This window comes from Bartonella sp. TT29SHDZB, from assembly GCF_042193395.1.
GTDB lineage: Bacteria > Pseudomonadota > Alphaproteobacteria > Rhizobiales > Rhizobiaceae > Bartonella.
This window is the reverse complement of sequence record NZ_JBHILQ010000007.1, coordinates 57,672-101,369: the sequence shown is the minus strand read 5'-3', so window position 1 is coordinate 101,369 and position 43,698 is coordinate 57,672. Positions and strand designations below refer to the sequence as shown.

The window sequence follows — 43,698 nt, the reverse complement described above, 5'->3', positions numbered from 1 at the left end:
CAAGAGTTTGTTGATAACTACAAAAGCGCACTTGCCGAGTTACAAGGGCTTATACTTCCTAAATCAAAAACTGGTAAGCTAGTCGAAGGTTCATTCGCATGGCTCCTTAAACAGTATTTTAATAGCTCCAATTGGCATAACCTCGCTAAAGCCACAAAGAAACAAAGAGAATACACTCTTATGAAAGTGTGCGATACTATAGGTCACATTTCATACCAAGCAATCGAAAAGAAACATATCATAGCCGGTGTTGAACGGCGCAAAGAAACACCAGCAATGGCTAGAGACTTTCTACAATCCCTAAATGGGCTTTTTAAATGGGCAATTGAACAAGGACTTTTGGAAAATAATCCAACTTTAGGCGTCAAAAAACCTCCTCTTAAAAATAAAGAGGGCTTTCCCGTTTGGACAGAAGAAGATGTTGAAAAATATTACCAACGCTGGTCACATGGTACCCATGAACGCGTTTGGATTGATGTTCTTTTATATACGGGTCTGCGTCGTGGTGATGCGGTCCGCATTGGCTGGAAAGACGTCAAAGATAATATCATTCACATCAAAACAGAAAAGAGCCAATTTAAAACAGATGTCTTTCTCCCAATTTTGCCAGAATTAGCCAAAACGCTTGAAGTTGGTCCTATTGGAGAAGAAACATTCATTTGTGGTAAACGCGGGAAAAAAATACCCAAAAAAAGCTTCGGAATTACATTTTATAATGCTTGTACCCAAGCAGGTATCAAAAAATCAGCGCATGGCTTAAGAAAATTAGCAGCAACACGCGCAGCAAATTCTGGAGCAACAGTATCACAATTGAAAGCACTCTTTGGCTGGACAAATGACAGTATGGCATCTCTTTATACCAAGAGCGCAGATCGCAAAAAACTCTCCCTTGAATCGATACAAAAGCTCCAAAAAAGTTAGGGATAGAGATAAAAAAACATAATAGAATCAATAAGCACCTAATCCCTTACTACAAATATAACTTTTTGATTTAATTATTATTTGTTACCGTTGCTAGAAATAACAATGAAATCAAGGGGGATAATTTGTTAATAGGCTTGGCGTTATGTCAAAATATCAGTGGTGATATTGCTTTTTGGTTGTTTTAGAAATGAAATAATGAACTCAAATATTGATGAATAAAACAGGAGGTTTAAATTGAAAATATTAATTCCAGATGACTATCAAAAAGCTACCCTAACATTACAGTCTATTACAAAATTAATGAAATCGCATGAAGTGCTGGTTATAAATAATTTAGCTCAAGAATGTGATTTAGAAGATAGGCTCAAAGAGATAGATATTCTGATCTTAATCAGAGAGCGGACTATAGTTGATAGAAATCTTCTCCTGAAACTGCCAAATTTAAAATTAATCTGCCAAACAGGCCCTATAGGTTCACATATTGATATAGAAGCTTGTAGAGACTTAGGAATTGAAATATTAGACGGTGGTGGAGATCCAACTTCTGCTGCTGAATTTGCATGGCTCTTAATTATGTCTGCGCGTAGAAAACTCTGTAAATCTGTATCTGATATGAAAAAAGGACGATGGCAAACAACATTTGGCAACCAAATGAAAGGGGCTACTCTTGGAATATTCGGGTTTGGGCGTATTGGTAAAATGGTTGCTCAATATGCTCAAGCTTTTGGCATGTCCATTTTGGTTTATGGGAGTGAGCGTTCAACGCAAGAAGCAAAAAATTTAGGTTATCATTTTACGCATTCAAAAGATGAATTTTTTACACGTCCTGACGTTATATCCGTCCATTTACGTTTAAGCGATAAAACCAGAGAAATCATAAAATTAGATGATCTATTGAACATGAAACCACATGCTATTTTTGTTAACACAGCGCGTTCAGCTTTGGTTGAAAAAGGGGCGATAGAAAAAATACTCAGTTTGGAAAATTCAACTTACTTTGCACTGGATGTTTATGACAGCGAGCCAGTATATGAGAGCAAATTATTGCAATCAGATAGAGTTCTTTGCACACCGCATCTGGGCTATGTGACTGAAGAAAGCTTTGAGAATTATTTTGAAAAAGCTTGCCAAAATATAGCTTCTTTTATAAAGAGCGCTTGATGCTGGCTGAGCCAATGTTTGTAAAATTTATCTTATATCGCTAGCGTATCAAATTTGCACGACACATAATAGCTTATTTCCTTAAATGAAGCATATTCCTTAGCTTTCACATTAAGACCAATCGTATTGACAGATTTTTATGTAATCAGCATAAAATACCTCATTTATTGTTGCAATCATTATTAAAAAAAGGCTACTTTATTGGAATACACTTTAATTGGAGGGGGGCTGAGTGAGCAATAATAAATTTATAGAAAAGAATTATTATAGATGGATTATATTGCTTGTTGCCACTATCGCTCAAGCATCAGCTTGCTTCTTTGTTCAAGGGATTGGTCCTTTAGCTGAATTTTTTAAGAAGGATTTCTCGCTTAGTGACTCTCAAATAGGTTTGCTGTCTTCAGCAGCGCAGTTCCTACCTATTATTGGGTTACTCATAGCTGGTGAATTACTAGACAAGTTTAACGAGCGCTATATTGTTGGAGTTGGAGCGGTCGGCGTTTCTGTCGCTCTTTTGTTGGGAGCAATCACAGATAACTATATTTCCCTTTTGGTTTGTTTGCTCATTGTAGGGGGATTTTATAGTTCTGCTCAACCTGGTGGCGCTAAATCTGTTTCTGCATGGTTTCCACAATCGCAACGCGGATTTGCAATGGGAATAAGGCAAGCGGGGCTACCATTAGGTGGGGCATTAGCTGGGATGGTTCTTCCTGCGAGTGCGCTTGTCTATGGCATAAAAGATGCGTTTTTGGTCGGTGCCATCGTTTCTTTTTTAGGGGGATGTATCTTTATTATTTTTTATCACGCACCAGCAAAAGTTGTCGCTATCGTTCCAAAAAGCAAGGCAAGAATTTCGTTCTATGCAAATGTAGGGTCTCGTCTTGCGATGTTGGCTGCGCCGCATATGAAGAATATTATTTTTCAGGCGTTTCACTTGTGATCGCTCAATATGGTTTAACCATTTTTATAACGATTTATTTTTATAGAATCGATCACCTGTCTTTAGATAAAAGTGCTTATTTGTTTTTTATTTCACAGGCTTCTGATGCCTTAGGAAGAATTATTTTAGCAACGTGAAGTGATCATTGTAGAAAAGGACGATTTTTTCCTGACTTGTTTTGCATGATTGCAGTCGTTTTTGGATTTTTAATATTAATTTGGGGCATGAGTGGATCCATAATTTATTTAACTATTTTATCTGCAATGTATTATCTAAAAATGCAACGAAATAGCCATTAATGTGAACATATGAATTAAAAAACAAACATCGCGTACAAACAAATTCAAACATAATTGGACACACAACTTATAAAATTTTTTAGATGAACAAATAATAATACACCCTATGTCTTTAAACAAAGAAGAGACAGAGATGAAGACTCCAAAGACTTCATCATCACCATCCTTCACTATTTTATTAATATATTCATTTTATACAAGAATCTTTCCATCGGAAGAAACAGCATTTGCAATAGCTTCTTCGTTTGCCTCATCGGGTAATAACATCTCATTATGAGCACATCCCGATGGGATCATAGGAAAACAGTTTTCTAAATGATAAACACGACAATCAAAAAGAACAGGCTTATCACAGTCAATCATTTGCTGAATTTTATCATCAAGTTCATCGGGTTTTGAACAATGAATTCCTACGGCTCCATAAGCTTGAGCCAATTTCACAAAGTCAGGCATAGATTCCGTATAAGAATGAGAAAGACGATTACCATGCAGCAATTGCTGCCACTGGCGAACCATCCCCATATACTGATTATTTAAAATAAAAATTTTCACCGGTGTGTCATGCTGGATTGCTGTTGCAAGCTCTTGAATATTCATCTGAATAGAGGCATCACCAGAAATACACAAAACAAGCGCATCAGGATGTGCTATTTGAACACCGATAGCAGCAGGAAGACCATACCCCATCGTTCCAAGACCACCAGAAGTCATCCAATGTTTTGGCTCATCAAAGTGATAATACTGCGCTGCCCACATCTGATGCTGTCCAACATCCGTTGTAATATAAGGACAGGCATCTTTGGTAAGAGCATATAGCCGTTCAAGAGCATATTGTGGCATGATAACATCTTTTTTTTCCATATATGCCAATGAATTACGAGCTTTCCAGCGATTAATTTGCATCCACCATGTTTTACGACTTTCTTTATCGAACTTTGATTGATGTATATGCAAATGTTGCATTATATCTGCCAAAACATGCGCCACATCGCCAATAAGTGGAACTTCTGCTTTTACAATTTTATTGATGGAAGAAGGATCAATATCAATATGAATAATACGCGCATGAGGTGCAAATGCATCAAGGCGCCCCGTGATACGATCATCAAATCGTGCTCCAACAGCTAACATAACATCACAATCATGCATGGCCATATTAGCCTCATAGGTTCCATGCATTCCAAGCATTCCAAGCCAATTTTTACCGGAAGCAGGATAAGAACCAAGTCCCATGAGTGTTGATGTAATCGGAAAATCTCCCAATTGAACCAAATTACGTAAAAGCTGTATAGCTTCCATCCCCGATGAAATAACACCACCACCAGAATAAATAATAGGACGTTTTGCTTCAACTAAAAGAGAAACAGCAGATTCAATAGCCTTAGTATTCTCTTTCAACGATAGAGAAGAATGCAAAGGATCCTGAACTTGAGGGGCTCTATAAAGTCCTGAAGCAAATTGAACATCCTTAGGAATATCAATCAAAACCGGCCCAGGACGACCTGATTGAGCAAGAAAAAAAGCTTCATGAATAATTTCTGCAAGATCATTGACGTTTTTAACCAGCCAGTTACGCTTCGTACAGGGCTTTGTAATACCAACCGTATCAGCTTCTTGAAAGCCATTTGTTCCAATGATCGTTGTCGCTACCTGACCAGAAAAACAAACAAGAGGTATAGAATCCATAAGAGCATCTTGCAAAGGTGTCACAGCATTCGTTGCCCCTGGACCAGAAGTCACAAGCATAACCCCTACCTTTCCAGTACTGCGTGCATAGCCTTCAGCCGCATGCCCTGCAGCTTGTTCATGGCGCACCAAAATATGCTGGAGTGTATCTTGGTGATAAAGAACATCAAAAATAGGCAAAACAGCCCCACCAGGATAACCAAAAATATGTTCAACGCCTTGATCTATAAGAGCCTGAATCACTATTTCAGCACCCGACATTATTTTTCCATCTGCACTCTCTTGCTTTCTTGGATCATTTCTCATTTTTCCCACTCACCTACTTTATAGGACAATAAAAAAGCCCCTAACGGAGCCCATAAAAAAAGCCCCCAAAGGAGCCCATTACACAACACATACTGTATGATTACCCCCCATTATTCCAACGTATAAAATATATAAAAAATTCCTTGTAGACAGATTTTTAATTCCATTGATACCATTCGTCAATAAAAAATTATATTTTCTAAAAAATTTCTTTTTTACGAATTATCTTTTATCTTTCGAAAGTTTCTTTGCAAGGCTCCAGCTCTTTTATCAAAAAGTAAGCATCCATTCTTCATCAAATTGATTACGAAACCATGTCATTTGTCTTTTTGCATATCTCCTCGTTTGTGTTTTCACCGCTTCAAGAGCATTCTCAAAGCTTCTATATCCATCCAAATAAGCTATAAATTCAGGTATACCAATAGCCTTCATTGCTGGTAATGAAGGAGAAAGCTTAAGATTCTTCATGATCATCACTTCTTCTAAAGCTCCTCTTTCAATCATAGAATCCAAGCGTTTATGAATACGTTCATAAAGCAGAGGACGTGGTGGCATGAGAAGAATTTTTTCGGTAAAATTCGGTGCAATGAGAGGTGTTGTTTTTTGTTTCTGCCACCAACTGAGCGTCTTACCAGTTGCATCGTAAACTTCCAAAGCACGGACAATACGCTGTCTATCGTGCGAAGAAATTTTTTCAGCAACAACAGCATCAATCTGCAACAACTGGCGATAAAGACTTTCAGGTCCCTCTTTATCAAGCAGCAAACGCCACTTCTGCCGCACAACATCTGGAACATGAGGGATTTCCGAAATCCCCTCTAAAAGAGCACGAAAATAAAGTCCTGTTCCACCAACAAAAATAACTGATCTTAAAGAAAAAGTAGCCAATAGCTTCTCGACATCACATAACCATTGCCCTACTGAATAATTCAAAGTAGGGCTCACATGACCATAAAGATAATGTGGAACAATCGCGGTATCAGCCTCCCTCGGCCGTGCCGTTAAAATATTTAAAACATCATAAACCTGCATTGAATCAGTATTAATAATGAGAGCATTCTTTTCTTTTGCCATTTGCAAGGCAAGTTCTGACTTCCCACTTGCCGTTGGCCCTGCTATCAATGTAATTGTTCTTTGTGCCATGAATAGCAATTTCTCCCAATCAATAACTTATTGCAACATACAGACACCCCCAAAGCCACTGTATTTTCTCTCCATTATCATAGAGTAAATACTTCAAACAAAAATACGAACACAAGTTCTCTTTAATACAAAGAAAATCCTATGAAACTTATAAAAAAGAACAAATGGACTTAATAACTACACCAAAAGAATTTCCAAGCATTTTTGCTATCATAGTTCAATAATAAACTACAGCCATAATCATTCTGTCCATTAGGCCATAAAAAACAAACTCTTTGTCATCCTTCATAAATATAATACTGAGCTTAACCTATATAATCGCTTTATTTTGTCCTATAAAAACAGCCTGCTACGCTGGTTTATAATAAGCGCCTCAAAAACTGTCTTCTTGACGCTCTCTTTTTTATAATTATTTTTTTATCTATCACTAAGAAAGGTACAAATATATATATAATTGATTGAATATAATATAATTTTTCTCCAAGATAACTTTTTCAAATTGAAGTGAAAAAACGTTAACTATAGCACACAAAGTATAATCACAAAGCGCTGAAAGTCCCATTGAATAAAACACTATTTATAACAGCATTTTGCAATTTGAATGAGCATCCCCAATATCATATGATTTCCTCATTTTTTCTCTTCTCATAAAACATCATAGCAATACCATTTACTTGCGCATCACAAGCAAAGATAAAAATAGACTTAAGAAAGGCGTAGCAATATCTCTTATGCAGCATTTTCAAAGTCTAGGTTGTTATAATATTGAGAACTGGAAAATACTATGAAGGCACCAATTTGTACTTTTATTTAACGCAAAAATAGAGCTGCCCAATGGATTTTATATTGCACACCCCATACTCTCTATCGTGAAATGAATTTGAGAAATATTGGACATCACATGCCTAGCTTGCAAAATATCCCATATACTAAAGCTGATAAAAACAAAAAATGAATTTTTCAAATATCAATCCATTAGGATCGTTACGAACCGTAACTCTCCATCTGGACGCGCTACAATAAATAGAGCATTTTTGCGTCCAGCTTCACGTAATTTATGAATACGTTTTTTAGCCTCATCAATTGTTGTGACAGAACTCTGATTGATATCAACAATCACTTCACCAACGCGAATACGCTTTTTATCCGCTGCGCTATTTTGTGCAACAGATGTCACCACTAGTCCTCGAAGTTTATCTGAAATTGAATAACGATGACGCAAATCCTCTGTCAATTCAGATAATGTCATTCCCATAAATTGCATTGTCACGTTTTTCGACAGATCTTGATTTTTTTTATCATCAACTTCTTCTTCTGTATCTTCATTTGGATCTGTTTCAATCAAACGTCCAAGCTTAACTTGTACTGTTTCTTCTTGCCCATTCCGTAAAACAGTAACATCCACCACCTTTCCTTCTGAACTTTCTGCAACTAAACGCGGCAAATCACGTGCATGCTTAATTTTGGAATTACCAAAAGAAAGAATGACATCTCCAGTTTGTAACTGGCTATTATCTACATTATTTTCTTCCGTCTGTTCTATTTTACCAGCCACCAATGCCCCTACAGCATTGTCCAATTTTAAACTTTTTGCAATATCCTCTGTTACGGGCTGAATACGAATAGCCAACCAACCGCGTCTTATTTCTCCAAAATCACGCAATTGATTAATAACAGAAAGAGCCATATCCGATGGAATAGCAAATCCAATACCGATAGATCCTCCCGAAGGTGAAACAATTGCTGTATTAATGCCAATGACTTCACCATTTCTATCAAACAACGGCCCACCAGAATTGCCCCGATTAATTGCTGCATCTGTTTGAATAAAATTATCATAGGGACCAGCATTAAGATCACGGTTACGGGCAGAAATAATACCAACCGTCACACTTCCACCAAAACCATAAGGATTACCAATAGCCATAACCCAATCACCAATACGTGCTTTTTCTGAGTCACCAAAACGCACAGCTTTTAATTTTTTACTTCCTGCATCGACTTGAAGCAACGCCAAATCAGTTTTGCTATCCTTTCCAAGAAGCTTTGCCTTTAGTTTTGTACCATCCGTAAAATTAACTTCAATATCATCAGCATCAACAATAACATGATAATTTGTAACAATAATCCCCTTTTGCGCATCAATCACAAAACCAGACCCTAAAGAACGCACCTTTTGAAATTGACTATCTTTTTGAGCATCCTTGGGTGTAAAAAAATCACTAAAATATTCCTCCAGCAATGAATCTTTTGGGATAACGGGTACCGAGGTATTTTCATCCTGTTCTGTTCCTTCAACAGTCTGTGCCGTGGAAATATTCACAACTGTTTCCAAAAGCTCAGAAGCTAAATCAGGAATAGAAAGCAATGCCTTGCTTGTCTCTGCTCCCCAAGACAAACCTGCCCCTGATAGAAACAAAGTCACACAAAAAACAACTCTTGTGATACAAGACTTCAAAAACGTATTTTTACTCACGACACTTCTATCCATGACATGCCTTTAATCAAAGATGCAAAGAGCCCCACTAAATTTATCTACATAAAACCAGCACGGCTCGATACTCTCTACCACTTTTACCATAAAAGAAAATGGTCACAGATCATTCTTTTCATGTAAAATCTCGTATCTGCAATCCATTATTTTATCTATTCTCTCCCGATTTTGGATCAGTTTTACTAATGCCAGTATTCATTGTCGGTAAGAATGCTTTATTTGCCTGCGGCGGATTACGAAAATAGAAAAAGAAATCCTCATTTGGAGAAATCACCATCGGTGTTTTCTCTAAATTCTTGTATTGTTCCATCGCCAACCAAAAATCATAAAAGGACGGATTAGCCTCCCTCGCATTCAATAAAAGACGAATACTTTCAGCTTGACCTTCACCACGGGTAATTTCAGCATCACGCTTTGCCGCTGCTACAATTTCCTCATATTCACGATTAGCTTCTGCTACAATACGATCTCGCTCTTGTTGACCACGAGCACGGATATTTTCCGCAGCAGCTTCACGTTCAGCTGCCATTTGCCGATAAACATCTTCTGAAACAGCATCAGTCAAGTCGGTTTTACGAATACGCACATCAACAATGGTAATACCCAACGAACCTGCATCTACAGAAAATTGCTTCTGTACTTCAGCCATCATCGCGCCTCGTTCATCCGATAAGGCTGCTTTAAATTCTCGCTTACCATAAACAGCACGCAAAGCGTCAATAAACCGTGGTGCAAGGTTTTCACGTGCCGCAATTTGTGGACGCCCAGAAGCAATGCGCTGTAAGAACAACTTAGGATCTGTAATACGGTAAATAAAGAACGCATCCACTTCATAATACGCACCACCACGAACCTGTACAGATTGTGTAGGAACATCGTAACGCAATAACCGATTATCAACAATGATCATCTTATCGATAAAGGGCGCCTTGAAATAGATTCCAGGATTAGATTCCACCTGAACAATTTGTCCAAAACGCTTAATTGCTACTTGTTGACGAGGATAGACGATAAATACGGACATCCACAAAATCATCAAAACAAACACTATAGCACTAAAAACAAACAAAAAGCGAGATTGCTGCATAATTAATCTCCTCCAGAAATACGAGAATCTAAGAGTAACGCAGGACGCGCTGATGTTGCCTTTACTTTTTCCGACGACTTGCTACGCAACAATTCGTTCAAAGGTAAATAAGGCACGGCTGGAGAATTTGCCTGATCAAGAACCAGCTTATTGGGTGAAGAAAGAATCCGCCCCATCGTCTCCATATAGAGACGGTAGCGCGCAGCTTCTGGTGAAATCGCAGCCTCACGAGCTATGGCCTGAAACCGTTCAGCACGCCCTGTTGCCTCTTCAACCATTTGTGCCTTTTCACCTTTTGCGATTTCCCGTGTGCGTGAAGCTTCACCATTTGCTAAACCAATTTTCGTAAAACGTACACGATTCCCCTCTTCAATCATTCTTCCACGTTCCTGCTCCGCCTGCTGAACAGAATTAAACGCAGCAGCAACCTTTGTCGGAGGAGCAGCTTCACTGATAGACACACGGCTTATTTCAACACCAAGTTGATATTTATCTACAGTCAACTGGATAATCTTTCTAACGTCATTAGCAACTTCTTCTTTCTTGTCACGTAAAACATCATCAACCGGCCGCGAACCAATGACCTCACGCATTGCACTCTCAGCAACTTGGCGAACTGTTCCTTCTTGATCATTCACATTGAATAAAAATTGACTAGGATATGAAATCCGATAGTAAACGGAAAAATTAACATTCACGATATTCTGATCACTCGAAAGCATTAAACCATCACTTTGTTGCACCTGACCAGGCTTCCCACCAATCGCGATTGTTTTTTCCGTTAAAGGTACTTTCATATAGGTCTCAATTGGCCAAAAATGAAAATGCAATCCATCACCAATGATGCCTTCTTTAGGGATGCCAAAACGCAATTCCACTGCTTGCTCATTTTGTTGGACAATATAAAGTGACTGATAGAGCAAAAAACACACAGCAAACAGAAGGAACAAAACAAAAGTTCCTCCTCTACTAAATTGTTTAAACTGATCCTGTCCTTTGCGCAAAATATCATTAAGATTGGGACCATTTTCGCCACCATTACCGCCACCAGAACCAAAAAGATTCTTAGCGGGTGTTTTTTTATCACCACTGTTTTTGGTTTTATCGCCACTCCATGGGCCACCACCATTTTGATTTGTCCAGGGCATTATCACCTCTTTAACTGATTACCACTACTCGAATACCAACCATTTGCTTGATCTTATAGGGTGCCTCTTACCTCATTACAATACAACTGATAACCCCTTCCGCTTTATATTACAAAAAATTATTTCCGCTCATAAACAACAAAACGTGTCGGATGACTATCTTTATCCCCTTTTGGAATATCTTGTGTTTGCACAATAGTCCACTTTTCTTTATCAAAAACAGGAAAAAAACTATCACCTTCTATAGAAGCTAAAACTTCTGTAAGGAATATTTTATCAGCCATATGCAACCCTTGTTGAAAAATTTCACCACCACCAATAATAAAAATTTCCTCTATATTATTTTGAGAAGCAACATTTGTTGCAAAAAAACAAGCTTGCGATAAAGAGTGAGCAACAACAGCCCCTTCAGCACAAAAGGTACAATCACGCGTAATGACGATATTTGTACGCCCTGGTAAAGGCCTTCCGATAGAATCCCAAGTTTTTCGCCCCATAATAATGGGCTTACCCAATGTCAAAGCTTTAAAGCGTTGCAAATCCGTTGATAAATGCCACGGCATTGCACCTTCACGACCGATAACACCATTTTCTGCAACAGCAGCAATAAAACAAATGGAAATCGTCATATTGCTACCGGCGCTTTAATATGGGGATGTGCTTTATAATTAAGCAATTCAAAATCCTCAAATTTAAAAGAAAAAAGATCTGTTACCGCTGGATTTATGCGCATAGATGGCAAAGTATTTGGTATACGAGACAATTGATATTGTGCCTGTTCAAAATGATTAGAATAAAGATGAACATCCCCCAAAGTATGAATAAAATCCCCTACTTTAAGACCGCTTACTTGCGCAATCATCATTGTTAACAATGCGTAAGACGCAATATTGAACGGAACACCTAAGAAAATATCCGCCGAACGCTGATAAAGTTGACAGGATAATTTCCCCTCAGCAATGTAAAATTGAAAAAGACAATGACACGGAGGCAACGCCATTTCCTCTATTAATGCAGGATTCCAAGCTGATACAATCAAGCGACGAGAATCTGGCGTTTCCTTAATCATCGTTAAAAGATTGTTAATTTGATCAATATGGCGTCCATCAGGAGCAGGCCAAGAACGCCACTGATAACCATAAACAGGACCAAGATTTCCCTTTTCATCAGCCCACTCGTCCCAAATTGACACACCATGCTCTTTCAACCAAGCAATATTTGTATCGCCTTTAAGAAACCACAAAAGTTCATAAATAATTGAACGTAAGTGTAGCTTCTTTGTTGTCAACAACGGAAATCCTGCTTGTAAATCAAAGCGCATCTGATACCCAAAGATAGATCGCGTGCCAACACCCGTTCGATCTGTCCGATCAATACCCTGATTTAAAACATGAGATAAAAGAGCAAGATATGATTTCATGAGGGTATTATGTCCGATTCTTCTTATTATAGAAAATAAAAACTGTAAAATCCGTACAAACATAATTCAAATCTTTTTCCAAAAACATCTTACACAAGAAATTATCATGATCTAACTAAATTTTTGATGCAAAAGATAAAATACTATAGACAGCTTCTAAGAAAATAACATAAATGAACAAAGATGGATGAACATCAAATAAAGGGATCGACTATGGAAAAACAAGAAGCTTTAAAACCACATGATACAAGAAAACGTATCTGGGCTATCGTGTCCAGTGCATCAGGTAATCTAGTAGAATGGTATGACTTTTATGTTTATTCCTTTACATCTATTTATTTTGCATCACAATTCTTTCCCTCAGATGGCAATGACGTTACGCAACTTTTAAAAGCGGCGGGTGTTTTTGCTATTGGTTTTCTTATGCGCCCAATCGGCGGATGGCTTTTTGGCTTCATTGCCGATCGTTACGGACGCAAACGCTCAATGCTTATCTCTGTTTTTATGATGTGTGGTGGTTCGTTCTTAATCGCCCTACTTCCTACCTATGAAACCATTGGAATGGCAGCAGGAATTCTTTTACTTTTACTCAGAATGCTTCAGGGGCTTTCTGTCGGTGGTGAATATGGTACAACAGCAACTTATATGAGCGAAATCGCCCTCAAAAATCGCCGCGGATTTTTTAGCTCTTTCCAATATACCACACTGATTGGAGGTCAACTTCTAGCCAGTCTCGTTATATTCATTTTAGCGCTTTATCTCACCGAAGATCAGCTAAAAGCGTGGGGCTGGCGTATTCCATTTGCCATTGGTGGATGCGGCGCAATTGTTGCGATTTATCTACGCCGCACACTCCATGAGACAACAACCAAAGAAAGTCGTTCTAGTGCACAAGCTGGTAGTATTCGGGGACTTCTGAGCAACCACCGAAAAGCTTTCTTTCTGGTTATTGGCTTTACAGCTGGAGGATCGCTCACATTCTACACCTATACGACTTACATGCAGAAATATCTGATCACAACCACTGGCTTTGATAAACATACAGCCACAACAATCATGACAGCTGCACTCTTTGTTTTCATGTTACTCCAACCCCTCTTTGGTTCTCTCGCAGATAAAATTGGAACAAGAACTTCTCTCCTTATTTGGAGTGTCTTATCTATTATCTTTACTATTCCTGGACTTAATATGATTGGTAATACTGATAGTACATGGATTGCTTTATCAGTCATTACTGGAATGCTCTGCATTATGAGCTTTTATACATCTATCTCTGGCATTGTAAAATCAGAAATGTTTCCCGCTTCAGTACGAGCAATAGGAGTTGGGCTCTCTTATGCTATTGCCAACGCACTGTTTGGCGGTTCTGCTGAATATGTCGCGCTTGGATTAAAAGATCTTGGATATGAATCTGTCTTCTATTTTTATATAACCGGCATGATGATTATTGCATTCATTTCTGTTCTCTTAATGCCAGATGCTCGCAAAAAAGGGTATTTACAAGGAGACGATATTCATTAACCTTTAATGTTAACAAACAAGGATTTTAACAAAAAAGCCCAGTATTCTGGGCTTTTTTATATTCTTTCCGATAGAAGTTTAAAGCTCACAATTTTTTATCCCTTCAAACACTCTAAAGAAGCAATGTTCCCTCCTGCACACGCCGCTTATAAAAATAAATGGCTTCATATTATGATGTAATAAATACTTCTTTTTCTGAATTTAGTTCACTAAAGATAAAAAACGTTTGATTTATTTTAATATTCCCATTTCCACTCAAAGTCGAAGAAAAGTGATTATCTTTCAAGAGATTTTATCAATAATAAAGACTACACTCATGATTTTGTTTAATACGTTCTTAATGGTACCCCTCATGCAACACAAATCCTTTCATGAAAAATAGAAAATACAATTATATTATGAATTCGCACACTTTTTTGAGAAACATTTCTCAATGTACCCAACTCCATTTCACAACGGTACCCGTGAATGACATAACGTAAAAGCCCCGTAAAATATAAACATAGGCATTACTCTCTTTACACTTAATAAAAGTGCAAGCCGCTATTATTATACTATTGGCGAACTCTTAATATTGTACTCCTCCTTAACACTTAAGATCATTCCTAAAAAGTATTTTAAATGATACACCAACCTCGCATGCAATAGTCAATAACATTATTTTACGAAACAACATCAAGCATATAAACTAAAGAGTATCATATCTTCATAAATACTCTGCATATGCAAATAATTCACAATCAAACAAAAAATAATATTTCCTTAAGGATAGTAAAAAGCGTATGATTTACGCAATATAACAACACCATGAGCCCACAACATCACTGATAGCTCTAGAAAAAATCTTTATGTTTCCCTAAAAAATTATCATGCTACAATAGCGTTTTTATAATGCACATCGTAAACAACTTTAAAAAGAAGAAAAGTTATAAATCTAAAAGGGGAATACTTCATGAATAATCAAACAACGTTAGATCCACATGATACAAGGAAACGTATTTTTGCTATTATATCCAGCGCATCAGGAAATCTGGTAGAATGGTACGACTTTTATGCTTACTCCTTTGCATCGGTTTATTTTGCATCACAATTTTTTCCTGAAGATGAAGATATTGTTACACAACTGTTAAAAACGGCAGGAATCTTTTTTATTGGCTTTCTTATGCGTCCAATTGGAGCATGGCTCTTTGGATACATTGCGGATCGTTATGGACGTAAACGCTCAATGCTTATTTCTGTTTTTATGATGTGTGGTGGCTCTTTTCTCATTGCCATACTTCCCACTTATAAAACCTTGGGAATAACAGCAGCATTTCTTCTCCTTTTAGTCCGTATGTTTCAAGGGCTTTCCGTTGGCGGTGAATATGGTACAGCAGCAACGTATATGAGTGAAGTTGCGCCCAAAAATCGTCGTGGTCTCTTTGCTTCTTTTCAATATGCAACAACGATCTCAGGTCAACTTCTGGCAAGTTTTATAATATTTATTTTAGCCATTTACCTTAACGAGGATCAGTTAAAAGCATGGGGATGGCGTATTCCCTTTGTCATTGGTGGCTTTGGAGCAATCGTTGCAATTTATCTGCGTAGCTTGCTTCATGAAACAACAACCCTCAAAAGCCGCTCTGAACAACACGCTGGTAGTCTTAAAGAACTTTTTCGTAATCATAAAAAAGCTTTCTTTTTGGTTGTTGGCTTTACAGCTGGTGGATCTCTCACATTTTATACATACACCACTTATATGCAAAAATATCTGATCACAACCACTGATTTTGATAAACAAACCGCAACAACGATTATGACTGCAGCCCTCTTTGTTTTTGTGCTACTCCAACCCCTTTTTGGTTCCCTAGCCGATAAAATTGGAGCAAGAGCTTCACTCATTAGTTGGGGGGCATTATCCATTATCTGCACCATTCCTGTACTTAAAATGATCGGTAATGCCCATAATCCATGGACAGCACTCTTAATTATTATTGGAATACTCTGTGTTATGAGTTTTTATACGTCCATTGCTGGTATCATAAAAGCAGAATTGTTCCCTGCTTCAATCCGAGCAATTGGTGTTGGATTTGCTTTTGCCATTGGCAACGCACTCTTTGGCGGTTCTGCTGAATATGTAGCGCTTGGATTAAAAAATATGGGATACGAATCTGTTTTCTTTTTTTACATCGTTGGTATGATGGTCATTGCACTCATCTCTATTCTTCTTATGCCCGATATAGATAAAGGAGGATATCTCGATAAGGACGATAGACTTCATTAAACTTATTTTCTGGATAAAAAAGCCCAAGAAATTGGGCTTTTTTTGATCTCCTATCCATCCTAATAAAGAACAAAAATGCTGCCCCGCATTCGTCTTACAAACAACTCAGTTTCTCTTAAGCTGTCTATAGTTACTGCCCTCTTTATATAATTTACTTGATAAGATTCTATAGGCAAGCCCTACCCTAAATATTATCACGATATCTAAAAAACACCTCATACGGAAAACCTTATCTGAGGCTTACCTCCCCCTCCTAAATGATGATGTGTTATGATACAATAAGATAATTAAGGACACAAAATCCCCTTTTACATTAACTTAAGCTTTATGAAATGTCTTCAGTTTTTGGGCTTTCTGCTCATAAAGACCATCTCTTCTATAATCTTCCGGTATGATGCCAATATTGCATTCTTCTCATCAAGTTTAAAGGTATCTTGATCTACTTTTCAATGTTCTCTCCCTTTAAATGCAATGTGATAACTTTTTATTCTACAACACAAGTAAAAATCTTAAAACGAATGACAACATAACTCTAATAAATCATCTTAAAGAGTTTCCCTAAGAAATTGTTATAATACCATTGAATTTTTCTGGAAATCATAAACAATTATGTTTAGAAAATATGAACTATAAATCCAAAAGGGGAACAATTCATGAAAAATGAAACAACTTCAGCATCACAGGATGCAAGAAAACGTGTTTTTGCTATTATAGCAAGCGCATCAGGAAATCTCGTAGAATGGTATGATTTTTACGTGTACTCATTTGCATCAATTTATTTTGCATCACAATTCTTTCCCTCCGATGGTGATACGATTACGCCACTGTTAAAAACCGCAGGTGTGTTTTTTATTGGCTTTCTTATGCGCCCTATTGGAGCTTGGTTTTTAGGGTTTGTCGCCGATCGTTATGGACGTAAACGCTCGATGCTTATATCCATTTTTATGATGTGTGGTGGCTCTTTTTTCATCGCCATACTTCCCACCTATGAAACCTTAGGAGTAACATCAGCAATCCTTTTACTTTTAGCTCGGATGATGCAAGGACTTTCAGCAGGTGGTGAATATGGTACAGCAGCCACTTATATGAGCGAAGTTGCTCTCAAAAAACATCGTGGGCTTTTTGCTTCTTTCCAATCAGCCACCCTTATTACAGGTCAACTTCTTGCCAGCTTCATTATATTTATTCTAGCATCTTATCTCTCTGAAGATCAGTTAAAAGCATGGGGATGGCGCATTCCTTTTGTGATTGGTGGTTTCGGGGCAGTGATTGCGATTTATCTGCGTCGTTCTCTCCACGAAACAACCACGAAAGAAAGCCGCTCTCACAAACACTCTGGCAGTCTTAAGGAACTTCTCACCAAGCATACAAAAGCCGTTGTCGTAATTGCATGCTTTGCATCAGGAGGATCACTCACATTTTACACCTTTACGACTTATATGCAAAAATATCTGATCACAACCACCGGCTTTGATAAACATACCGCAACAACGATTATGACAGCTGTACTATTTATTTTCATCCTATTCCAACCCATAGCTGGTATCATAGCCGATAAAATTGGAACAAAAACTTTACTTATCATTTGGAGTATACTCTCTGTCATCTTTACATTTCCTGGACTCTGGATAATCGGTAATACGCATAGTATATGGATTGCCTTTTCCGTCATTATTGGCTTGCTCTTCATTATGAGCATGTATACATCCATCTCTGGTGTCGTCAAATCAGCAATGTTTCCCTCTTCAATACGCGCATTAGGCGTTAGCATCTCTCATGCCATTGGCAACGCCTTATTTGGTGGTTCTGCTGAATACGTTGCGCTTGGATTAAAAAAGTACGGTCATGAATCACTCTTTTATTTTTATATAACCGTCGTGATGATCATGGCATTCATTGCTCTTCTCTTTGTCCCGAGTATGCGTAAAGGAGGCTACCTCCAAGAAGATGAAAAACATTAACCCTTTTTATCAACGAAAAAGCCCAAGAGATTGGGCTTTTTTATCATTATCGCAAATTTAATATTGTTTAAATTTTATGAAGTGCATTAAGGTGCTTAGCAACTAGATAATAAAAAGTCAGTCGACTTTTTCTACGCTCTCCAGACATCATCTCAGCCACTTTTGAAACAGCCATTTTAGCACTCTTCTCATCGGCTTCTAAAACATCTTGAACCCATTTTTCAACACGTTCTAACTCTTTTGGATCCGATGTAGCAACAAGCGCTGCATCCTGCTTTTTCATCACTAAAGCTAAACGACGGCTAAGTCGTTCTATTGCTGCTTCATCGGGATTTGAATCATATAGTTTAATATCTGCTAAATTATTTGTCATTTTGCATCATCTCCTCTCCAAAAATGAGCGGTCTATACTTTATAGCCGCCTCGTATAGCTCCATAAATAATTAGAGGATTAAAAATATTAACAACCCCCCCTTTTCCTAAGACTGTTCTTCATCTATATTTAGAGGGCTGGTTTACCAGCTATGGTAATAAATGGACGGTGAAATAAACCTATTGGACCCGGGGGCGGTACCCGGCGCCTCCACCAAAATATAAAAAACCAAAGTTATATTTTGGTGGGGGCGAAATAGGATCGACAAGGGTGTAAAGATCGCTCTTTTACTCGGCATTGTACCACCGTTATCGGGCTAAATGAGTAGTTGCAAATGACAACTATGCGGAAGCACGTCTCGCCGCTTAAGGTGGTGTGAATGTTTCAAATTGAGTCTTAAACCGTCGCAGGTTTAAGCGGGGTTCGAAGGCACCTGGCAACAGAAGCCTTCACTTTTTTAAATGTTATTGATTGATCTTTCAGACATTATCAGACATTATTTACCATAGATTTTCGTGTTTTTTCGATTCATTGAGGTACATAGTAGACAAAATATTGCTAGTTTTAAAATACATTCTATTACACAATATCAATACAATCCATTCTGCTACGTGAAATAAAAGGAATAAACTTCGATGGTTAAAGATCAAATCCGTTACGATATTCTCGTTCAGGATGCGCTTCGTGGAGTTATCCGTAAAGTTTTATCGGAAGTTGCCAAAGCAGGTCTTCCGGGAAATCATCATTTTTTTATAACTTTTTTGACAAATGCCCCAGGCGTTAAAATTTCTCCTCGGCTAAAAAATCGCTATCCTGAACAAATGACAATCGTCTTGCAACATCAGTTTAGAGATCTCAGTGTTTCAGAAACAGCCTTCGAAGTAACCCTCTCTTTCAGGGAAATAACGGAAAAACTGGTAATTCCTTTTACTTCCGTTCAGGTCTTTTATGATCCTGTAGCAGCATTTGAAGCAGCATTTGATCTACCCTCAAGTCTGACCTCTGGAGAAAGTGAAAATTCAGAAAACACCTTATCTGCACCCATTACTCTCTCAAACAAACAAAAAAAAGAAAATACGCTCACAAAAGAACAAAATCTCAGTACCAATAAAGAACCTTCAAATAATGATACAAAACAAAGTGCTGATGTTGTCTCTTTAGATTCTTTTCGGAAAAAATAAACTTTCTCATGCCTGAATTAATTAACCTTCGCCAATTTCGAAAACAAAAAAAGCGTACAGAAAAAGCTCTTTGCGCTGAGCAAAATCGTTATCGTTTTGGTCGAACAAAAACTGAAAAACTTTTTGAGCAACAAAAATCTTTAAAAACGCAAAAATTTCTTGATCAAAATCGTTTACGAAATGACGAATAAAGGTAGAAAAATGCACGAAAATAATTCTATCGATTGGTCAAAAGTTATTCCACGAAAAATATCTGTTCGCGTTGATGGGCACGCAACAAGCGTCTCTTTAGAACCACCATTTTTAGATATTCTAAAAGATATAGCTCGCCAAAAAGGACAATCTTTAGCCTTTATTATCACTGATATTGATAGCAAAAGACCACAACAAGTAAATCTCTCGGCCTCGTTACGCGTTTATGCCCTTCAAAGCGTTCTCACCCAACGCCTTTAATGTTTGTGCTTATTTTTTACGTTCTCTTTCTGTCTGTTCAACTGAAACTGTTGTGACTTTTTAAGAGAAGTTTTTTTAATCTAGAACTTCAATGAAAAAAAGACTACAAAAGAGAGATAATGAGTAATTTTTCTGATCACAACATACCTTCCTTTGAAGAAGATTCCCCTCCAGACCATGATAAGAAGAGCTCTGGTTTTTTCTCCCATACTCTAAAAGAACAAAAGTCATATAACACAGACTATTTAGAACAACTCAATCCAGAACAGCAACAAGCTGTTATGAATACTGAGGGACCTCTTTTAGTTCTTGCAGGTGCTGGTACAGGAAAAACGCGCGTTTTAACAACCCGTATTTCTCACATTTTACGCTCTGGACTTGCCTCTCCTCAGCAAATACTTGCTGTCACTTTCACCAACAAAGCAGCCCGTGAAATGAAAATACGGATTGGTGAACTTATTGGAGAAGTTGTTGAAGGTATGCCTTGGCTTGGAACCTTTCATTCCACTGGAGCTAAAATTTTACGCCGTCACGCAGAGCTTGTTGATTTAAAAAGAAACTTTACAATTCTTGATAGCGATGATGTTCTTCGACTTTTAAAACAGCTTATTCAAGCTGAAGGATTAGACGATAAGCGTTGGCCCGCACGAAACCTTGCCATGATGATTGATTCCTGGAAAAATCAAGGACTTTCACCAAAACATATCTCAAAAAGTGATGCTCATTCCTTTGGTAACGGCATGGGGCGCGAACTTTATCACAGTTATCAAAATCGATTAAAAGATCTTAATGCTTGTGATTTTGGTGACCTTCTACTTCATTCTATCTCTATTTTCCAACATAATTCAGATATTCTTCGCGAATATCATTCTCAATTTCGTTATATTCTTGTCGATGAATATCAAGATACAAATACAGCACAATATCTTTGGCTTCGCCTTTTAGCCCAACATCCTCAAGGTCAACATGTTAATCTTTGTTGTGTTGGCGATGATGATCAATCTATTTATGGATGGCGTGGTGCAAAAGTCGAAAACATATTACGTTTTGAAAAAGATTTTCCTTCTGCTAAAATTATTCGTCTAGAACGCAATTACCGCTCAACATCCCATATTCTCAAAACCGCCTCCCATCTCATTGCGCATAATGAAGAAAGACTGGGAAAAGTCCTTTTTTCTGCTCAAATAAAGAGTGAGGAAGAAAAGGTAAAAATTCATTCAGCATGGGATTCGGCAGAAGAAGCACGAGCAATCGGAGAAGAAATCGAACGCGCACAACAAACCGGTCATGCATTAAATCATATGGCTATATTGGTACGCGCATCATTTCAAATGCGTGAATTTGAAGATCGCTTTGTAACACTTGGCCTTAATTATCGCGTCATTGGTGGTCCTCGTTTTTATGAGCGAATGGAAATACGTGATGCCATGGCTTATTTACGCGTTGTTGTCCAACCCACTGATGATTTAGCTTTTGAGCGTGTTATTAATACACCCAAACGCGGCATAGGAGATGCAACCCTGCGCATTCTTTATGAGAGTGCACGTGCACGTGCTGTTCCTCTTTTTTCTGCTGCCGCTGACATCATTGAAACAGATGAATTAAAGCCTAAGGCACGCAGTGCGTTACGAAGCCTTATTGAAAACTTCCGCCGCTGGCAAAATATGCTTCAAGACACTCCTCATAGAGAACTTGCCGAAATCATCCTTGATGATTCTGGTTATACAACCATGTGGTTAGAAGATCGCTCACCAGAGGCTCCTACACGACTAGAAAATCTTAAAGAAATGATTCGTTCCATGGAACAATTTGAAAATCTTCAAAGTTTTTTGGAACATGTTGCACTCGTTATGGAAACGGAAAATAATGAAAATATGGATGCAGTCAACATCATGACACTTCATTCAGCCAAAGGGCTTGAATTTGAAACAGTTTTTCTTCCAGGTTGGGAAGAAGGACTCTTTCCCCACCAGCGCTCATTAGATGAAGGTGGACGTTCAGGATTAGAAGAAGAACGGCGCCTTGCTTACGTAGGTCTAACAAGAGCAAAAAAATATTTGCATATCTGGTTTGTATCTAATCGAAGAATTCATGGATTTTGGCAACCTGCTCTCCCCTCTCGTTTTCTAGATGAATTACCAGCAGAGCATATAGAAGTTGTAGAAATGGAAACATCTTATGGTGGTTATGGAAAATCTTCCTTTCAATATCACGATTCTTTTTATAATGACTATGCAACACCAAGACAAAAGCGTGCACAAAAAAACAAGAATATTGAAGGAAAAGTTATCACGCAATCAATCTCTCATACACCATCAGATTTTTCTGTCAATGATCGGATTTTTCACATAAAATTTGGTTATGGTTATATTACAGCAATAGACGATCATAAATTGACAATAATGTTCGAAAAAGCCGGAGAAAAGCGTGTACTAGATAATTTTGTAAACAAAGCTTAATTACAAGCAAACCATGATCCGTTTTTCCAAGAGATCATTTTGTTTTATTCTGACTATCATTTCCATTTGCGAACAAAGGCTTCAATGGGCAGATTTTGCATATCAGGCAATGCGTCGTGAATTTTATCAAGTGGCCAATCCCACCAAGCCATATCTAAAAGGCATTCTATCACATGATTGGGAAACCGCATCCGCAATCGCTTAGCAGGCACCCCAACGACAATCGTATAAGGCATAACATCTTTCGTTATAACAGCGTTCGCACCAATGATAGCGCCATGACCAATTGTCACTCCAGGCATAATAACCGCACCATGTCCAATCCACACATCATGCCCAATAATAACACGTTTTGCACAACGCCTTTCACGAAAACCACTATCTAATGCCATATAACGAAAATATTCGTTTGGACGATAGGTTATTTTATGCGTTGAAACACGCTCCATAGGATGCTCCAACGCATTCATCCGTACATGAGATGCAATAGAACAAAAACGACCAATATCGCTGTAAATAGCCTCACTGTTACGTTCTAAATAAGAAAAATCTCCAACTATTACATCACGCAAAACTACCCGCTCATTAATTTCCACATAGCGCCCTAATTTACAACCATGCAGCCGTGCTGTCGTATGGATACGAGGTTTACTTTCATGAAATCGAAGATCGTTTTCAATATTCATTATTGCCTTCCATCAATTGTTTCATCAATAGATATGGAAAGACATACCAACCAAACCAATAAAATCAACCGTGAAACAAACATTGCAAAACAAACCAGCCAATGCTAGAATTTTTTGACACTTTTAAAAGAGACAAACTATGAAAAATGTACTCCGCATTTTAGGGCTAACAGTTATATTTCTTACGGGGATTTTTATTTATGATGCATTTATAAATAAGCCTTTAGGTGATAACTTTACGCTCACTGATTCAAATGGAAAAACGATTACCGAAGCTGATATTCGAAATAAGCCTTCAATAATTTTCTTCGGTTTTACAATGTGTCCTGAAAGCTGCCCTACCACACTGATGAATCTTGATCGATGGCTTACAGCCCTTGGACCACAAGCGGATAAGTTAGGAATATGGTTTGTGACTGTTGACCCCGAACGTGATACACCAGAAATACTCCATAATTATCTCAGTAATTTTAACAATAAAATCATTGGCATTAGCGGAGCTCCTGATAAAGTTCATAAAATGGTCAATTCTTTCAACATTGTTGCTGAAAAAGTCCCTGGGGAAGATGGAAACTATACTTATAACCATACGGCAGCAATTTTTTTACTCAAAAAAGGCGGAAAGTTAGCAGGTGTTATCCGTTATGATACGAAAGAAAGCGATAGCGAATTAAAAGATGAAATCGCCATTGAACGGTTAAAAAAACTTATCTTAAACTAAAAAAGCCGATCAAAAGAAAGAACAGCATGTCGCAACAAATTCGCCTCTATTGTACTGCTTCTAAAAATGAAGCAGAGCAATTTTATACCCTCATAGAAACAGCTTTTGACGAAGAAGGATATCCTCTTGCTCTTGTAGAGATAGACGAAAAAAATGCTATATATGAACTTTCTCTATATGTTGATCAAGACAATCAGGAGCACGCATTGAAACGTTTTGCAAGCGTTCTCTCTATAGATTTTGATAAAATTAATATAGAAGTTTTACCCAATATTGATTGGGTACAAAAAAGCCTAGAGGGACTAAAACCTATACATGCAGGTCCTTTTTTCCTTCATGGAAGTCACCACCGAAACACCATTCCAGCAAATGTTCTCCCTATTGAAATTGAAGCGAATCAAGCCTTTGGAACTGGGCATCATGGAACAACAGCCGGTTGTTTGGAAATGATTGCCAAAGTAATGAAACACGAAAATCCACAAAATGCCCTTGATCTTGGAACTGGCAGTGGAGTCTTAGCCATTGGCATAGCAATGCTCAAGCCCATTACTATTCTCGCCTCCGATATTGATCCTATTGCTATTCAAGTTGCACAACATAATATCGAGCTTAATGGCGTAAAAGAGTATATTACAGCGGTTACTGCAACAGGTTTTATGCATGAACACATTGCAACACGAGCCCCTTTTGATCTCATTGTTGCCAATATTCTTGCCAATCCTCTCATTGAACTTGCGCAAGAAATGGTAAAAGCTCTTAAAAAAGGAGGATCACTTATACTCTCTGGAATTCTTGAAGAGCAACACGCCCATGTTTTAGATATTTATATAAAACAAGGACTGAAGCATATCGAAACATACCACCGGCAAGGATGGGTAACGATACATCTAAAATAAATGAAAAGGACGTTGTTATGTATCAATCTTTTGAGGCGACAACAAATCCCACGCATGCTGCAAAACGCATTGCCTCCCTTCGTAAAGAACTTGATCGCCTTGGGCTCGATGGTTTTCTTGTTCCACGGTGCGATGAACATCAAGGAGAATATGTCCCCCCTCATGCTCAACGTCTTAGCTGGCTAACCGGCTTTACTGGTTCAGCTGGGATTGCCCTCATTTTAAAAAACAAAGCCATTATATTCACAGATGGACGCTATAAACTTCAAGTCCGCCAACAAACTGATCCTCATATTTTTGATTATGAAGATCTAATAATCTTCCCTCCTTCACAATGGCTTGAAACAAATGGAAAAAAACTTTCTATTGGCTTTGACCCATGGCTTCACACCATTACTGCTATCGATATATTGAAAAACGCATTAGAAAATAAAGCCGGCGGGACACTTGTAGAAGTTCAACATAATCCCATTGATTTGCTCTGGCATGATCAACCAAAATTACCGCAATCTGCCCTATCAGTTCATCCTCTCAAATATGCAGGATGCAGTTCAGATGAAAAGTTGGCATTGATTTGCAGATATATACAAAAAGCCAATGCAGATGCCTTTATTTTTACAGACCCCTCTTCCATTGCATGGACATTTAATATACGGGGCAATGATGTTTCCAATACACCTTTTTCCCTTTGTTTTGCTCTCATTCCACTTAATGAAACACCAGCCTTATTCATTAACAGCAAAAAACTTGGTGTAGAACAGAAACAATATCTGGAACGTTATGCAAAATTATATGAACCAGAACAGCTTGTTCCCAAGATCAAAGAGTATATTCAAAAAGGGACAGTGTTTGCCTTAGATCCACAACTAACATGCGAAAAATTACGCACTATCATTAAAGAAGAAAACAGCTCTTTCATCACGCTTACCGACCCTGCTGCTCTACCACGTGCCATTAAAAATGACACAGAACTCAATGGCGCACGCAAAGCGCATCTACGCGATGGTGTTGCCCTAACCCGTTTTTTTTCTTGGTTAGATAAACAAATACCAGGGTCAATAAATGAAATTTCTGCTGCTCAAAAATTAGAAGAATTTCGCATAAATACAGCAAAAGAAATGGGAGAAAAACTTGAAGATCTTTCTTTTGATACAATCTCAGCAACAGGAGCAAATGGTGCCATTATTCATTATCGTGTAACAACGCAAACAAATAAACAACTCAAAGCCGGTGAACTTTATCTTGTTGATTCAGGTGGACAATATCGTGATGGCACGACTGATGTCACACGCACCGTAGCAATCGGCAATATTGGAGAAGAAGAAAAACGCTGTTTTACGCTTGTCCTCAAAGGCATGATTGCGCTTTCAACTATCAGATTTCCAAAAGGCACACGTGGACAAGACATTGATGCTCTTGCACGCATTGCATTATGGAAAGCTGGTTTTGATTATGCCCATGGCACGGGTCATGGTGTTGGATCTTATCTTTCTGTCCATGAAGGACCGCAAAATATTTCCCGCAAAGGGTGCCAAGAACTCATCCCCGGTATGATTCTTTCAAACGAACCAGGCTATTACCGCGAAGGCGCTTTTGGTATCCGTCTTGAAAATTTGATGATTGTGCAGGCAGCACAAAAAATTGATGGTGGAGATATAGAAATGCTCTCGTTCGAAACACTCACACATTGCCCCATTGATCGACGGTTAATCCTTCCAGAGCTTTTGACACAAGAAGAACGACAATGGCTTAATGATTACCATGCACATGTTTATCAGGTTAATGCACCTTACTTGAACGAAGAAGATAAAAAATGGGCAAAAGAGGCAACAATGCCCCTTTAAATCAAGCAACCTATAACTTTTACCCTTTCTACAAAAACATCACCGTCTTTTTTTAGAGAAAAATATGTACTTGCGTCAGGAAATACAAAAAATATTTCTACAAGATACTTCACGTTTTTTCTGATATGGCAAACACTGACCTAGGTGAAGCAGAGTGAGATACGCCTGCACGTGGTAATGCTTATTTTGGGTATTACCATCTAGACACTACCATATCCCTAGTTTCTTTATATGGAAACTCTCGTTATATTTTGTAATCCTTCGCATCGTATTTCTAAAACACCTATTATAACCAGCTTATTACGCTGTTTGGATTCAAAAATTCTGCATATTTATTTACAATTTTTACCTTGCTTCACAATGATAATTTATAAATTTTACTAATAATAACCTTGTATATTCTTCATCATAATAGTTTAAGTTTAATATTTAAGTTCAACGTTAATTATTTTAAATAACGTAATAAATATCAAAGTATATGGCGTTCTATGTTTGCAAAAAATAGCCCCTTTATCTCCTTTTTGATTCCATCTCCCCCAAATGTAAGAAAGATAACCACACAAACAGCATATGCATCTTCTAGAAAACATCCTCTAAACATTATGCCCCTCAATCAGCTGTAGCCAAGCCTCTTCATCGATAACCTCAACACCTAATTCTTCAGCTTTAGCTAATTTTGAGCCCGCTCCAAGTCCTGCAACAAGAAGATCTGTTTTTTTAGAAAGTGAACCAGATGTTTTAGCCCCTAATCGCTCTGCCAATGCTTTTGCTTCATCGCGTGACATATGCGCCAAAGTTCCTGTAAAAACAATGATCTTCTCCGCTATTGGTGAAGAATCTGTCATGATAGTTGCCTCATCAAGAGGTGTTACTTCTTCAAGCAAAACAGACAAAACCTCGCGGTTATGTGCTTCTTGATAAAAATCAACAATTGCACTCCCTACCTGTGGTCCAATTCCTTCAATATTGGTAAGCTCCATCCAAGCCTCATTTCCTTCTTTATTTTCCTGCTCACACGGCATAAGTGCTTCCATAGCCGCAGTTTCAAAAGCTGTATAATTTTGATAAGCACGGGCAAGACGACGTGCATTGACCTCTCCCACATGGCGAATTCCTAATGCAAACAAAAAACGGCTTAAAGGAATTTCTCGGCGCGCATTAATGGCATCATACAGTTTCCGAACTGAAACAATACCAAAACCTTCCATATTTTCTAAACGTATCAAAGACCTTTCTTGGCGCCGTTGTAACGTAAAAATATCGGCTGGTGTATGAATACAAAGCGCCTCATCTTGAACATGGAAAAAGAATTCCACTTGTTTTTTCCCAAGTCCTTCAATATCAAAGGCATTGCGTGAAACAAAATGACGAATACGTTCAATCGCTTGTGCAGGACAAATAAGCCCACCGGTGCATCGACGCACGGCTTCTCCTTCTTCGCGAACAGCATGACTCCCACACACGGGACACAGATGAGGAAACACAAAAGTAGAAGCATTTTTTGGACGCTTTGCAGCAACAATATCAACAATTTGAGGAATCACATCACCAGCGCGTTGTACAATCACGGTATCGCCTACACGGATATCACGCCCTTCACGAATGGGCTCTCCTTTATGACCAATTCCCTTAATATAATCCTCATTATGCAAACTGGCATTGGTCACCACCACCCCACCAACAGTAACAGGTGTAAGGCGTGCAACAGGCGTCAAAGCTCCCGTACGACCGACCTGAATGTCAATATCTTCCAAAAGCGCCATTGCTTTTTCTGCTGGAAATTTATGCGCTATTGCCCAACGCGGCGAACGAGCAACAAACCCCAAACGCTTTTGGAGCATCAAATCATTAACCTTATAAACAATACCATCAATATCATAGCTTAAAGAATGACGGCATTCTTCGATATCGTGATAATAGCAAATAATGTCTTCTACAGTCTTAAAGACTTTTGTTAATGGATTGATAACAAAGCCATACTCTTTTAGCTTTTTCATCATCTCCATTTGACTTTCTGCCAATATTTCACTCACCTCACCACAAGCATAAGCAAAAAATTGAAGCTTTCTGCTAGCGGTTATCCGTGAATCAAGCTGACGGAGAGAACCAGCCGCCGCATTTCGAGGGTTGGCGAAGGTTAACTTTCCCTTCTCTTGTTGGCTTATATTAAGAGCTTGGAAATCTTCCCGCCCCATATAAACCTCACCGCGAACCTCAATGATATCAGGAAAATCACCTTGCAAAACTTGTGGAATATCAGCAATTGTTCGGGCATTTGCCGTCACATTTTCACCGACAGTTCCATCCCCACGCGTTGCCGCACGCACAAGCCGCCCCTTTTCGTAGCGCAAAGACAAAGATAAACCATCAATTTTGGGCTCCGCTGTTATTTCCAACATTTGTGTTTCTGGAAATCGTAAAAAACGACGAATACGCTCAATAAATTCACTAACATCTTCAGAGCTAAACGCATTATCAAGTGAAAGCATAGGCTGTGCATGAACAGATTTTTCAAACTTTTCAGAAATTGGTGCCCCAATTTTATGTGAAGGAGAATCAATACGTATAAGCTCTGGAAAAAGAGCTTCAATTTCTGCATTACGCCGGCGCAACGCATCATATTCTGCATCAGAAATTTCAGGCTGATCATCACGATTATAAAGCACATCATGACGTGCAATTTCTTTTGCCAACCACTCTAATTCACTTTCTGCTTCAACAGCTGTGAGATTTTTAACTGCATCTTTGTTCATAAAATCTATTCCAAATTACGAGTTACTGCCATAAGGACTTCCACACGCATCCTCATCAAATGAATCTCAATAAACACAAGCTTTCCAGTATTTTTATCGCTGGCTAATTACCTTTATGCGAGAAGCTTTTGAGCCGCTGCACGTGCTTCTTCAGTAATCTGTTCTCCTGCCAACATACGAGCAATTTCTTCTGCACGTTCATGCTCTTCCATTTTATGAATCGCAGTAACAAAGCGTCCTTTATCATGACTCTCAATTTTTGAAATAAGAAAATGACCATGCGCTTTCGATGCAACCTGTGGAGCATGCGTAATAGCGAAAACCTGAACACGTTCTGATAAGCGTTGCAACCGTTGTCCAATAGCCGCTGCAACAGCCCCCCCAACACCTGTATCAATTTCATCAAAGATCAGCGTCGGTGCTGATCCTCGATCAGACAAAACAACTTTTAATGCCAACAAAAAACGAGACAATTCACCGCCAGAAGCCACACTAAGCATCGGTCCAGCTCGTGTTCCAGGATTTGTTCGAACCCAATATTCAATACGATCACACCCCTCTGCACTCCGCCTTTCAGCATCACTTTGCATTTCAACAATAAATTCAGCCCTCTCTAACTTCAATGCCGGCAACTCAGCCATAACACTTTCAGATAAATGCTTTGCTGTCTCCCGACGCTTTATTGTTAAGGCTTGCGCCAATGTATCATAATTTTTCTTTGCCTGCTCTGCCTCATCTTCAAAACGTGTCAATATGGTCTGAGCCTCTTCAAAATCAGCCAGTTCAGCATCCATTTTATCACGCAACTGAACCAATTCATCCGCAGAAACTTGATATTTACGAGCAAAACCCCGAAGAGCAAAAAGACGCTCTTCTATCCGTTCCAATTCATCAGGTTCAAAATCTAATGCTCGTATTGCCGTCTCAATACCTTCTTGTGCTGTTGCAAGTGCATGCAATGCCTCATCAATAGATTTCACCACTGGTGCAATAAGTTCTTGCGCCTCAGGAATTTTCCGCTCCAAACGCCTCACCAAATTAGAAAGCACTGGGATTGGTGATTTTTGACCCGTTAAAAGATCATCCGCTTCTTTAATATCTGTCGCTATTTTTTCTAATTTAAGCATATCAGCACGACGAAGAGAAAGAGCTTCCTCTTCACCAACTTTAAAATCAAGCTTTTCAAGCTCTTCTACACACGCACGAAGATAATCAACCTCCCGTACAGCACTCTCTACTTTAAGACGCTGCCGTTGCAAACGCTCCTCAAATTCACGCCATGTGTGATAACACTGACGCAAATTTTCCACTTCATCTTCAAGACCACCAAAGGCATCTAATAATTGGCGATGTGTAGCAACATCAACAAGCGCACGATCATCATGTTGTCCATGGATTTCAACCAGCAAACGGCCAACACTTCGCATCAATGCAACACTAGACACCTGATCATTGATAAAAACACGGCTACGTCCATCACTTGATTGCACACGTCGTAAAATAATATCACCCTCGTCATCAAGACCATTCTCACGAATAAGTTGACGTGCAGGATGTGAAACAGACACATCAAAAACAGCTGTGACCTGCCCGCGGTCAGCCCCATGACGCACAAGCGAAGCATCACCCCGCCCCCCTAGAGCAAGTGATAAAGCATCAAGGAGAATAGACTTCCCCGCACCCGTTTCTCCAGTTAAAACCGTCAACCCCGCTGTAAAATGAATATCGAGCGTTTCGATCAAAACAATATTATGAATCGAAAGCTGTACCAACATAGAGAATCAACGTACCCTCTTCTTGTCACCACCTAAAGCATTTGAGATCCAAGAAGATTTATGCTCACGTGGTGATATTTTATTCTTCTGCAAGAGATTATAAGAAAATTTATACCACTCACTTTTGGGATAATTACGTCCTAAAATAGCTGCTGCTGTTTGCGCTTCCGCCGTTAAGCCGAGAGCAAGATTAACTTCCGTTAAGCGGAAAAGTGCTTCTTCAATTTGATTTGTATCGGAATACTCTTCAACCACGGTACGAAACCGTCTACTTGCCGCAAGATAGCGCCGTCCCTCTTCATAATAACGGCCGATCTGCATTTCTTTACCAGCCAGCTGTTCGCGCCCAAAACGGATTTTATCCTTAGCATCCTTGACATATTCAGAATTTGGATAGCGCTCTATAAGAAGCTGCATAGCAGCAATAGCGCGTTTCGTATCACGTTGATCACGCGTAACATCGGGAATCCGACGGAAAGAAGAAAGACCAATAATATAGTACGCATAAGCCGAGTCAGTTGACCCTGGATAAAGCGTAATATAGCGTTGAGCCATACTAATTGAATCATCATACTTTCCGAGTCGATAATTAGTAAAAGCACCCATCACAAGAGACTTACGCCCCCAGTCTGTATAAGCGTACTGTTTTTCAATTTTCAAAAACTTCTTCGATGCATCCCCAAGCCGCCCACTTTCAAGGCTAGCAAGCGCCTGATTATAGAGAACATCTGGTGGATCTATTTTCAAAACATAAGCAGATGGATCAAGAGTATTTTTCTCTTTAAAGAGACATCCCGCTAACATACAGGTGCTTCCTAAAAGTACCACCCCCAATATCTTGCGTACAATGTTAGATTTTCTATATGTCATATTTCCAATGCACACATGAAATTTTTCCATAATTTTCCGGCCTCCAGAGAATATCACCTTGTAGCAAAAACAATTTATTAAAGTTTTTATAGCATATCACTTTAAAATCCACATAACCAATTTAGCAGTTTAGGTCAATCATCCCCTTAAAAATCAAATAAACGATAAAAAAATCTTGTCAATTTCCTTTTATTCTTTCTCTAAAAAGCTTTTTCATAATATGATTCGTTTGCCAAAACAGCCTTCACCAATTGCGCATTAATTCTATGTCCACTACAATAAGAACGAAATAATCCAATAAAAGGTGCCCCAAGCAAAGCAGTATCACCAATCGCATCAAGCATCTTGTGCCGAACACATTCATTCTCCCAATAAGGACCATCGGGATTTAAAATTTTATCATTAAGGTCGATAACAAGAGAATTTTCCAAAGAAGCACCTCTCGCCTTTCCAGAAAGCCTTAATTTTTCCACGTCTTTGATAAAACCAAAAGTGCGTGCCCGTGACAATTCATCTCGAAACCCTTGTGTGGTAAGATCAAAACTGAAATGTTGCTTACCAATAGCAAAAGAAGGAAAAGAGATCGTTATATCAAAACGACGTCCATCGAATGGCAAAAGCTCTGCAACACCATGAGCTCCTTCAACCCGCACCGGCTTTTTTATAATGAAATAAGAACGCAACGCATTTTGCTGTACAATACCAACATCTTCAAAAGCTTGGCAATATAGCCACGCTGAACCATCCAAAATAGGAATCTCATTATGTGACACTTCAATAATAAGATTATCCAAATTATAAGCAGCAATTGCTGCCATCAAATGTTCAATTGTTTCAACCCTTACATCTCCATCTCCAAGGACTGTTGATAATTCAGTTTTTCCTGTTTGCGATGCATGGGCTTGAAATATTTTCTCGGTTCCGTTTAATCCACAACGCTTAAAAACAATACCACATCCAACATCCGCTGGATAAACCTTTACCACTGACAAACAGCCACTGTGAACGCCAATCCCCTTAAATGTTACTGCTTTTTTAAGAGTAGACTGATATTTTGGTACCAAATTCATCATATCATTTTATTAAATTGCTTGTACATCTTTTAACAAAATTTATAAAATTATAAAAAATATTCATAGTAAATAATAAAAAAAACCGCTTATAATAAGCGGTTTTTTTAAAAACAAAGTATTTTATCCAAAAAACAGCAATATATTTACTGTATAATTTTTGACTGATCATTAAAGAAACAATAAAATTTCTTACTTTACCTCATTTTTCATCAATTAATTTGCTTGACGACGTAAAAATGCTGGTATCTCCAACTGATCTTCTTCACTTATAAAAGTACGCTGATCTTGTGGTACCTGCGGGTGCAGCTCACCAGAACGACGTGGAACATATACAGAAGCATCTTGAGAAAGCGCCTGAGAATTTTTATTGTAAACATGAGACTCTTTCTGCTGAGACGATCTAACAGCAGGCTCCAACCTCGCTTCTGGCTCAGCTTCTTCACGATGTGTCAAACTCTGTTTCAAACGCTGCCAAAGATTACGAGGACCTTGATCAGTCACAAATGTTCTTTGACTTTGTCCATGAGCAACAGGAGGAAAATCCTTTAACTCAGGCATACGCATTGGAGCGCGCGCTTGCATCTGTTGCATTTGTTTTGGTTGCACTGGCTTTTCTGTTTGCTTCACAACCCCTGTCATCTCATCAAGAACATGCGCTGTTGCCTCCATACTCACGGGAGCCGTCATCGCCTGTTGAGAACCGCGGCTTACTTGCATACGAGGCACATTTAATTTCTGTTCCTGAACAGCATTTGAACCATACGCAACAGCATTCGTCGCATTTCGTGTCGTCATTGCTTCTACAGGATGTGCAAAAATTTGACTTTTGGGACGGAACTGTTCTCCGGTTGTTTTACCCTTTTCTATTTCAAGTGATTCGATCACTTCTACCATTGACTCAGAACGCAGAGGCGATGACTGAACATGAAAAGAACTGTGTGACGTTCCAGGATCGCTCTTGCGTATTGAAGAAGCAGGCCTTTGAATCTGAGGATGAGAGGACTGAACCACATCACTAACTTCACGATCAATACCGGTCGCAACCACAGAAACACGAATAACACCTTCCAATGACTCGTCATCAATAGCGCCAAAAATCACATTCGCATCAGCGTCCACTTCTTCACGAATACGATTAGCAGCTTCATCAACCTCAAAGAGAGTCATATCACGACCACCTGTAATAGAAATCAGTAAACCACGTGCCCCACGCATAGAGGTATCATCCAGCAATGGGTTTGCGATAGCAGCTTCAGCAGCAGCCAAAGCACGCCCTTCACCAGATGCCTCACCCGTTCCCATCATGGCTCGCCCCATTTCGTGCATAACAGAACGAACATCAGCAAAATCAAGGTTAATCAAACCCTCTTTGATCATCAAATCCGTAATGGAAGCAACACCAGAATAAAGCACTTGGTCAGCCATAGCAAAAGCATCAGCAAATGTTGTCTTATCATTTGCAATACGGAAAAGATTTTGATTGGGAATAACAATCAATGTATCGACAGACTTTTGTAATTCTTCAATACCAGCCTCTGCCGTTTTCATGCGACGTGCGCCTTCAAACTGAAACGGCTTTGTCACAACACCAACAGTCAAAATACCTTTTTCACGCGCCGCGCGAGCAACAACGGGAGCAGCCCCTGTTCCAGTTCCCCCTCCCATACCAGCAGTAATGAAAACCATATGAGAGTCTGCAAGATGATCAATAATTTCATCAATACATTCCTCCGCCGCCGCTTGTCCAACTTCCGGTAAAGCACCAGCACCCAAACCTTCTGTCACTGCTGCCCCAAGTTGGATAACACGTTCAGCCTTTGACATAGCCAAAGCCTGTGCATCCGTATTTGCAACAACAAAGTCAACTCCCTGAAGACCAGCATTTATCATATTATTCACGGCATTCCCGCCACCACCTCCAACACCAAAAACGGTAATGCGTGGCTTCAATTCCGCGATATCTGGCCGATGCAGATTAATCGTCATTTTCTTTTCCTTCTCATAAGACACCGCAAGCCAAAGCGATGAAATTTATCCAACTAGACTTAACTAAAAACTCTCACGCAACCACTGACCAACACGCTGAAAATACCCACGCGTGCCCATCGATAAATGATTTCCTGCCGCCTGCATTGTTTTTTCTTCAAAACCCACCAATTGCGGATAAATTAACAATCCAACAGCAGATGTAAACGCCGCCCCTTTTGCAAGAGAAGGAAGCCTCGAAATACCTAAAGGCCGCCCGATACGAACATTTCTTCCTAATATAGTACGTGCCATTTCTGGCAATCCTGTTAACTGGCTTGCTCCCCCCGTCAAAATAACACGTTTACCAATGATGTGACCAAAACCAGAACGATTTAAACAATCACGAACCATCTCTAAAATTTCTTCAACACGCGCACGAATGATACGCCCAAGAACCGCGCGCGGATATTGAGTTTCACGCTGTTCACTCCCAATTTCTGCTACATTAATCATTTGCCGCTCATCAGCACTTGTTAAAAGTGCTGAACCATAAACAACTTTTAAACGTTCCGCCTCTGTTAAAGACATAGAAAATCCGCGCGCAACATCAAGAGTGACATGATGCCCCCCAACAGCAAGAGCATCCGCATGAATAAATTTTCCCTCAAAAAACACTGAAAATGTTGTTGTTCCACCACCAAAATCAATACATGCAGCCCCTAAATGCGCCTCATCATTCATCAAGACAGCAAGACCACTTGCAAAGGGAGTAGCAACCATTGCTTCAACACTCAAATGTGCACGATTAATACAAGTTTCTAAATTACGCAAAGATGCCGTTTCCGCTGTTACCACATGCACATCGACACCAAATGTTTCCCCTGCCATGCCAATAGGATCAGAAATTCCTTTGTCTCCATCCAATACATAAGAAACTGGAACTGAATGCATAACATGACGTTCAGCATCAAAAGCTTTACGCGAAACATCTGAAAAGGCCATACGCATATCACGCTTGGTGACTTCACGACCATTCAAATGGACCATTCCATTAATCAAAGCACTTTGTAATCGACTTGAGGAAAAATTCACAATGACTGAATCCACCACCAAACCAGCCATTTTTTCTGCCGCATCAACAGCCAAGCGTATTGATTGCTCTGCTGCAAACATATCCATCACAACACCAGATTTAATACCGCGTGAACGCTGCACTCCAAAACCTAGAATTTCCATAGAATGTGTACGACCATGTAAATAGTGCGCATGCTTCAAAGGACGCAAACAAGCAATAAGACAAACAATCTTACTTGAACCGACATCAAGAACCGTTAAAAAACGTGTTTTACGTCCCCTCAAATGATGTGATCTAAGCAGCATCATAGGCTTCCTGCCTTTCGCGCTTTTAAGATACGTTCTTCTTCTGCTACAGTAGCATGATAACGCTCCAACGTTTCATCTGATAAAGAAACTGTAATTCGATCAGCAAGACGTAAATCAACACTGAGAATATCGCGAGATAAAAGATCTTGCATTGTACCGGACAAAACAAGAGAGGAAAGCCTTTCAAGTGCACCACTTTCAGGCAACATAACGCGCACTCCGTTATCCAAAACAAGATCCCAACGCCGATCACCTACCCGCACGAAAGCACGAACACGATTATATATTTCCGGATAAACTGACAGCGCTTGAATAAACACTTTAGCAGCATTTTGTGCACCCTGCCCAACCACAAGCGGCAAATTCCGAACAATTTTCCCTTTAAAAGGTACAATGACACGACCTGTATTATCAACAATATCGACCATGCCCTCATGTTGCCAAATAGCATAAGGTTCACGTTCCACGATGGAAACGCGCATTCTATTAGGATAAATCTTCTGAACATTAGCTGATTGAATCCAAGGCTGTTTTTCCAAAAGGGCACGTGCTCTTTCAACATCAAAAGTGAATATAGAGGGGGCAACATCAAGTTCTAAAATTTTCAAAATATCTTGCTTTGCCAAGCGTTTATTACCACTTATATCGACATCCACGACCACAAAACCAATATCCGATATTATTGTTTTTACGATCACTTCCATCTGACCACTGGATGAAAATCCATAAAAAGCCGTAACAAAGAACAACCATACAACAGCAAAAGAACCAAAATGGCGTGGAATATGAATATTGACAAAAACAAACTCAAACATAAACCGAAGAAAACGACGATAAAGACGTGGCAAAGCCGGCACTGAAAGCACCTCCATCGGAATATTCGTTTTATTAATACTCAACGCATACATGATGCGTCCTCCACTATCCATTGAACAATATCGCCATAAGTACGACCGCTCACTTTTGCAATATCAGGCAGAAGAGATGTTGGTGTCATACCGGGTTGCGTATTAATTTCAAGCCAAACCAATTCTCCTGTTTTTTCATCAAAACGAAAATCAGAACGGCTAACACCTCGACACCCTATCGCCTGATGGGCTGCTAAAGACATTCTTTGCACACTTTGGTAAATATTTAGTGAAAGTTGTGCAGGACAAATATGAAGAGAACCACCCGTTTTATATTTTGAGTCATAATCGTAGAATGGAAAGTGTTTATCGGGAAGAATTTCACACACATCCAGCACTTCATTCCCCAAAACAGCACAAGTCAACTCACGACCAGGAATATATTTTTCAATCATCACTTCATCGGCATACCCCCACTCAGCTCCCCCAATATTATGCGGCGGCGCAGATTCATTTCCCTGTACAACGACAACACCAAAACTTGATCCTTCACACACAGGTTTAATCACATAAGGCGGCTCCATAGGATGTGCTTGCCCAATAGCAAAGCGGCTCATGATACGAGAAGGCGCAACACAAACACCAACACTTGCAACGATAATTTTTGCACGTCCCTTATCCATTGCCAAAGCAGATGCCATCACGCCAGAATGGGTATAAGGAATTTTTAAATATTCAAGAATCCCCTGAATCCGTCCATCTTCACCAAATGGACCATGCAATGCATTAAAGGCAATATCGGGCTGCAACTGTTCAAGAACAGAAGCAATATGAGTGTCAACATCTACGCGACTCACGCGATACCCCTGCGCCTCTAAAACATCAGCACAAGCCGCCCCTGAAGATAAACTTACAGACCGTTCAGAAGAAAAACCTCCCATTAACACAGCTATATGTTTATCTTTCATAATAAATCACCCTCTTTTGCATACTATATGTAGTCTATATAGAACACATCAGCACCACATACAGAAAAAAAACAAAGTTTATTCTTGCGAATCAATAACCTAGCATTTTTCATAATGAATCAGACTCAAAAGCCTGATGCAAGAGATTCTTTGTTAATTTATTGATTCTTAATAGAAATTTTTTATTATCTCTTTGAAATGACTCAATTTTTTATTTTCACTTTTTAGTGAACAATAAATCAATGAAATGGATCAAAAGGAGAAACACTTCGACCACGTTCAAATTGACCAATACGCTCTATTTCCCATTGTAAAAGGTGGGCTGAATTTGCAAAAACACGCGCACGCACTGTTTCTCCCAATGCTTCAAGATCATATCCTGTTGCTTGCCCTGTATTAATCATAAAATTACAGTGCATTTCACTCATTTGAGCGCCACCAATCCGTAAACCACGACACCCTGCTTCATCAATCACGCGCCAAGCAGATCCATTCTCAGGGTTTCTAAAAGTTGATCCACCGGTCTTTTCACGAATAGGTTGCACTGTTTCCCTATGGAGGGCAACTTCATCCATAGCAGCACGAATATTATCTTTATTACCAGGCTCCCCTTCCAATAAAGCAGCAGTAAAAATAAAACCTTCAGGAATATCACACTGGCGATAGGAATAATGCATATCTTTCACACTCAAGATATGACGTTGCCCTTTACGATCCAACGCATAAACCTCAACAACACGTGCTGCGGTTTCAACACCATTTGCACCCGCGTTCATTTTGAGAGCTCCTCCAAGACCTCCAGGAATGCCATGATAAAAATGAAAACCTGCAATCTCAGCTTCTAAAGCGGCAGCAGCTAAATGTTTGTCCGCCGCACCAGCACCAACTAAAAAGCCTTTTGGAGAAACCTGCTTCACTTGCCCAAAACTTTTTGGCGAAAGACGAATTACAACACCAGGAACCCCCCCATCACGCACCAGAAGATTAGAACCGATACCGACAATTGTGACAGGAACAAATTCAGGCAAATTTTGAAGAAAGAGCGCCAAATCTTCTTCATCAACAGGCTGATAAAAAAGCTCTGCCAATCCGCCCGTGCGAAACCACGTTACCTTACGCATCTCAACATTAGGTGTAAGTTTTCCTCTCACACCACCCAACAATGGTTGCAATTGCGCCAATAGCGCCTCACCATCAATGTGCTGAAAATTTATCATGACCATCCAATACCGCTAACTGATGAGGCAACGCACAAGCCCATTGTGTGATATTGCCAGCACCAAGAAAAACAACATAATCCTCTGCCTGAGCAAATTTTGAGATAAGAGACACAACATCTTCCAAACCATGTATCAAGCGCACATCACGATGACCCGCCATTTTAATATGCTCTACCAATTCTTGAGAACCAAACCCTACAATAGGCTCTTCACCAGCCGCATAAACGGGCGTAATCAACACTGTATCGGCATCATTAAAACAAGTAGCAAAATCATCAAATAAATGATACAATCGTGAATACCGATGGGGTTGTGCAATCGCAATAACACGCCCTTTTGCACTCTCACGGGCTGCACGCAAAACAGCTTTTATTTCGACAGGATGATGTCCATAATCATCAAATATTTCAATGCCACGCCAACTTCCTGTTCGCGTAAAACGCCGTTTTACTCCGCCAAATTCTGCTAAGCCTCTTTTTATAGCTTCATTTGAAATGCCAAGTTCATGCGCAATAGCAATCGCCGCCGTTGCATTGGCAACATTATGCTGCCCTGCCATGGGCAAAAGCAAATTTTTCAACTCAATCTTTCTTCCTGTTTTGCGTGAGCGAACAAGAACATCAAAATATGTTTTTTGACCATCCATCGAAAGATTAAGAAAACGAACATCCGCTTGTGGATTTGCACCATAAGTGATCACCCAACGATCATCAATACGGCTCGCCAAAGACTGAACCTCTGGATGATCAACGCACAAAACAGCAAAACCATAAAAGGGAACATTTTCTACAAATTGCCGAAAAGCCTCACGCACAGCATCAAAATTTCCATAATGATCCAAATGCTCAGCGTCAATATTGGTAACAACAGCAATATCAGCAGGCAGCTTTAAAAATGTACCATCACTTTCATCAGCTTCAACAATCATCCAATCGCCATCTCCTGTACGAGAATTCGTCCCATAAGCATTAATAATACCGCCATTAATCACCACTGGATCAAAATGACCAGCATCAAGAAGGGCTGCGACCATTGATGTGGTTGTTGTTTTACCATGTGTACCACCCACCGCAATTGCACGCCGAAATCGCATGAGCTCCGCCAGCATTTCTGCACGTCTGACAAGCGGCAAATGTCTTTCCTTTGCAGCAATATACTCAGGATTTGTTTTTTTAACGGCAGTAGAAAAAACGACAACCTCTGCATTCCCTAAGTTTTCAGCACAATGACCTATATGAACGTTAATTCCTTTTTTCCGCAAACGTTCAACATTTGCACTTTCAACTTGATCTGACCCTTGAACTTTATAGCCAAGATTATAAAAAACCTCCGCAATTCCACTCATACCGATTCCCCCGATTCCGATAAAATGGATAACGCCTATATCAAGTGGCATTTTCATTAAAAAGCTCCTCTTTTATATCTGACAACAATCGCCCTGCAATTAAGGATTCAGCCATATCAGCAAGGCAACGTGTTGCATGGGGTTGCCCAACTTTTTTTGCAGCAAGCGCTTGTTTTTCTAATAAATGGGGCGCACAACAAGCGTGCATTAAAAGAGAAGAAAGCTTTTGTGCATTTAAATCTTTTTCTGATATAATTTGCGCTCCCCCCACACGAGCAAGCAAAGCTGCATTGGCAGCCTGATCATGATCTAAAGCATGGGGATAGGGAACAAGCAGAGCAGGTCTACCAATCACCGCTATCTCACAAACGGACGAAGCCCCAGCGCGCGACAAAATAAAATGAGCATGTGCCATACGTTCAGCCATATCATCAAAGAAAGGAGCAACCTCTGCTTGTACGCCCATATCATGATAGATTTTGATCAATCCTCCAGCGTCACCCCGAACTTGCTGTACAATTCGCAAACGTTTACGGTTTTTATCATCGAGTAAAGCAATGGCTTCTGGAACAATATGTGAAAAAGCAGAAGCCCCTTGACTACCACCAAAAACCAAAAAATTAAATGGCTTTTCCCCCTCTGAAGAATGATAAGGAATTTTGGCCGCCTTCAACACAGCCTCACGGACAGGATTCCCCGTCAAAAGTATTTTATGAGCATAAGCGCCATTTGGCGACAACAAACCACCAGCGATTGCACGCACAAAAATTGCCAACATCCGATTGGCACGCCCCATAACAGCATTTTGTTCATGAATAAATGTCACACGCCTCGTTAAAGCAGCAATAAAAAGAGGAGGAAAGCTCGGATAACCCCCAAATCCTCCAACAAGAACAGGACGTAATTTATAAAACAACGCCAACGATTGCCCCATACCCCTTAGCAAAGACCAAAACGTCTTTATCAGAGCAAAAGGATGGCGTCGTGTAAATGTTGCCGATGAAACGATATGAATATGCTCTTCATCAAAGCCCCGAACAAAAGGTCGTGCTCTTTCATCTGTTATTAAATGAACATCATATCCACGCTTCCTTAATTCAACAGAAAGGGCTTCAGCAGGAAAAAGATGTCCACCTGTACCACCAGCCACCAAAACAATAACTTTTTTATCATTCATAAGGAGTATCCAAGACAGAAGAGGAAGAAAAAGCTGAAAGACGCGCTTCTGGCCAACGACGTGTTAAACTAAGTAACATGCCCATTGAAAAGGCAATCGCTACCATCGATGAACCACCATAAGAAATAAAAGGCAATGTCATGCCTTTGGGAGGAATTAAATGAAGATTAACGGCCATATTAATAGCGGATTGAAAGCCAATCATCATTGCTATGCCAGTAATACCAAGACGTATAAAGGAATCACGTGTATTCATGGCGATATACAATGAACGCATAACGATAAAACCAAACAGCATCATAATGAATAAACAAAGAATAATACCATATTCTTCAGCAGCAACGGAAAATACAAAATCTGTATGGCTATCAGGAATGATACGTTTTACTGTTCCCTCCCCAGGACCTTGCCCAAACCAACCACCATTCAAAATAGCCTCACGTCCTACATCCACTTGAAAGGTATCTCCTTCACCTGTCAAAAACCCATTGATACGCTCACGCACATGATGCAGAAAAAGATAAGCTAAAACAATTCCTACAGCGCCTAAAATAAGAAAGAGAAAAATAATAGTAAGAGGCACACCAGCAATAAAAAACAGCCCCCCCCATGTTGCACTTATTAAAAGTGTTTGTCCAATATCAGGCTGCAAAACCAGAAGCACACAACAAATGGCATAAAGTACAATCGCTAACGTGTATCCCAGCATTCCCCTCCGCTGTATCTGTTCGGAAAAAAGCCAAGCGGACATAACCACAAAAGCTGGCTTCATAAACTCTGAAGCCTGTACAGAAAAACCAAAGAGCACAATCCATCGCCGTGCTCCCTTTAATTCTGGACCCCAAAATAAGGTTGCAACCATAAGAGCAAGCGTTACAATAAGCAAAAGAGCACATAAACGACGAATATTAGGAATTGAAAAAAAAGAAATGGTCACCATCGTAAAAAATGCTAAAATGCTGAAAATGATATGCCACCGAACAAAATAAAAACTATCAGCAATTCCGATTTTTTTTGCAATCGTGGGGCTGGCAGCAAAAGACAGCATAATGCCGATCCCCATTAAAATTAAACAAGCTGCAAAGATAGAGCGATCAATCGTCCACCACCAATTAGCAATTGGATCTCTATCTGCGCGCGTAACCATGATATCTGCCTTATCCGTTTTATAAATTGTTTCAAAGTGATATGGTTCCCCCGCCTGTTTAACAAACACTTTAAAAACTAAATTACATAAAAAAAGATTCTGGAGTCTTAACGCAAAAATATTTTTTTATAACTGATGCTTTTTATTGTAACTGCATCACAAAAGAGACAAATGCTTCGCCCCGTTCTTCATAATTTTTAAATTG

The 43,698-nt window shown here is 39.3% G+C and carries 35 protein-coding genes and 1 other RNA gene (1 of these 36 cut by a window edge); 14 read left to right on the top strand and 22 right to left on the bottom strand.

Going from position 1 to position 43,698, the window contains the following annotated elements:
- From ACFIJJ_RS05255 to ACFIJJ_RS05245, 3 genes are all read left to right on the top strand, one after another.
- On the top strand, nucleotides 1-921 hold a 921-nt coding region (locus ACFIJJ_RS05255), incomplete at its 5' end, for a tyrosine-type recombinase/integrase (protein ID WP_375646198.1).
- 237 nt (nucleotides 922-1,158) lie between these two features.
- Nucleotides 1,159-2,085, top strand: a complete 927-nt coding sequence (locus tag ACFIJJ_RS05250) for a D-2-hydroxyacid dehydrogenase family protein (protein WP_375646196.1) — start codon at nucleotides 1,159-1,161, stop codon at nucleotides 2,083-2,085.
- Nucleotides 2,086-2,317: 232 nt separating this feature from the next.
- On the top strand, nucleotides 2,318-3,025 hold the full coding sequence (locus ACFIJJ_RS05245; RefSeq protein WP_375646193.1) for an MFS transporter: 708 nt from the start codon (nucleotides 2,318-2,320) through the stop codon (nucleotides 3,023-3,025).
- Between the two features lie 491 nt (nucleotides 3,026-3,516).
- On the opposite strand, the gene ACFIJJ_RS05240 is transcribed toward ACFIJJ_RS05245, so the two are convergent.
- The 7 genes from ACFIJJ_RS05240 to ACFIJJ_RS05210 all read right to left on the bottom strand — a co-directional run bounded on the left by ACFIJJ_RS05240 (nucleotide 3,517) and on the right by ACFIJJ_RS05210 (nucleotide 12,608).
- A complete protein-coding gene (locus ACFIJJ_RS05240) occupies nucleotides 3,517-5,316 on the bottom strand; it encodes an acetolactate synthase 3 large subunit (RefSeq protein ID WP_375646191.1) in 1,800 nt (599 codons plus the stop codon).
- Nucleotides 5,317-5,586: 270 nt separating this feature from the next.
- Entirely contained in the window at nucleotides 5,587-6,459 is an 873-nt protein-coding gene (gene miaA / locus ACFIJJ_RS05235) for a tRNA (adenosine(37)-N6)-dimethylallyltransferase MiaA (RefSeq protein ID WP_375646189.1), read from the bottom strand.
- Nucleotides 6,460-7,426: 967 nt separating this feature from the next.
- On the bottom strand, nucleotides 7,427-8,950 hold the full coding sequence (locus tag ACFIJJ_RS05230) for a Do family serine endopeptidase (protein WP_375646187.1): 1,524 nt from the start codon (nucleotides 8,948-8,950) through the stop codon (nucleotides 7,427-7,429).
- Between the two features lie 151 nt (nucleotides 8,951-9,101).
- On the bottom strand, nucleotides 9,102-10,040 hold the full coding sequence (gene hflC / locus ACFIJJ_RS05225; RefSeq protein WP_273790755.1) for a protease modulator HflC: 939 nt from the start codon (nucleotides 10,038-10,040) through the stop codon (nucleotides 9,102-9,104).
- A gap of 2 nt (nucleotides 10,041-10,042) precedes the next feature.
- On the bottom strand, nucleotides 10,043-11,188 hold the full coding sequence (gene hflK, locus ACFIJJ_RS05220) for an FtsH protease activity modulator HflK (RefSeq protein WP_375623332.1): 1,146 nt from the start codon (nucleotides 11,186-11,188) through the stop codon (nucleotides 10,043-10,045).
- A gap of 119 nt (nucleotides 11,189-11,307) precedes the next feature.
- Nucleotides 11,308-11,817 (bottom strand): dihydrofolate reductase, encoded by a 510-nt coding sequence (locus ACFIJJ_RS05215; RefSeq protein ID WP_375623334.1) that lies wholly within the window; start codon nucleotides 11,815-11,817, stop codon nucleotides 11,308-11,310.
- Entirely contained in the window at nucleotides 11,814-12,608 is a 795-nt protein-coding gene (locus ACFIJJ_RS05210) for a thymidylate synthase (RefSeq protein ID WP_375623336.1), read from the bottom strand. Before ACFIJJ_RS05210 ends, ACFIJJ_RS05215 begins: the two co-directional genes overlap by 4 nt.
- A 213-nt stretch (nucleotides 12,609-12,821) precedes the next feature.
- Here ACFIJJ_RS05210 and ACFIJJ_RS05205 point away from each other — a divergent pair, with 213 nt between their 5' ends.
- From ACFIJJ_RS05205 to ACFIJJ_RS05195, 3 genes are all read left to right on the top strand, one after another.
- Complete coding sequence (locus tag ACFIJJ_RS05205) at nucleotides 12,822-14,129, top strand: MFS family transporter (RefSeq protein ID WP_375623338.1); 1,308 nt, start codon at nucleotides 12,822-12,824, stop codon at nucleotides 14,127-14,129.
- Between the two features lie 952 nt (nucleotides 14,130-15,081).
- On the top strand, nucleotides 15,082-16,392 hold the full coding sequence (locus ACFIJJ_RS05200) for an MFS family transporter (RefSeq protein ID WP_375646184.1): 1,311 nt from the start codon (nucleotides 15,082-15,084) through the stop codon (nucleotides 16,390-16,392).
- Between the two features lie 653 nt (nucleotides 16,393-17,045).
- The gene (locus ACFIJJ_RS05195) at nucleotides 17,046-18,353 is read left to right on the top strand and encodes an MFS transporter (protein ID WP_375646183.1); all 1,308 of its coding nucleotides are present in this window, start codon (nucleotides 17,046-17,048) and stop codon (nucleotides 18,351-18,353) included.
- A gap of 67 nt (nucleotides 18,354-18,420) precedes the next feature.
- On the opposite strand, the gene ACFIJJ_RS05190 is transcribed toward ACFIJJ_RS05195, so the two are convergent.
- Nucleotides 18,421-18,726, bottom strand: coding sequence for a DUF2853 family protein (locus ACFIJJ_RS05190; protein WP_375623344.1), 306 nt, complete (start codon nucleotides 18,724-18,726; stop codon nucleotides 18,421-18,423).
- A gap of 97 nt (nucleotides 18,727-18,823) precedes the next feature.
- Between ACFIJJ_RS05190 and ssrA the strand changes: the two genes are divergently transcribed.
- The 5 genes from ssrA to ACFIJJ_RS05165 all read left to right on the top strand — a co-directional run bounded on the left by ssrA (nucleotide 18,824) and on the right by ACFIJJ_RS05165 (nucleotide 22,819).
- Nucleotides 18,824-19,180, top strand: a transfer-messenger RNA (tmRNA) gene (gene ssrA, locus ACFIJJ_RS05185).
- 181 nt (nucleotides 19,181-19,361) lie between these two features.
- Nucleotides 19,362-19,907, top strand: a complete 546-nt coding sequence (locus ACFIJJ_RS05180; RefSeq protein WP_375623346.1) for an SspB family protein — start codon at nucleotides 19,362-19,364, stop codon at nucleotides 19,905-19,907.
- A gap of 8 nt (nucleotides 19,908-19,915) precedes the next feature.
- Nucleotides 19,916-20,098 carry a DUF4169 family protein gene (locus ACFIJJ_RS05175; RefSeq protein WP_375623348.1) on the top strand — a complete coding sequence of 61 codons (183 nt, stop codon included), beginning with the start codon at nucleotides 19,916-19,918 and terminating at the stop codon, nucleotides 20,096-20,098.
- A 10-nt stretch (nucleotides 20,099-20,108) separates the two neighbouring features.
- Nucleotides 20,109-20,360, top strand: a complete 252-nt coding sequence (locus tag ACFIJJ_RS05170; RefSeq protein WP_273790764.1) for a ribbon-helix-helix domain-containing protein — start codon at nucleotides 20,109-20,111, stop codon at nucleotides 20,358-20,360.
- Between the two features lie 119 nt (nucleotides 20,361-20,479).
- Nucleotides 20,480-22,819, top strand: coding sequence for an ATP-dependent helicase (locus ACFIJJ_RS05165; RefSeq protein WP_375646181.1), 2,340 nt, complete (start codon nucleotides 20,480-20,482; stop codon nucleotides 22,817-22,819).
- 56 nt (nucleotides 22,820-22,875) lie between these two features.
- On the opposite strand, the gene ACFIJJ_RS05160 is transcribed toward ACFIJJ_RS05165, so the two are convergent.
- Nucleotides 22,876-23,505: a DapH/DapD/GlmU-related protein gene (locus ACFIJJ_RS05160; protein WP_375646178.1), complete on the bottom strand. Its 630-nt coding sequence runs from the start codon at nucleotides 23,503-23,505 to the stop codon at nucleotides 22,876-22,878.
- A 139-nt stretch (nucleotides 23,506-23,644) separates the two neighbouring features.
- Here ACFIJJ_RS05160 and ACFIJJ_RS05155 point away from each other — a divergent pair, with 139 nt between their 5' ends.
- The 3 genes from ACFIJJ_RS05155 to ACFIJJ_RS05145 are packed head-to-tail and all read left to right on the top strand — an operon-like array spanning nucleotide 23,645 to nucleotide 26,966.
- Entirely contained in the window at nucleotides 23,645-24,226 is a 582-nt protein-coding gene (locus ACFIJJ_RS05155; protein WP_375623355.1) for an SCO family protein, read from the top strand.
- A gap of 26 nt (nucleotides 24,227-24,252) precedes the next feature.
- A complete protein-coding gene (locus ACFIJJ_RS05150) occupies nucleotides 24,253-25,122 on the top strand; it encodes a 50S ribosomal protein L11 methyltransferase (RefSeq protein WP_375623357.1) in 870 nt (289 codons plus the stop codon).
- Between the two features lie 17 nt (nucleotides 25,123-25,139).
- The gene (locus ACFIJJ_RS05145) at nucleotides 25,140-26,966 is read left to right on the top strand and encodes an aminopeptidase P family protein (protein WP_375646177.1); all 1,827 of its coding nucleotides are present in this window, start codon (nucleotides 25,140-25,142) and stop codon (nucleotides 26,964-26,966) included.
- 593 nt (nucleotides 26,967-27,559) lie between these two features.
- Here ACFIJJ_RS05145 and ligA read toward each other — a convergent pair.
- From ligA to murD, 13 genes are all read right to left on the bottom strand, one after another.
- Nucleotides 27,560-29,719, bottom strand: coding sequence for an NAD-dependent DNA ligase LigA (ligA, locus tag ACFIJJ_RS05140; protein WP_375646175.1), 2,160 nt, complete (start codon nucleotides 29,717-29,719; stop codon nucleotides 27,560-27,562).
- A 113-nt stretch (nucleotides 29,720-29,832) separates the two neighbouring features.
- Nucleotides 29,833-31,494 carry a DNA repair protein RecN gene (recN, locus tag ACFIJJ_RS05135; RefSeq protein WP_375646173.1) on the bottom strand — a complete coding sequence of 554 codons (1,662 nt, stop codon included), beginning with the start codon at nucleotides 31,492-31,494 and terminating at the stop codon, nucleotides 29,833-29,835.
- 6 nt (nucleotides 31,495-31,500) lie between these two features.
- Nucleotides 31,501-32,394, bottom strand: coding sequence for an outer membrane protein assembly factor BamD (locus tag ACFIJJ_RS05130; protein ID WP_375623365.1), 894 nt, complete (start codon nucleotides 32,392-32,394; stop codon nucleotides 31,501-31,503).
- Nucleotides 32,395-32,564: 170 nt separating this feature from the next.
- Nucleotides 32,565-33,437 carry a UDP-3-O-acyl-N-acetylglucosamine deacetylase gene (gene lpxC, locus ACFIJJ_RS05125; protein ID WP_375623367.1) on the bottom strand — a complete coding sequence of 291 codons (873 nt, stop codon included), beginning with the start codon at nucleotides 33,435-33,437 and terminating at the stop codon, nucleotides 32,565-32,567.
- A 213-nt stretch (nucleotides 33,438-33,650) separates the two neighbouring features.
- Complete coding sequence (ftsZ, locus tag ACFIJJ_RS05120; RefSeq protein WP_375623369.1) at nucleotides 33,651-35,423, bottom strand: cell division protein FtsZ; 1,773 nt, start codon at nucleotides 35,421-35,423, stop codon at nucleotides 33,651-33,653.
- Nucleotides 35,424-35,486: 63 nt separating this feature from the next.
- Nucleotides 35,487-36,788, bottom strand: a complete 1,302-nt coding sequence (ftsA, locus tag ACFIJJ_RS05115; RefSeq protein WP_375646171.1) for a cell division protein FtsA — start codon at nucleotides 36,786-36,788, stop codon at nucleotides 35,487-35,489.
- Nucleotides 36,785-37,696, bottom strand: coding sequence for a cell division protein FtsQ/DivIB (locus ACFIJJ_RS05110; protein WP_375623458.1), 912 nt, complete (start codon nucleotides 37,694-37,696; stop codon nucleotides 36,785-36,787). Before ACFIJJ_RS05110 ends, ftsA begins: the two co-directional genes overlap by 4 nt.
- Nucleotides 37,684-38,604 carry a D-alanine--D-alanine ligase gene (locus ACFIJJ_RS05105; protein WP_375623373.1) on the bottom strand — a complete coding sequence of 307 codons (921 nt, stop codon included), beginning with the start codon at nucleotides 38,602-38,604 and terminating at the stop codon, nucleotides 37,684-37,686. Before ACFIJJ_RS05105 ends, ACFIJJ_RS05110 begins: the two co-directional genes overlap by 13 nt.
- A 239-nt stretch (nucleotides 38,605-38,843) precedes the next feature.
- The gene (murB, locus tag ACFIJJ_RS05100) at nucleotides 38,844-39,821 is read right to left on the bottom strand and encodes a UDP-N-acetylmuramate dehydrogenase (RefSeq protein ID WP_375623375.1); all 978 of its coding nucleotides are present in this window, start codon (nucleotides 39,819-39,821) and stop codon (nucleotides 38,844-38,846) included.
- Complete coding sequence (gene murC, locus ACFIJJ_RS05095; RefSeq protein ID WP_375646169.1) at nucleotides 39,799-41,226, bottom strand: UDP-N-acetylmuramate--L-alanine ligase; 1,428 nt, start codon at nucleotides 41,224-41,226, stop codon at nucleotides 39,799-39,801. The genes murB and murC overlap by 23 nt, the downstream gene beginning before the upstream one ends.
- Nucleotides 41,210-42,346 (bottom strand): undecaprenyldiphospho-muramoylpentapeptide beta-N-acetylglucosaminyltransferase, encoded by a 1,137-nt coding sequence (murG, locus tag ACFIJJ_RS05090; RefSeq protein WP_375646166.1) that lies wholly within the window; start codon nucleotides 42,344-42,346, stop codon nucleotides 41,210-41,212. The genes murC and murG overlap by 17 nt, the downstream gene beginning before the upstream one ends.
- Nucleotides 42,339-43,493, bottom strand: a complete 1,155-nt coding sequence (locus tag ACFIJJ_RS05085) for an FtsW/RodA/SpoVE family cell cycle protein (RefSeq protein ID WP_375623381.1) — start codon at nucleotides 43,491-43,493, stop codon at nucleotides 42,339-42,341. Before ACFIJJ_RS05085 ends, murG begins: the two co-directional genes overlap by 8 nt.
- A gap of 142 nt (nucleotides 43,494-43,635) precedes the next feature.
- Nucleotides 43,636-43,698: the 3' end of a UDP-N-acetylmuramoyl-L-alanine--D-glutamate ligase gene (gene murD, locus ACFIJJ_RS05080; RefSeq protein ID WP_375646164.1), read on the bottom strand. Its footprint extends 1,332 nt past the window's final position; 63 of the gene's 1,395 nt are visible here — the last part of the coding sequence; its start codon lies off the right edge, out of view; it ends in the stop codon at nucleotides 43,636-43,638.

Coding starts and splice junctions, on each gene's coding strand:
- ACFIJJ_RS05240 (WP_375646191.1), bottom strand. CDS start 5,316: ATGAGAAATGATCCAAGAAAGCAAGAGAGTGCAGATGGAAAAATAATG.
- miaA (WP_375646189.1), bottom strand. CDS start 6,459: ATGGCACAAAGAACAATTACATTGATAGCAGGGCCAACGGCAAGTGGG.
- ACFIJJ_RS05230 (WP_375646187.1), bottom strand. CDS start 8,950: ATGGATAGAAGTGTCGTGAGTAAAAATACGTTTTTGAAGTCTTGTATC.
- hflC (WP_273790755.1), bottom strand. CDS start 10,040: ATGCAGCAATCTCGCTTTTTGTTTGTTTTTAGTGCTATAGTGTTTGTT.
- hflK (WP_375623332.1), bottom strand. CDS start 11,188: ATGCCCTGGACAAATCAAAATGGTGGTGGCCCATGGAGTGGCGATAAA.
- ACFIJJ_RS05215 (WP_375623334.1), bottom strand. CDS start 11,817: ATGACGATTTCCATTTGTTTTATTGCTGCTGTTGCAGAAAATGGTGTT.
- ACFIJJ_RS05210 (WP_375623336.1), bottom strand. CDS start 12,608: ATGAAATCATATCTTGCTCTTTTATCTCATGTTTTAAATCAGGGTATT.
- ACFIJJ_RS05205 (WP_375623338.1), top strand. CDS start 12,822: ATGGAAAAACAAGAAGCTTTAAAACCACATGATACAAGAAAACGTATC.
- ACFIJJ_RS05200 (WP_375646184.1), top strand. CDS start 15,082: ATGAATAATCAAACAACGTTAGATCCACATGATACAAGGAAACGTATT.
- ACFIJJ_RS05195 (WP_375646183.1), top strand. CDS start 17,046: ATGAAAAATGAAACAACTTCAGCATCACAGGATGCAAGAAAACGTGTT.
- ACFIJJ_RS05190 (WP_375623344.1), bottom strand. CDS start 18,726: ATGACAAATAATTTAGCAGATATTAAACTATATGATTCAAATCCCGAT.
- ACFIJJ_RS05180 (WP_375623346.1), top strand. CDS start 19,362: ATGGTTAAAGATCAAATCCGTTACGATATTCTCGTTCAGGATGCGCTT.
- ACFIJJ_RS05175 (WP_375623348.1), top strand. CDS start 19,916: ATGCCTGAATTAATTAACCTTCGCCAATTTCGAAAACAAAAAAAGCGT.
- ACFIJJ_RS05170 (WP_273790764.1), top strand. CDS start 20,109: ATGCACGAAAATAATTCTATCGATTGGTCAAAAGTTATTCCACGAAAA.
- ACFIJJ_RS05165 (WP_375646181.1), top strand. CDS start 20,480: ATGAGTAATTTTTCTGATCACAACATACCTTCCTTTGAAGAAGATTCC.
- ACFIJJ_RS05160 (WP_375646178.1), bottom strand. CDS start 23,505: ATGAATATTGAAAACGATCTTCGATTTCATGAAAGTAAACCTCGTATC.
- ACFIJJ_RS05155 (WP_375623355.1), top strand. CDS start 23,645: ATGAAAAATGTACTCCGCATTTTAGGGCTAACAGTTATATTTCTTACG.
- ACFIJJ_RS05150 (WP_375623357.1), top strand. CDS start 24,253: ATGTCGCAACAAATTCGCCTCTATTGTACTGCTTCTAAAAATGAAGCA.
- ACFIJJ_RS05145 (WP_375646177.1), top strand. CDS start 25,140: ATGTATCAATCTTTTGAGGCGACAACAAATCCCACGCATGCTGCAAAA.
- ligA (WP_375646175.1), bottom strand. CDS start 29,719: ATGAACAAAGATGCAGTTAAAAATCTCACAGCTGTTGAAGCAGAAAGT.
- recN (WP_375646173.1), bottom strand. CDS start 31,494: ATGTTGGTACAGCTTTCGATTCATAATATTGTTTTGATCGAAACGCTC.
- ACFIJJ_RS05130 (WP_375623365.1), bottom strand. CDS start 32,394: ATGGAAAAATTTCATGTGTGCATTGGAAATATGACATATAGAAAATCT.
- lpxC (WP_375623367.1), bottom strand. CDS start 33,437: ATGATGAATTTGGTACCAAAATATCAGTCTACTCTTAAAAAAGCAGTA.
- ftsZ (WP_375623369.1), bottom strand. CDS start 35,423: ATGACGATTAATCTGCATCGGCCAGATATCGCGGAATTGAAGCCACGC.
- ftsA (WP_375646171.1), bottom strand. CDS start 36,788: ATGATGCTGCTTAGATCACATCATTTGAGGGGACGTAAAACACGTTTT.
- ACFIJJ_RS05110 (WP_375623458.1), bottom strand. CDS start 37,696: ATGTATGCGTTGAGTATTAATAAAACGAATATTCCGATGGAGGTGCTT.
- ACFIJJ_RS05105 (WP_375623373.1), bottom strand. CDS start 38,604: ATGAAAGATAAACATATAGCTGTGTTAATGGGAGGTTTTTCTTCTGAA.
- murB (WP_375623375.1), bottom strand. CDS start 39,821: ATGATAAATTTTCAGCACATTGATGGTGAGGCGCTATTGGCGCAATTG.
- murC (WP_375646169.1), bottom strand. CDS start 41,226: ATGAAAATGCCACTTGATATAGGCGTTATCCATTTTATCGGAATCGGG.
- murG (WP_375646166.1), bottom strand. CDS start 42,346: ATGAATGATAAAAAAGTTATTGTTTTGGTGGCTGGTGGTACAGGTGGA.
- ACFIJJ_RS05085 (WP_375623381.1), bottom strand. CDS start 43,493: ATGGTTACGCGCGCAGATAGAGATCCAATTGCTAATTGGTGGTGGACG.